General features: G+C 60.3%; 49 protein-coding genes and 1 pseudogene (2 of these 50 cut by a window edge). 27 read left to right on the top strand and 23 right to left on the bottom strand.

What is annotated here, in order from left to right; genetic code table 11:
• Positions 1-1,318: the 5' portion of an aldehyde dehydrogenase family protein gene (locus U6037_RS25565; protein WP_034153748.1), read on the bottom strand. Its footprint begins 203 nt before the window's first position; only the first 1,318 of its 1,521 coding nucleotides appear in the window; the start codon lies at positions 1,316-1,318; the stop codon falls past the left edge of the window.
• Positions 1,319-1,698: 380 nt separating this feature from the next.
• Here U6037_RS25565 and U6037_RS25560 point away from each other — a divergent pair, with 380 nt between their 5' ends.
• The 4 genes from U6037_RS25560 to U6037_RS25545 all read left to right on the top strand — a co-directional run bounded on the left by U6037_RS25560 (position 1,699) and on the right by U6037_RS25545 (position 6,134).
• Positions 1,699-3,612 (top strand): sigma-54-dependent Fis family transcriptional regulator, encoded by a 1,914-nt coding sequence (locus U6037_RS25560; protein WP_322844935.1) that lies wholly within the window; start codon positions 1,699-1,701, stop codon positions 3,610-3,612.
• 266 nt (positions 3,613-3,878) lie between these two features.
• Complete coding sequence (mpl, locus tag U6037_RS25555; protein WP_064118827.1) at positions 3,879-5,228, top strand: UDP-N-acetylmuramate:L-alanyl-gamma-D-glutamyl-meso-diaminopimelate ligase; 1,350 nt, start codon at positions 3,879-3,881, stop codon at positions 5,226-5,228.
• The gene (gene ubiX, locus U6037_RS25550; RefSeq protein ID WP_095122104.1) at positions 5,225-5,857 is read left to right on the top strand and encodes a flavin prenyltransferase UbiX; all 633 of its coding nucleotides are present in this window, start codon (positions 5,225-5,227) and stop codon (positions 5,855-5,857) included. The genes mpl and ubiX overlap by 4 nt, the downstream gene beginning before the upstream one ends.
• On the top strand, positions 5,850-6,134 hold the full coding sequence (locus tag U6037_RS25545; protein ID WP_322844934.1) for a YceK/YidQ family lipoprotein: 285 nt from the start codon (positions 5,850-5,852) through the stop codon (positions 6,132-6,134). The genes ubiX and U6037_RS25545 overlap by 8 nt, the downstream gene beginning before the upstream one ends.
• A gap of 106 nt (positions 6,135-6,240) precedes the next feature.
• Here U6037_RS25545 and U6037_RS25540 read toward each other — a convergent pair whose 3' ends face one another.
• From U6037_RS25540 to U6037_RS25530, 3 genes are all read right to left on the bottom strand, one after another.
• A complete protein-coding gene (locus tag U6037_RS25540; protein WP_053124198.1) occupies positions 6,241-6,882 on the bottom strand; it encodes an oxidoreductase in 642 nt (213 codons plus the stop codon).
• A 27-nt stretch (positions 6,883-6,909) separates the two neighbouring features.
• Entirely contained in the window at positions 6,910-8,637 is a 1,728-nt protein-coding gene (locus tag U6037_RS25535) for a C13 family peptidase (RefSeq protein WP_322844933.1), read from the bottom strand.
• Positions 8,638-8,739: 102 nt separating this feature from the next.
• On the bottom strand, positions 8,740-9,195 hold the full coding sequence (locus tag U6037_RS25530) for a MaoC family dehydratase (RefSeq protein ID WP_034153755.1): 456 nt from the start codon (positions 9,193-9,195) through the stop codon (positions 8,740-8,742).
• Between the two features lie 194 nt (positions 9,196-9,389).
• On the opposite strand from U6037_RS25530, the gene U6037_RS25525 reads away from it, so the two are divergent.
• From U6037_RS25525 to U6037_RS25515, 3 genes are read left to right on the top strand one after another with little or no spacing between them, the layout of a single operon-like run.
• Positions 9,390-9,752 (top strand): CidA/LrgA family protein, encoded by a 363-nt coding sequence (locus U6037_RS25525; RefSeq protein ID WP_194934912.1) that lies wholly within the window; start codon positions 9,390-9,392, stop codon positions 9,750-9,752.
• Entirely contained in the window at positions 9,752-10,468 is a 717-nt protein-coding gene (locus U6037_RS25520; protein WP_053124192.1) for an LrgB family protein, read from the top strand. The genes U6037_RS25525 and U6037_RS25520 overlap by 1 nt, the downstream gene beginning before the upstream one ends.
• Positions 10,469-10,478: 10 nt before the next feature.
• Positions 10,479-11,069 (top strand): LON peptidase substrate-binding domain-containing protein, encoded by a 591-nt coding sequence (locus tag U6037_RS25515; protein WP_322844932.1) that lies wholly within the window; start codon positions 10,479-10,481, stop codon positions 11,067-11,069.
• 21 nt (positions 11,070-11,090) lie between these two features.
• Here U6037_RS25515 and U6037_RS25510 read toward each other — a convergent pair whose 3' ends face one another.
• The 5 genes from U6037_RS25510 to U6037_RS25490 all read right to left on the bottom strand — a co-directional run bounded on the left by U6037_RS25510 (position 11,091) and on the right by U6037_RS25490 (position 21,191).
• Positions 11,091-13,043, bottom strand: a complete 1,953-nt coding sequence (locus U6037_RS25510; protein ID WP_322844931.1) for a hypothetical protein — start codon at positions 13,041-13,043, stop codon at positions 11,091-11,093.
• 107 nt (positions 13,044-13,150) lie between these two features.
• Entirely contained in the window at positions 13,151-16,624 is a 3,474-nt protein-coding gene (locus tag U6037_RS25505; RefSeq protein WP_322844930.1) for a calcium-binding protein, read from the bottom strand.
• Positions 16,625-16,673: 49 nt separating this feature from the next.
• A complete protein-coding gene (locus U6037_RS25500) occupies positions 16,674-18,572 on the bottom strand; it encodes a hypothetical protein (protein WP_322844929.1) in 1,899 nt (632 codons plus the stop codon).
• A 480-nt stretch (positions 18,573-19,052) separates the two neighbouring features.
• On the bottom strand, positions 19,053-20,369 hold the full coding sequence (locus U6037_RS25495; protein WP_322844928.1) for a bifunctional DedA family/phosphatase PAP2 family protein: 1,317 nt from the start codon (positions 20,367-20,369) through the stop codon (positions 19,053-19,055).
• 126 nt (positions 20,370-20,495) lie between these two features.
• The gene (locus tag U6037_RS25490) at positions 20,496-21,191 is read right to left on the bottom strand and encodes a DNA-3-methyladenine glycosylase (protein WP_322844927.1); all 696 of its coding nucleotides are present in this window, start codon (positions 21,189-21,191) and stop codon (positions 20,496-20,498) included.
• 177 nt (positions 21,192-21,368) lie between these two features.
• Here U6037_RS25490 and U6037_RS25485 point away from each other — a divergent pair, with 177 nt between their 5' ends.
• The 13 genes and pseudogenes from U6037_RS25485 to U6037_RS25425 all read left to right on the top strand — a co-directional run bounded on the left by U6037_RS25485 (position 21,369) and on the right by U6037_RS25425 (position 33,953).
• Complete coding sequence (locus tag U6037_RS25485; RefSeq protein ID WP_322844926.1) at positions 21,369-22,640, top strand: glutamate-5-semialdehyde dehydrogenase; 1,272 nt, start codon at positions 21,369-21,371, stop codon at positions 22,638-22,640.
• Complete coding sequence (gene nadD, locus U6037_RS25480) at positions 22,609-23,331, top strand: nicotinate-nucleotide adenylyltransferase (protein WP_007909589.1); 723 nt, start codon at positions 22,609-22,611, stop codon at positions 23,329-23,331. Before U6037_RS25485 ends, nadD begins: the two co-directional genes overlap by 32 nt.
• Before the next feature lie 72 nt (positions 23,332-23,403).
• Positions 23,404-23,898 carry a ribosome silencing factor gene (gene rsfS / locus U6037_RS25475; RefSeq protein WP_042561254.1) on the top strand — a complete coding sequence of 165 codons (495 nt, stop codon included), beginning with the start codon at positions 23,404-23,406 and terminating at the stop codon, positions 23,896-23,898.
• A 9-nt stretch (positions 23,899-23,907) separates the two neighbouring features.
• Complete coding sequence (rlmH, locus tag U6037_RS25470; RefSeq protein ID WP_003185785.1) at positions 23,908-24,375, top strand: 23S rRNA (pseudouridine(1915)-N(3))-methyltransferase RlmH; 468 nt, start codon at positions 23,908-23,910, stop codon at positions 24,373-24,375.
• 10 nt (positions 24,376-24,385) lie between these two features.
• Positions 24,386-26,281 carry a penicillin-binding protein 2 gene (gene mrdA / locus U6037_RS25465; protein ID WP_322844925.1) on the top strand — a complete coding sequence of 632 codons (1,896 nt, stop codon included), beginning with the start codon at positions 24,386-24,388 and terminating at the stop codon, positions 26,279-26,281.
• A 31-nt stretch (positions 26,282-26,312) separates the two neighbouring features.
• Positions 26,313-27,416: a rod shape-determining protein RodA gene (gene rodA / locus U6037_RS25460; RefSeq protein WP_049802149.1), complete on the top strand. Its 1,104-nt coding sequence runs from the start codon at positions 26,313-26,315 to the stop codon at positions 27,414-27,416.
• A 17-nt stretch (positions 27,417-27,433) separates the two neighbouring features.
• Positions 27,434-28,444 (top strand): lytic murein transglycosylase B, encoded by a 1,011-nt coding sequence (mltB, locus tag U6037_RS25455; RefSeq protein ID WP_093434581.1) that lies wholly within the window; start codon positions 27,434-27,436, stop codon positions 28,442-28,444.
• Positions 28,444-29,455: pseudogene (locus U6037_RS25450) on the top strand (septal ring lytic transglycosylase RlpA family protein). Before mltB ends, U6037_RS25450 begins: the two are co-directional and overlap by 1 nt.
• Positions 29,456-29,640: 185 nt before the next feature.
• Positions 29,641-30,798, top strand: a complete 1,158-nt coding sequence (locus U6037_RS25445) for a D-alanyl-D-alanine carboxypeptidase family protein (RefSeq protein WP_016986121.1) — start codon at positions 29,641-29,643, stop codon at positions 30,796-30,798.
• An 85-nt stretch (positions 30,799-30,883) separates the two neighbouring features.
• A complete protein-coding gene (locus tag U6037_RS25440) occupies positions 30,884-31,159 on the top strand; it encodes a DUF493 domain-containing protein (RefSeq protein WP_242206935.1) in 276 nt (91 codons plus the stop codon).
• Positions 31,159-31,806, top strand: coding sequence for a lipoyl(octanoyl) transferase LipB (lipB, locus tag U6037_RS25435; protein WP_008087909.1), 648 nt, complete (start codon positions 31,159-31,161; stop codon positions 31,804-31,806). Before U6037_RS25440 ends, lipB begins: the two co-directional genes overlap by 1 nt.
• Before the next feature lie 25 nt (positions 31,807-31,831).
• Entirely contained in the window at positions 31,832-32,830 is a 999-nt protein-coding gene (gene lipA / locus U6037_RS25430; protein ID WP_162130178.1) for a lipoyl synthase, read from the top strand.
• A gap of 175 nt (positions 32,831-33,005) precedes the next feature.
• Entirely contained in the window at positions 33,006-33,953 is a 948-nt protein-coding gene (locus U6037_RS25425) for an LD-carboxypeptidase (RefSeq protein ID WP_322844924.1), read from the top strand.
• Positions 33,954-34,040: 87 nt separating this feature from the next.
• Here U6037_RS25425 and U6037_RS25420 read toward each other — a convergent pair whose 3' ends face one another.
• The 5 genes from U6037_RS25420 to leuS all read right to left on the bottom strand — a co-directional run bounded on the left by U6037_RS25420 (position 34,041) and on the right by leuS (position 40,102).
• Positions 34,041-35,363: a lytic murein transglycosylase gene (locus U6037_RS25420; protein WP_322844923.1), complete on the bottom strand. Its 1,323-nt coding sequence runs from the start codon at positions 35,361-35,363 to the stop codon at positions 34,041-34,043.
• A gap of 61 nt (positions 35,364-35,424) precedes the next feature.
• Positions 35,425-35,589, bottom strand: a complete 165-nt coding sequence (gene arfA / locus U6037_RS25415) for an alternative ribosome rescue factor ArfA (protein ID WP_053124158.1) — start codon at positions 35,587-35,589, stop codon at positions 35,425-35,427.
• A 136-nt stretch (positions 35,590-35,725) separates the two neighbouring features.
• The gene (holA, locus tag U6037_RS25410; RefSeq protein ID WP_322844922.1) at positions 35,726-36,763 is read right to left on the bottom strand and encodes a DNA polymerase III subunit delta; all 1,038 of its coding nucleotides are present in this window, start codon (positions 36,761-36,763) and stop codon (positions 35,726-35,728) included.
• A gap of 39 nt (positions 36,764-36,802) precedes the next feature.
• Positions 36,803-37,408 carry an LPS assembly lipoprotein LptE gene (gene lptE, locus U6037_RS25405; protein ID WP_242206939.1) on the bottom strand — a complete coding sequence of 202 codons (606 nt, stop codon included), beginning with the start codon at positions 37,406-37,408 and terminating at the stop codon, positions 36,803-36,805.
• 87 nt (positions 37,409-37,495) lie between these two features.
• Complete coding sequence (gene leuS, locus U6037_RS25400; RefSeq protein ID WP_322844921.1) at positions 37,496-40,102, bottom strand: leucine--tRNA ligase; 2,607 nt, start codon at positions 40,100-40,102, stop codon at positions 37,496-37,498.
• Positions 40,103-40,357: 255 nt separating this feature from the next.
• On the opposite strand from leuS, the gene U6037_RS25395 reads away from it, so the two are divergent.
• Positions 40,358-40,681 carry a hypothetical protein gene (locus tag U6037_RS25395; protein WP_322844920.1) on the top strand — a complete coding sequence of 108 codons (324 nt, stop codon included), beginning with the start codon at positions 40,358-40,360 and terminating at the stop codon, positions 40,679-40,681.
• 104 nt (positions 40,682-40,785) lie between these two features.
• Positions 40,786-41,547, top strand: coding sequence for a YdcF family protein (locus tag U6037_RS25390; RefSeq protein ID WP_322844919.1), 762 nt, complete (start codon positions 40,786-40,788; stop codon positions 41,545-41,547).
• Positions 41,548-41,635: 88 nt separating this feature from the next.
• Here U6037_RS25390 and lnt read toward each other — a convergent pair whose 3' ends face one another.
• The 5 genes from lnt to miaB all read right to left on the bottom strand — a co-directional run bounded on the left by lnt (position 41,636) and on the right by miaB (position 47,013).
• Positions 41,636-43,159, bottom strand: a complete 1,524-nt coding sequence (gene lnt / locus U6037_RS25385) for an apolipoprotein N-acyltransferase (RefSeq protein WP_322844918.1) — start codon at positions 43,157-43,159, stop codon at positions 41,636-41,638.
• 17 nt (positions 43,160-43,176) lie between these two features.
• Positions 43,177-44,016, bottom strand: a complete 840-nt coding sequence (locus U6037_RS25380; RefSeq protein WP_007909641.1) for an HlyC/CorC family transporter — start codon at positions 44,014-44,016, stop codon at positions 43,177-43,179.
• Positions 44,017-44,021: 5 nt separating this feature from the next.
• Positions 44,022-44,516 carry an rRNA maturation RNase YbeY gene (ybeY, locus tag U6037_RS25375; protein ID WP_322844917.1) on the bottom strand — a complete coding sequence of 165 codons (495 nt, stop codon included), beginning with the start codon at positions 44,514-44,516 and terminating at the stop codon, positions 44,022-44,024.
• Positions 44,509-45,507, bottom strand: a complete 999-nt coding sequence (locus tag U6037_RS25370) for a PhoH family protein (RefSeq protein WP_322844916.1) — start codon at positions 45,505-45,507, stop codon at positions 44,509-44,511. The genes ybeY and U6037_RS25370 overlap by 8 nt, the downstream gene beginning before the upstream one ends.
• A 177-nt stretch (positions 45,508-45,684) precedes the next feature.
• Entirely contained in the window at positions 45,685-47,013 is a 1,329-nt protein-coding gene (gene miaB, locus U6037_RS25365) for a tRNA (N6-isopentenyl adenosine(37)-C2)-methylthiotransferase MiaB (RefSeq protein ID WP_034153780.1), read from the bottom strand.
• 133 nt (positions 47,014-47,146) lie between these two features.
• On the opposite strand from miaB, the gene U6037_RS25360 reads away from it, so the two are divergent.
• Complete coding sequence (locus U6037_RS25360) at positions 47,147-47,476, top strand: DUF1820 family protein (protein WP_077045543.1); 330 nt, start codon at positions 47,147-47,149, stop codon at positions 47,474-47,476.
• A gap of 138 nt (positions 47,477-47,614) precedes the next feature.
• Here U6037_RS25360 and U6037_RS25355 read toward each other — a convergent pair whose 3' ends face one another.
• From U6037_RS25355 to U6037_RS25340, 4 genes are all read right to left on the bottom strand, one after another.
• Positions 47,615-48,169: a tetratricopeptide repeat protein gene (locus tag U6037_RS25355; protein WP_003228518.1), complete on the bottom strand. Its 555-nt coding sequence runs from the start codon at positions 48,167-48,169 to the stop codon at positions 47,615-47,617.
• Between the two features lie 225 nt (positions 48,170-48,394).
• Positions 48,395-49,678 (bottom strand): glutamate-1-semialdehyde 2,1-aminomutase, encoded by a 1,284-nt coding sequence (hemL, locus tag U6037_RS25350; protein WP_108226241.1) that lies wholly within the window; start codon positions 49,676-49,678, stop codon positions 48,395-48,397.
• 17 nt (positions 49,679-49,695) lie between these two features.
• A complete protein-coding gene (gene thiE / locus U6037_RS25345) occupies positions 49,696-50,319 on the bottom strand; it encodes a thiamine phosphate synthase (protein WP_322844915.1) in 624 nt (207 codons plus the stop codon).
• An 18-nt stretch (positions 50,320-50,337) separates the two neighbouring features.
• Complete coding sequence (locus U6037_RS25340) at positions 50,338-51,135, bottom strand: hydroxymethylpyrimidine/phosphomethylpyrimidine kinase (protein WP_007909650.1); 798 nt, start codon at positions 51,133-51,135, stop codon at positions 50,338-50,340.
• Positions 51,136-51,438: 303 nt separating this feature from the next.
• Between U6037_RS25340 and U6037_RS25335 the strand changes: the two genes are divergently transcribed.
• The 4 genes from U6037_RS25335 to U6037_RS25320 form a co-directional block, all read left to right on the top strand.
• Positions 51,439-53,793: a 7TM diverse intracellular signaling domain-containing protein gene (locus tag U6037_RS25335; protein WP_322844914.1), complete on the top strand. Its 2,355-nt coding sequence runs from the start codon at positions 51,439-51,441 to the stop codon at positions 53,791-53,793.
• Between the two features lie 97 nt (positions 53,794-53,890).
• Positions 53,891-55,540 carry an acyl-CoA dehydrogenase family protein gene (locus tag U6037_RS25330; RefSeq protein WP_322844913.1) on the top strand — a complete coding sequence of 550 codons (1,650 nt, stop codon included), beginning with the start codon at positions 53,891-53,893 and terminating at the stop codon, positions 55,538-55,540.
• 179 nt (positions 55,541-55,719) lie between these two features.
• Positions 55,720-57,219: an AMP nucleosidase gene (gene amn / locus U6037_RS25325; protein WP_322844912.1), complete on the top strand. Its 1,500-nt coding sequence runs from the start codon at positions 55,720-55,722 to the stop codon at positions 57,217-57,219.
• Between the two features lie 72 nt (positions 57,220-57,291).
• Positions 57,292-57,671, top strand: the 5' portion of a protein-coding gene (locus U6037_RS25320; RefSeq protein WP_322844911.1) for a pseudouridine synthase. 256 nt of this gene lie beyond the right edge of the window; the window shows 380 of its 636 coding nt (coding positions 1-380); the start codon lies at positions 57,292-57,294; the stop codon falls past the right edge of the window.

Genomic DNA, 57,671 nt, shown 5'->3' with positions numbered 1-57,671 from the left:
TGATGTCGCGGGTCCACAGACCGGCGCCGAGGCCGAACTCGGTGTCGTTGGCGATGGCCAGGGCTTCGGCTTCGTCCTTGAACGTGGTGATGCTCACCACCGGGCCGAAGATTTCTTCCTGGAACACGCGCATCTTGTTGGTGCCCTTGAGCAGGGTCGGCTGGATGTAATAGCCGGTCGACAGGTTGCCCTCGAGTTTCTCCACCTTGCCGCCGGTCAGCAGCTCGGCACCTTCGCCCTTGGCAATTTCCAGATAGGAAAGAATCTTGTCGAATTGCTGCTCGGATGCCTGCGCGCCGACCATGGTGTCGGTGTCCAGCGGATCGCCACGTTTGATTTGCAGGACTTTTTTCATGACGACGGCCATGAACTCGTCGTAGATCGACTCCTGTACCAGCGCGCGGGAAGGGCAGGTGCAGACTTCGCCCTGGTTGAAGAACGCCAGTACCAGACCCTCAGCGGCTTTCTCAATAAAGGTCGGCTCGGCCTGCATGATGTCTTCGAAGAAAATGTTCGGCGACTTGCCGCCCAGTTCCACGGTCGATGGAATGATGTTTTCGGCGGCGCATTTCATGATGTGCGAGCCGACCGGGGTCGAGCCGGTGAAAGCGATCTTGGCGATGCGTTTGCTGGTCGCCAGCGCTTCGCCAGCTTCTTTGCCGTAGCCCTGAACGATGTTCAGCACGCCTGGCGGCAGCAAATCACCGATCAGTTCCAGCAACACGGTAATGCCCAGCGGGGTTTGCTCGGCAGGCTTGAGCACCACGCAGTTACCGGCCGCCAGCGCTGGCGCAAGTTTCCACGCGGCCATCAGGATCGGGAAGTTCCACGGGATGATCTGACCGACCACGCCCAGCGGTTCATGAATGTGATACGCCACGGTGTTGCCGTCGATCTCGGCAGCGCTGCCTTCCTGGGCACGCAGGCAGCCAGCGAAATAGCGGAAATGGTCGGCAGCCAGAGGGATGTCGGCGTTGAGGGTTTCGCGGATGGCTTTGCCGTTGTCCCAGGTTTCGGTGATCGCCAGCAATTCGAGGTTGGCTTCGATGCGGTCGGCGATTTTCAGCAGAATCAGCGAGCGCGCCTGCACGGAGGTTGCGCCCCACGCGTCGGCAGCAGCGTGGGCGGCGTCCAGTGCCTTGTCGATGTCTTCGGCAGTGGAGCGGGGGAATTCAGCAATTGGCTGGCCATTCACTGGCGAGGTGTTGGTGAAGTACTGACCTTTGACAGGCGCGACGAACTCGCCGCCGATGTAGTTACCGTACTTGGCTTTGAACGAGACTTTGGCGCCTTCAGTACCGGGGTGAGCGTAACGCATGATGATGTTCTCCTTGGCTTTGTACTTATTAGAGAAACGCGCAAGTGCGCTTGCTATAAGCGTAGAGCAAAGGTCGGGCCACTGCCGTGCGGGGCCTGTAAATCAAGGGGTTGGGCGGTTTGTGTCGGACGAGTGGATGGCGCCTGTGATGGTTTCGGTACAGAGATGGTGACAATTTGTACCGCTTTCGGCACAGCGTGTGACCGGGCAGTCTTGCCAGCATTGCAATACACATTTACCTGGAGGATCCTCAGCCAACAGCAACCCCTGTAGGAGCTGCCGCAGGCTGCGATCTTTTGTTCTTGATTTTCAGAAACCCAAGATCAACAGATCGCAGCCTGCGGCAGCTCCTACACGGGGAATATGGAGAACAATAAGAAATGCACGACAACCATTTGAGTCGCCATGCCCAACAGGTTCTCACCGTTACCCAGGGCAAACCGCACGTGCACGGGCCCGGTGCCGACCCGTCGATTGCCCGCTCGTGGCTGCGCTGTCTTGAGGACTATCACCTCGACCCAGCGCTGGCCATCGCGCCGACCGTGCTCGAACACGGACGCGTACTGGAAAGCCGCGAACGCCTGCAGCAGGTGCTGCAGATCGCCGGCAATGAAATGAGCAGCCTGCATCAACAGCTTTCCGGCGCCGGCCATGCAGTGCTGCTGACCGACGCGCGCGGGGTAATCCTCAACTGCGTCACCGCACCAGCCGAGCGCAAGATCTTCGAGCGCGCCGGCCTGTGGCTTGGCGCTGACTGGAGCGAAGCCTGCGAAGGCACTAACGGCATCGGCACCTGCCTGGTCGAACGTCAGGCGCTGACCATTCATCAGGACGAACATTTTCGCGGCCGCCACACTGGCCTGACCTGTTCGGCGAGCCCGGTGTTCGACCCGCACGGCGAACTGCTGGCGGTGCTCGACGTGTCTTCGGCGCGCCACGATGTCTCGCGGCAAAGTCAGTTCCACACCATGGCGCTGGTCAATCTGTCGGCAAAGATGATCGAGAGCTGTTACTTCCTGCGCTGTTTCGATAACCAATGGTTGCTGCGTTTTCATCTGCAAGCCGAATCGGTCGGGCTGTTCAGCGAGGGCTTGCTGGCGTTTGACGGCGAAGGTCGGATCAGTGCGGTCAATCAGAGTGCGCTGAATTTGCTTGGGCATATTCGTGGCGGCTTGCTGGGTAAACCGGTGGAGGCGTTTTTCGATTGTTCGCTGGATGAATTGCTCGGTCGCGCGAGCACCAATGCCAGCGCCAGTTGGCCGCTGCGCACCCGTGACGGGCGGCATCTGTTTGCCGTGCTGCGTGGTGAGTCGCGCAAGCCGACACCGATCATGCCCGCGCCAGTTGTGATTCAGGCTCCCCGCCTGTCGGGCATCTGCCTCGGTGATGAAGCGTTGCAGGCAGACTTCCGTAAATCCTTGCGCGTCTTCGAACGCGATGTGCCCCTGCTGATCAACGGCGAAACCGGCTCTGGCAAAGAAGCCTTTGCCAAGGCTGTGCATCACGCCAGCCAGCGCTCGAACAAAGCTTTCGTAGCGCTGAACTGCGCGGCCATCCCGGAAAGTCTGATCGAGAGCGAGTTGTTCGGTTATCGCGGCGGCAGTTTCACCGGCGCAAGAAAGGACGGCATGCGTGGCAAGTTGCAGCAGGCTGACGGCGGCACGTTGTTCCTCGATGAAATCGGCGACATGCCGCTGGCCTTGCAGACCCGGTTATTGCGGGTGCTGGAAGATCGGCAAGTGGTGCCGATCGGTGGCGAGCCCGAGGCAGTCAACGTGCGAATCATCAGCGCCACCCACCGCAACCTGCTGGAGCGGGTCGCGGATGGCAGCTTCCGCGAAGACTTGTATTACCGGCTCAACGGGCTGGAAGTGGCGCTGCCGGCGTTGCGTGAACGTAGCGATAAATCGCAGTTGCTGGATTTTCTGCTGGCTGAAGAGGCGGGTGGCGAAACGATCCTGATCGACGAGGCGGCGCGTCAGGCGTTGCTGGCGTTCAACTGGCCGGGGAATGTGCGGCAGTTGCGCAATGTGCTGCGCACGTTGGCGGCGTTGTGTGATGAGGGGCGGATCGGGATTGAGGATTTGCCGGTGATGATTCGGCAGGGGAGTCCGGCAATATTTGCGAATAAGGAGTCCGATCATCCGCTGGAAGATGCCGAACGGTCGGCTCTGCTCAATGTGCTGGAGCAAACTCGCTGGCACATGACCCATACGGCGCAGCAACTGGGCGTCAGCCGCAACACGCTTTACAGAAAGCTGCGTAAGCATGGCATTGAGCGTCGAGTCAGTTAGAAGGCCCTCACCCTAGCCCTCTCCCAGGGGGAGAGGGGACTGACCGAGGTGTTTTGGCGATTTACGCCGACCTGAAATATCGAACCGAACTCAGGATTTGAAAGCGACCGAGATCGGCTCCCTCTCCCTCGGGAGAGGGCTGGGGTGAGGGGCTACAATCTGCAGCCGAACCGAGATGCTGCGGCCAACCAGCCCCGCCCCTCACCTAAAGAGTGCGATTTCCCCCTCCCTACGCTAACCTGCGGCCATGTTTTACGAGGTCGACTATGCACATTCATATTCTGGGTATCTGCGGGACTTTCATGGGCTCGATGGCGGTTCTGGCCAAAGAGCTGGGCCATCATGTGACCGGCTCCGACGCCAACGTCTATCCGCCGATGAGCACGCAGCTTGAAGCCCAAGGCATTCAACTGACGCAGGGCTATGACCCGGCGCAACTCGATCCGGCACCGGATCTGGTGGTGATCGGCAACGCCATGTCGCGCGGCAATCCGGCGGTGGAATATGTGCTGAACAAAGGTCTGCCGTACGTTTCCGGCCCGCAGTGGCTGGCTGACCATGTGCTGCAAGGGCGCTGGGTGCTGGCGGTGGCCGGTACGCACGGCAAAACCACCACCAGCAGCATGCTCGCCTGGGTACTGGAACACGCCGGCATGAGCCCGGGCTTCCTGATCGGTGGCGTGCCGCAGAATTTTTCCGTGTCGGCGCGACTGGGCGGTACGCCTTTCTTTGTGATCGAGGCCGACGAGTACGACAGCGCCTTCTTCGACAAACGCTCGAAATTCGTGCATTACCGTCCGCGCACCGCGATCCTCAATAACCTTGAGTTCGATCACGCCGATATCTTCCCGGATCTGCCGGCGATCGAGCGGCAATTCCATCACTTGGTGCGGACCATTCCGAGTGAGGGTCTGGTCATCCACCCGACCACCGAGCCGGCCTTGCAGCGTGTGATCGAAATGGGTTGCTGGACGCCGGTGCAAACCACCGGTGCCGGCGGCCAATGGCAGGTCAAACTGCTGAGCGAAGACGGTTCGGCGTTCGAAGTGATGTTCGAAGGCGTGTCCCAAGGCACCGTCGAGTGGGAGCTGACCGGCCAACACAACGTTGCCAACGCCCTGGCGGCATTGGCAGCGGCGCGGCATGTTGGCGTGGTGCCATCGATGGGCATCGCCGGGCTGAGCGCGTTCAAGAACGTCAAACGGCGCATGGAAAAAGTCGCCGAAGTACGCGGCATCACTATCTACGACGACTTCGCTCACCACCCGACCGCCATCGCTACCACCCTCGACGGCCTGCGCAAACGCATCGGCGACGCGCCACTGATCGCGATCATCGAACCGCGCTCCAACTCGATGAAGCTCGGCGCGCACCGGGATGGTTTGCCGGACAGTGTGGTCGATGCCGATCAAGTGATCTGGTACGCCCCGGCCAACCTCGGCTGGGACCTGGCCGGCACTGCCGCGCTGTGCACGGTGCCGTCGATCGTCAGCGATTCGCTGGAAGGCATCATTGAGCGCGTGAAGAGCCAGGCCCAGCCCGGCACGCACGTGGTGATCATGAGCAACGGCGGCTTCGGCGGCCTGCACGGCAAGCTCGCCGAGGCGCTGATATGAACAATGGCCCCGAACGCATCACGCTGGCGATGACCGGCGCGTCCGGCGCGCAATACGGTCTGCGCCTGCTCGATTGTCTGGTGCGGGAAGATCGCGAAGTGCATTTCCTGATCTCCAAGGCTGCGCAACTGGTAATGGCCACCGAGACCGATGTGACGTTGCCGCCGAAGCCGCAGATGATGCAGGCATTCCTGACCGAGTACACCGGGGCCGCCGCCGGGCAGATCCGCGTGTACGGCAAGGAAGACTGGATGTCGCCGGTAGCCTCGGGCTCTGGCGCACCGGCGGCGATGGTCGTGGTGCCGTGCTCTACCGGAACGCTGTCGGCCATTGCCACCGGCGCCTGCAACAACCTGATCGAACGCGCCGCCGATGTCACGTTGAAGGAACGTCGCCAATTGATTCTGGTGCCGCGCGAAGCGCCGTATTCGAGCATTCATCTGGAGCACATGCTCAAGCTGTCGAACATGGGCGTGACCATTCTGCCGGCCTCGCCGGGTTTCTATCATCAGCCGCAGACCATCGATGATTTGATCGATTTCGTCGTGGCGCGGATTCTCAATCTGCTGGGCATTCCCCAGGACATGCTGCCGCGTTGGGGTGAGCATCATCTGAGCAGTGATGAGTAAGCTGCTGGTGCTCGGGCTGGTGTTGTTGCTCGCAGGGTGCGCCACGGCACGCACTTTGGATGCAGCGAAACCGGGCGCACCGGTGGTGTACTCCGGGACGCGGCTGGATTTGTATGCGATGAATGGTGGGTGTTGTGCGATGGATCGATTCGGGGCTGAGGCACCGAGTTACCCGGGGGTGGATCTGCCGGCGAGTGCCTTGCTCGATACGCTGTTGTTGCCGTTGTCTTTGCTGACGGTGATTGGCGTGAGTTTTCAGGCGACTGGTGGATTATAGGGGAGCGCAGCGCACTCCATCGCGAGCAGGCTCGATCCCGCAGAGGGACGCGGTGCAAATGTGGGAGCGAGCCTGCTCGCGAAAGCTTTCTTCCAGGCGTAATTGATTATTTGCCCAGCTTGCGCAAATCATCCGACTCGATCACCCGCACGCCATCCTGCTCCTCCAGCGCCAGCCGCCACATCGCCCGCGCCAGTTGGCAGGCCTCGATGCCACGGTACTTGCCCGGAATCAGCTTCGACAGCGGCCCGGCCAACTGCTCGGCCAGACGTGGCTCCGTGCGTTCACCCAACAACAACGAAGGCCGGCAAATGGTCAGTTGCGGCCAATCTTGCGCACGCAGTGCCTGCTCCATTTCGCCTTTGACCCGGTTGTAGAAAACCGACGATTTCGGATCCGCGCCAATCGCACTGATCACGATCAGGTGCCGCGCGCCCATCTCCCGCGCGCGTTTGGCAAACGCCACGACCATGTCCAGATCCACCGCACGAAACGCCGCTTCCGAACCGGCCTGCTTGATCGTGGTGCCGAGGCAGCAGTAGGCGATATCGACGCGGCCACTGAGCTGCGGCAGAAACGCCTGCGGGTCACCGACCGGGTTTTCCAGGTGCGGATGTTCGGCCAATGGTCGACGCGAAGGGGCGAGCACGCGAGAAATCGTTGGCTCGTTGAGCAAACGGTCGAGTAGATGTTCACCGGTCAAGCCGGTGGCTCCGGCAAGCAATACGTGCTGAGGCGTCAAGTACATAGTGTCTCTCCCTTGATACTGTTCAGCTTAGTTGCTCTTTACCGCTCCGTCGTTCAACGCAGCACTTTGCAAAGCTTTTCTTGCTTGCTGTTTGCGCAGCAGTTGCCAGTGCGACAGCACGGTTTTCGGCGCCCAGATCTGCGGCTCCGAGGCTTCGAAATTGTCCGCCAGTTCACGCTCGGCGACGGTGGCCTTGGCCAGTTTGAAGGCCTGCTCCAGATCGTCGGTCTGGTTCAGCGCCTGGGCGAACAAGGCGTCGCCGAAGTAGGTGAAGTTGGCTTCTTCCGAGCAGCCGAATGACACCCGGTCAGCGCGTGAGGCGGTCATGATCAGCGTGCGTTCGTCTTTCAGCGCCGGGATGAAACCGCCGGAATAGCACGACGAAATCACGATGATCTTGTCACGGTTTTTCAGCGGCGCCAGCACGGCGGCGAGTTCGTCGGCGGGCAGGTCGGCCAGTTCCATGCGCGGCTGGTCGAGCACCAGTTCGTGCTCGGCGGTGCCGTGGCTGGTCAGGTAGATGAACAGCAGATCTTCCGGGCCGCTGCGTTCGGCGAGGGTTTGTGCGGCGCGGCGCAGGTTTTCGCGGGTGGCCATCGGCCGGTCGCCGAGGTGGTCGCGGTGGTTGACCAGACGGATCTGGCCATAAGCACCGAAGCGTGTGCTGAGCATATTGGCAACGTAGTCGGATTCGCGCAGGAACACGCTTTGCTTGCCGTCGCCACCGAGGGTCAGGGTGTACAGCTCGACCGCCGGGGTTGACGCGGGGATGGCGGCCAAGGCGTCTTCGAGCAGGCGGCCCTGAGCGAGCAAACCGAGTTCGAGGGTGTCGGGCAGCAATTTGCCATCGGCGTCGCGCACGCGCTGGCCGTTGATCCAGGTGCCGCTCATGACGCTACCATCGGTCAGCACCAGGGTGCCGCGTCCGGAGTAGCTGTCGTTGTCGAAGCCGCCGATGTAGAAGCTGCCGTCAGACAAATTCAACCGACCCTGACCGCTGAAGCGCCAGTCACTGAAGGCGCCGATGTAATGGCTGCCGTCGGCGCCGATCAGTTCGCCCTTTCCGGTCAGCGCGCCTTCCTTGAACTGGCCGAGCCAGACGTCGCCGTCAGCATTTTCGTAGCGGCCCTTGCCGTGCAATTGATTGTTCTTGAAACCGCCAACGTAGATGTCGCCGTCAGCGCTGTTGAACGTGCCGTTGCCTTCCAGCTGACCGTTGACGAAATGGCCGCTGAACGTGTTGCCACTGGAATCGCCGCGCTGGCCTTCACCGTTGGGTTTGCCGTGGGCGAACTGGCCTTGATAGGAGCTGCCGTCGTCCATTTCCAGACGACCGAGCCCGGAATACTGATCGGCCTTGAACTCGCCACGATAGGTCATGGCGTTTTCTTTCAGGGTGCCTTCGCCTTCGCGGCGACCCTGCTTGAAGCCGCCGGTGTAACTGCTGGCGTTGGTGGTCAGGCTGCCCTGTCCATCGAACAGTCCTAGCTGGAACTGGCCGCGATAGACCTCGCCATTACTGCCGTGCCATTCGCCCTGACCATGCCACTGACCTTTGTCGAACTGCCCGGCATACCAACTGCCGTTGGGGTAGTCGACACGGCCCTGACCTTGCAGCAAACCATTGACCAGTTCGCCGCGATAGCGCCCGCCGTCAGGCAGGCGCGCATCTGGTGGCAGCAGCGATTCGCCGTCGCCGCACGCGGTGAGCATCAGGGTCAAGGCAAGGGGTGCAAGACGAGCAAGTGAGCGCATAGCGGGATCCGGGCAATTAGGCGACCGAGTATGCCGCAGCTATGCGTGGCATATATAGAGACGTGACGCGAAACAGCGTGCGCTGCTTCGCATCCGGAACGTTTACACGAAGCAGAGCGACAGTGGCTCGGCGATATAGGCCGGTTTGTCCGAGCCTTCTATCTCAAGCGTTGCGGTGGCTTTGAGCAGCCACTGGCCAGGCTTTTTCTCGGTCACTTCGCCCAGATCGACCTTGAGCCGGACTTTCGAGTTGACCTTGACCGGCTGGATGAAACGCACGCTGTCCAGGCCGTAGTTGACCACCATCTTCACGCCTTGCGGCAGCACGAGGATGTCTTCCATCAATTTCGGGATCAGCGACAGCGACAGGAAACCGTGGGCAATGGTGCTGCCAAATGGCGTTTGCGCGGCTTTGACCGGGTCGACGTGAATGAACTGATAATCACCGGTGGCTTCGGCGAACAGGTTGATGCGTTCCTGATCGATGGTGAGCCATTCGGAACGTCCGAGTTCCTTGCCGACATAATCTTTGAGCTCTGCAACTGGAACATAGGGCATTGAGACTCTCCTTGGGTTCATCGGTTTTATAGTTTTTAAGGTGGGGGGATTTGACCTCCCTGCGAACCACTGTAGATCATCATGGCGATTTGCTCCGGTCAACCGACCATGCTTTTGGCGAATGCCGATCCATAGCGCAGGCATGCTTATAATGCGGGCCACTTGCACAGTGGAAAGTAAGACGGAGATGTCGGATGTTGCTACGTGGCCTGACCCTGCTGGTGCTGTTTCAACTGCTTGGCACAGCGCTCAATCATTTGCTGCTGCCGGTGCTGCCGGGGCCGATCATCGGTCTGTTGCTGTTGCTCGTCTTCCTGATCGTTCGCGGTGAAGTCGGCGAGCCGCTGAACCTCGCGGCGGGCAGTCTGCTGCGCTACCTGCCGTTGCTGCTGGTGCCGCCAGCGGTGGGCGTAATGGTTTATGCGAGCGACATCGCCGCCGATTTCTGGGCGATCGTCGGCGCGCTGGTGCTGTCGCTGATTCTGTCGATGGCCTTCGCCGGGGTGCTGATGCAGCGACTGGTCAAGCGTCACGCGCCTGCGTCGGAGGAGTCCTGATGCTTTTCGACTGGCAGGGCGCCTGGGCTTCGGTGATTCATCATCCGCTGTTCGGTATCGGCATCACCCTGGGTGCCTATCAACTGGTGCTGGCGGCGTTCGAGAAAACCCGCTGGATCTTTCTGCAACCGGTGCTGGTCTCCATGTTGTTGGTGATCGGCGTGCTGGTCGGCTGCGGCCTGACCTATGCCGAGTACCGCAAGAGCACCGAGATCCTCAGTATTCTGCTCGGGCCGGCAACGGTGGCGCTGGCGGTGCCGCTCTACTTGAATCTGCGACGCATCCGCCAATTGTTCTGGCCGATTTTTACTACGCTGGTGATAGGCGGGGTGGTCGCCACAGGCATGGGGGTGTTGCTGGGCTGGTGGTTCGGAGCCGAACACATGATCCTGATGACCATGGCGCCGAAATCGGTGACCTCGCCGATTGCCATGCTGGTGGCCGAGCAGATCGGTGGTGTCGCGGCGCTGGCGGCAGTGTTCGTGCTGATCACCGGCGTGATCGGGGCTATCTTCGGCCCGGCGCTGTTGACGCGCCTCGGTGTGCACAGCCCCGAGGCGCGTGGCATGGCGCTGGGCATGACCGCACACGCGGTCGGCACCTCGGTGGCGTTGCAGGAAAGTGATGAGTGCGGTGCCTTTGCGGCGCTGGCGATGAGTCTGATGGGCGTGGCCACGGCAGTGTTCCTGCCGTTGGCGGTGTCGATGGTGGTGTAAGGAAATGTCTATGAGTCTGCCGCTTTTTCCGCTGAACACAGTGCTGTTTCCCGGCTGCAACCTCGACTTGCAGATCTTCGAGGCGCGCTACCTCGACATGATCGGCCGCTGCATGAAACAGGGCGGCGGATTCGGTGTGGTGTGCATTCTCGATGGCCATGAAGTCGGCGTCGCGCCAGAAGGATTCGCTCTGGTCGGCTGCGAAGCACGCATCACTGATTTTCAGCAGCAGGACAACGGCTTGTTGGGGATTCGGGTACAAGGCGGACGGCGGTTCACGGTATTGCGTACCGAGGTGCAGCGCGATCAGTTGATCCTCGCTGAAGTCGAGTGGCTGGATGACGAGCCCGAGCAACCGCTGCAGGACGAAGACGCCGACTTGGTGGCGCTGCTCAAGGCATTGGCCGAACACCCGATGGTTGAGGCGCTGAACATGGGCAGCGAAGCGCTGGGTCAGCAATCGCTGGCCAATCAGCTGGCCTATCTGCTGCCATTCGCCGAAGAGGACAAGATCGACTTGCTGCAACTTGACGATCCCCAGCAGCGACTGGATGCGATCCAGGCGCTGCTCGACGAGTTACAGGGTGAACTGTTTGCCTAGCTGCACTCTGGGCTCCTGTTGTCAGGTTCGGTCATGCTCGGGCAACGGCCAGACGATGTCGTCGGCGTACGTCTTGTCGCCTTTTGGCAGATCAAGTATGACGCCGCCTGAACTCGCGATTTGGTCGATCAGGCTGTCATAGGCGTTACTGGCAAAGTAACCGGTCTCTCGCCTGTCGGTTCCCGCCCAGGTGGCCTGTTCGATTGCAGCAACACGGTCACCAGCCTGTGCCAGTACATCCTTGACCCGGGCGGCGCGCGTCAGGTCGGAGCGCACCAGCCAGAGCCGCTCGGCGCTGATGCCACGGGTGGGCGTGGAGATATGTGCCTCCATGTCGTCGAAGAGGAACTTACCGTTAGCGGGGTTGAATGCCTTGTTCTCTGCTCCCGGGACCACTTCCAGCCCGCGGGTATCAATGGCGTAGACAAATGACGTGGTTTGCTGGCGGCGCGTCGACTCATAACCTTTCGAGTCATCGAAAACGAAAGAGCTGTCTGAGTCGGCCTCGTCGCCGGTTCGTTTGCCCTCCGACACTGAACTGCCCCCCGAATCGGATGACTCGCCGGTTTGTCCTTTGGAACTCTGCGGATTCACGCCGGGGAAACGATTGGCCTGCGAGTTGTAATGCAGTTCGTGATAGAAACCGCCCTTTGTCGCCGCATAGGCGGTGGCGTCATGCAGTCCGAACGTTGCACTCAGCGCGCGTTTGTTGGTGGTGCCAGTGGGATTACCTTTGCGGTACATCATTCGACCATCCCTGGCCAACTCGAACGGCAACCGGGTTTCGCCGCGGAACATCGCCGGAATGTCGGTGCGGTACAACATGTCGTGCCTGGTACGCAGGTAACCGAGATGGGCGGCGTAGTCGGCTAAAAAGGCATCGCTGTAGCGGGTGGCAGGCCAGTGACGGTCGAGGGCCAGGCCGTGGGTTCTCAAGTCTTGAATGTAGTTGTCCAGCTCTTCGGCGATCAGTTTGAAGCGCTGGTCATTCGTCGGGTCGAGGGTCAGGCTTTTATGCTGTTCTGCCCATTGCGGTATCTGGCCGTCACTGAACTCTGTGCGTAACCGGCAGAGTTGGTCCTGAGTGAGGTTGTAGCTGCGCTGTAATTCCAGGCGCTGGGCCAAAGGCAGTTGTGGATGCAGCCACTTCAACGACTCGGCCACAAACAGATGGTCTTCGGTGTTCTGTGCCCGAGGTGCCCAGGTCGGCGCCTTGCCGGACACTTGCGCTTGTGTGCGGAACTCGGAAATCCGTGTGTCATCCACGATGTACATTCGCTGAATGTCCTCATCTGACCAGTGCACTAGCTGCATATCGGCCAGCCTTTTGTGCTTTGCTTGCGCGGGATCGATGGCAATCCAGTGATGCTCTGGGTGCTTGAAGGCATAGCCCAGGATGGCGCCATCACTGCTCGTTCCGAGGGCGCGATATGCGTAATAACCATCAGCATCGGCTGTCGCGGAAAACGCGTAATCGTCGCCGTTCAGAAAAGTGAGGTGCCGATCAAGGCTCCACAGATTGTCCTGCGTGGTTCGATAGATCGGAGGGCCAGGTGCCAGGCGCCTGAAGGACATCACCCGATAAACCCTGAGGTTGGCATCGTATTGAACGCAAACGTGGTGCCGGCCTTCGGTGCCTGGAAGGTGCACGTCCACCCAGTCCTTGGCGAGATAACGCCGGATGCCGGATTCATTCGGCGCTGGCAGAGCGCCAAAGTACGGATGGGCGAAATCTTCCAGCGCTGTCAGTGAAAATGCTGATGTATCTGAGGGGGATCTCGGTGCGACACCCACTTCGAAAGGTGAGGTACTTTGTCGGGAGGTCGCGAGTTCTTCCACGTGAGGTCGTTTGGGTGAAGAGGGCGCATCCACCGGTAAATGGCCCGGAATGCTTTCCGGTGTGGGAAGTATCGGGTTTTTCACAGGCGTGTCGACGGTCGGTGATTTGGGGCGTGGCCCCGGTTTCTGGCGCATGCATAAACTCCGTTTTTGCGAGTCAGCCAGTCCGTCGGCTGAAGTGAGCAGGTGCCCCTGTGGAGGTCAGATCCACACGGGCACGTCGATGAAAGCGGGTAGCGCGTTCAGGTCTTGTTGCCTGAAAAGACCAGCTCTGCGGGTTTGATCCGCGCGCGTGGATCGCTATCCAGACCCCAGTACTTGCGCACCGAGTTGTAAACCACCGTACCGATGGCTCCGGCTTTGAAGCCGATGTGGGTGACATGAACCCTGGCCGCCAGTTCGTTTCGTTGTTGATGCTGATTGATCTCGGCCAACAGCGCTTCGACGCTGGCATAGCCGCGCGCATCGATGACGTAAAGCTGCAGCACTTCAAACAGCAGGGAGACTTCATAAATATTGCCGGCCGAAGTCGCCACGTTGATGGACTCCACCGGGACGTCGTCTTCGATATCGGGCAATTCAATCGTGACACTGGCGATGCGCAAGCGATTGCCGTCCAGTCGTATATCGTCCCGCGTGACCGATTCTTGCAATGTGTGGGTATACAGCGTCCAGGTCGAAGCATCGGCGGTTTTCGCCGCGGCGCCTGGTGTAGACAGGCGAATGATGGTGTTGCTGGCAAGATGGAGGTCGTAAGTCGAACTCTGGCCTTCGAGCACATAAATGCCTGTGTGCGAACCGGTGTCGATCGTAATGCGGCTGGGTTGTGCCGTTATAAGCGGCTTCACGCTGGCCAATGGTCTGACAAAACGATAATTGCCATTGCGTTGTTTGAGGCAACTGCGCGTGCTGCGTACGCGGATGCCGGGGTTCTTCACATCGTCTTCATAATCCAGTGTGGGAATCTGGAGCCGGTATGAGGTCTGGTCCTGCATGATCAGCACAACGTTTTGTTGCAGGCGTGGCGTGGTTACTTTCAGGCTGTTTCTGCCGCTGTAACCGGTGGCGGCTGCGATGGGCTGGATGATGCCCTTGAACGCTACGACCTTCGAAGGCAGGCTGAGCGACAGGGTGAAGTCTGCGTAATACAAGTGGGTATGGCCGGAGACGCCTTTGCGCACCTGCACTTCATAGCTGACTTGCACATCGATGATTTCAGCGCTGTCGAACGCCAGATAAACGCTGCGGGACGTTTCGGCGGTGTTGCGTGAGGCAACGAATTCCACCTGTCGGTCAGTGCGCGACACAAAGTGCTGTTTCAAACCCTGTTCGGTGATCTCGACCATGCCGCCGTTAACGATTTGCGGCGCGGCTGCCGGTTGGCCAATGACGATCACTGCGGGCTTGATGTCCAGACGCGTTGCCTCACCCAACTGCTGGGGTAGCTGGGCCAGCAGCTCGTAACCATCTTGGGTCTTGAAGCGCAATCGATCATTTTTCAACTGGCGATTGCCATCGACCCACTGGTAGACATTTTCCAGCGTGAGGACATGTTCGGGGTCGTTGCCATCCTCGCCGCGCAATGAGCTGACCACCAGTGAAGTGCCGATGATCTGCCAGCGCTGAATGACGTCCGCGGGCCAGCCGAACTCGATCAGGCTCGACTGTTCACCGTCCTCGATTATGGTCGTGCGAGCGTTGCTGCTGGCGATGTAAAAACGATCTGCGCCGCTGCCGCCTTCGACCCGACAGTCCAAACCGTAGAGGGCAATCGTGTCATCGCCGCCGCCGGCGTTTATGCGGTCGTAGCCATTGGCGGAAATCTGGTTGGCCTCGTCGTTTCCGCTGACACGGCTGGTGCCTTTGCGCAGTGTCGAGACGTTTTCGATCGAAGTGAGTTGCGCGACCTCAACGGCATCGATGGCAGGGTCAAGGCCTCGCAACGCCACTCGGCCGCTGTGCAGATTGATGTCGTGGCCGATATGGCGGGTGTCGCTGAGCGGGCGGCTGCCTTCGAAGGCCAGTGTGTCTGCACCTGTGCCGCCATCCAGCACATTGAGGTGCACCGGTTTGCTGCTCCGGTTCAATTCCTGCTCGGTAATGTCGTGATAGAAGGCATCGTTCCTGTCGCCCCCGGTCAGTGCTTTGTGATCCGCGCGAAAGGTGAACAGGTTGGGCTTGTCCCGGGCACCGATGACCCGGTCATTGCCGTCACCCAGGCGCCAGAAAATGCCTTTGTCGTCACCGGCACTGCCCGATACTTTGCCTTTGAGGTTGGCGGGCAGGCCGCTGCCGGCATCGATAACATCGTCACCACCGACAACGACGGCCTGGTTATCGAGTTTGTACGGCTGTTGGCCGACGCTTTCGTCCCATTGGTAACGCCAGATTTCAACAGGCTTCAATTCGATCTGAAAGGCGCCGTTGATCACATGTTCGATGGAGTGCCTGTAGGCGCCCTCCAGCATGTCCTTGGCTGACAATTCGAGCTGCTGCTGGTGATCGCGATAGCCCTTGGCAAGCTTGAAACGATCCAGTACGTCCTGGTCCAGTTCCTGATTGGTGAAGGCGAACCAGCCGGAGCGCAGGCGCTCTTCAAAGGCCAGTTCGATGTAGTCATCGATGTCGTCCACGACGCGGGCGGCCTGGTAGATCATCGAGGCGGCGATGAGCAGTCCGGCGGCGACGAGCCCGACCGGCCCGGCGACACTGCCAAACCCGGCCAGCGCGGCAATGCCCAGCACCAGGCTGATGCCCGCACCCGCTACGCTCAGACCGCCACTGACGTAGTGATCCTGAGCCTCTTTGCCCTGCGCCGCCGCGGCGGCATTGAACGATTTGATGGCATCGGCAATGTCGAAGGGCAAGGTGATTGCGCTGGCGAACATCCCGGCACCCCGGCTCATGTATTTGCCCACCGACGTCAGCGGGAAATACTTCAGTGCAGTGCCGCCATTCCTGAGCATGGCTTCACCAGTTCTGGTCAGCCCCCGCTCGATGATCAACGAACCGAATTCGGCCGCGATCGAGCCACCCTGAAAAGCCGCTTCCAGGGTGTCGCCGTGCTTGATCGCATCGATCATGGCCTTGTAGCCACTGTAGATGCCGAATGCCTGCATGCCGACACCGGCGCCGCTCATCAGATAGCTTTTGTTTTTGCTGACCCAGCCTGGCGCATTCTCCAGCGCGTCAGCGCGATGGATGTCCAGTTTTTGCGCAGCCTTGCCCAATTGATTCAGGCGATCCACTGCACTGCCGGAGGCGATGGCTGTATCGGCGACGAATAGTGCACCGGCGTCAATCGAGCGCTTGCAGGCGATTTCATAAAACAGCATCGCCGGCACATTGCTGTCGGGGCTGTCCACCGACAGCAAGCGCGCCTGCACCCGGTCTGCGTCGAAGTTGAGCCCGTCGAGAAAGCTTTGATCCACGCGCTGCATGCCGGCATTCGCCGGGCTGATGGGCTGGCCATGCACGGTCGCGCCCAAGGCCTGGAGTTCTGCCCGGCTGGTGAGCATTTCACCGATGCGCAGGGGGCCGAAATGTTTGTCGAGGGATTTCAGCGTGCGCTGATAGGCGGCATCAGCATCGTCTGCCAACGTTGCGCTGTTGAGCGTGCCCGCCTGCGGTGCGTGGGGGTTGGCCGAGGCGCTGACGGGAGTGACCTGAATGGGACTGATATCGGGATGCACAGGTGGAGCGATAAGTTTTGACATGTCATTAATCCTTTAATGAAAACGCATGGCCGGTGTCCCTACCGGTGTGTCACTGAGGTTGAGTCGTTGGCGTTGCCGACTCGGGCCAGCTGATGTCGTAGGCGAACTCCTCGCCTTGGCCCGACAGCCTGAGCACGGGTTTGCCGGCGGCCTCGGCTTTGTCGATCAACCGGTCGTACTCGAATTGGTTCTGATGTCCGGCATGGGTGGCACCTTCGATGCGTTCTGCGCTTGCACCTGCCTGGTCTTTGATGTCGTCGATCTTTACCGCTTTGGTCAGGGCAGAATTCAGCAGCCAGATGCGCTCGGCGTGCAGTCCGCTGCGGCTGACCGAAATCAACCCTTCGAAGTCGTCAGAGGGAAACCAGGTGGGAGGCGTGTCACGAGCCGTTGAATTGAAGCTCATGTTTTCTTCATGAGGCACCACTTCCAGGTGGCGGGTGTCGAGCACATACAGAAACATTTCCTGCTGGCGTGTGCGCGTTGATTCATAGCGACGATCGTGATCCCACGGAACAGGGCTTGCGGCCTCGGACCATTCGGAAGATGCGCTGCTTTCTGTGTCACTGGTGTCACTGGTGTCACTGCCCGAGGCGCTATCGTCAGCATCCCGCCCCGGGTATTTGTTGGTCTGGCTGTTGAAGCGCAAATACTCTGGATCAGGCTCGCTTGCGTACATCTTTCCTTCTTTGAGGCTGAAGGTCGCACTCATCGGTTTATGCGTGGTAGCCCCCGGTTTGTGCTTGTATCGTGGCAGCATGAAGCCGTCGTTGGCGAGTTCGAACGGTGTGCGCTCGTCGCCCCTGAACAGCGCCGGAATGTCCGTGCGGTACAGGCAATTGTTCTTGTTGCGCAGATAGCCGAGTTTGCTCAGCAGCGCTTCGCGCACGGGTGCGGTCATGGCGGTTTCAGGGCTGTACCAGTCATGCCGGGCATCACGCTTGAGGTTGAGTTCCTTGACAGCATCCTGGCTCAGTTGCTCAAAGCGCTGCGGATTGTCGACGTCGTCGATCAGGCGTTTGTGTGCTTGCGCCCATTGCGGCATTTTCAGTTCGGTCTTCAGGTCCTGTTGCAAGCGGGCCAGTTGGCTGGGCAGCAGGTTATAGGACTGCAGGAATGCCTCGCGTTGCGTGAGGCTCATGGCCGGGTGTAGCCAGCGCAGTGTATCGCGCAGCAAGTCACGGTGCGGGTTGGTGACTTTGGGAACCGCCCAGTGCGGACGCTTGCCACTGGCTTGGGCATCGGTGCGAAAACGCACGAGGTCCTGGCCATGGATGTCATAAATCTGCCAGATCTCGTGATCGCTCCAGTGCTTCAAATGTGTGGGCAGGGCGCCGAAACCGCCGGCCGGTGGATCGACCGGGATCCGGTTGCCGAACTGATCCTTGAAGGCAAATTGCGTGACCGTCTTGTTGGCCCCGAATGCGGGTGCCAGCTCGTAATAGCCCTGCGCATCCGGTGAACGCAGGGAGGCTTTGTACAGATTCCAATCGAGGGGCGCTGGTCGGGGGCGTTTCGCGACGGGGTCTGTTTCGGGGGCTGGCGCAGGTCGTTTCGTCGAGGCCATGGCAGGCGCCGGATGTTTCGTCAGGCGCCAGGTCAATCGGCCTTCATTCCGGTAAAGCGCTGGCCCGGAAGCCGCTCGCTCAGTGACCAGCTTGCAGCGATAAATTCCGTCGCCATCCTGGCCGACATGGGTAGTGCGCAATCCTCCGTCATATTCGACGTCGACAAACTGGCGTCCGACGATCCAGCGAAAACCGTCATCCTCCGCCGGTTTCATGCCGCGCAGGAAGTCGTCGCGCAGCCAGTAAGTGTCTGGCGAATTATCGCTGGAGAGGCGGGCAGGATTTGTAGTTGGCATGGCCTGGATAACGACGGCAGGCGGGGTGTTGTCGATGATCGGGCGGCCGCCAGTGGTGTGGGCGGGGGCCTGGCCAATCGGCAAACCCGGTAGCCGGAAAACTGAAGGCGCACCTGTAGTGAAGGGTGTATCGGTTCGCTGGGGCGGGAATGTGCTCGAGTCAGGTTGCTGCGTTGAGGTCTGGGGCGGTTTGCGCGGTATCTTTGGACTCATGGAGTACTCGAAATCAGTTGATGTATTGAACCCCTCGATTTGTAAGTTGAGTTGTTTGTGTGGCAGGCAAGTGCAAGCAGTCTCACTTTAATGGCGAGAATTTGCCGAAGGGTTTCAAGGGTTGTGGATTTAATCTAACTGGTTTTTCAAGTTATGGAAGGCGTTGTTGTAGCGCTTTACCGGTGATGTGTAACTTCTATTGTTTTTATTTTTAAGTGTAGGAAGTTGCAGTTTGGTGAATAAGATGTTTTACCTTGGACGAGTAAGTTTTAATAAGGGAACAGCGCTGCTCCTGTCGGATATTTCCTAAAAGAGCAGCGCGAAAGGAATAAGGCTTGTATATCGCCTCATTCAATAGGCGTAACGCAACAACGTATGGGGCAGATGCCGCAGGACGAAAAAACCAAACAGCGCCAACATGGCCGGCAGGATCAACCACCAGATCTTGAACGGCATGGGATTGAGCGGGCTTTTGCGCTGACTCAGCCACAGTGCTGCTGCGCAGACGCAGGCGGCGAGCATGGCACCGGCCAATACGTCGGTCGGCCAGTGCGCGCCCAGATAGACCCGCGACAGCGCGATGGCGAGGGCCGGAATACAGGCGATCAGCAACCAGGTCAGGCGCATGCGCGGTGGCTGTCCGCGACCCGCCAGCACGGCCAGGGTCAGGAACAGCGCAAATGAACCTGATGCGTGGCCGCTGGGCATGCTGTAAGTGGTCAGCGGATCGCTCAGCACTTCCGGGCGCACCCGGGCGAAGAAGTATTTGGTCCCGGTGTTCGCCAGTGCGGTGACCAGCAACGTGCCGCCGACGAAAATCGCCTGGCGCCATTGCCGGCACAGCAGCAACAGACCCGTCAGCAGGACGCTGAACAGCAGCATGTTGCGGAATTCGCCAATCAGGGTCAGCGTGACCGCGATTTCATCGAGCACCGGTTGGCGATGTTCCTGCACCAGCGTCATCACGCCTTGATCGAGTGCTGTCAGGTACGGATAGCCGATGAACAGACCGATCAGTATCAACAAGCTCATGCTGCTGATCCAGATCGTCGCGCGGCGGTGACGACGCAGGCTGCTGTTCACGCTGAGGCCGACCATCACGGCGATGCTGCCAGCGACAATCCCGGCTTGCAGCCAGAACCCTTCAGGCAATGGCAGGCGGAAGGCCGCGCCGGTGGCCCAGCCCGGCAGCAGATAGGCCAGGCTCCAGCCGGCGGCGGCCAACAGGCTGACAGCGGCGAAACGCGGGAAGGGCATGTCGCACATGCCGGCGACCATGGGCAGCATCGGCCGCAACGGTCCGATAAAGCGACCGACCAGCAGGCTGGCGATGCCGTAGCGCTGGAAATACGACTCAGCGCCGGCCATCCATTCCGGATGATGGCGCAAGCCCGGCAGGCGCCGGATGTTCTGGTGGAAGTGGCGACCGAGGAAATACGAAACGGCGTCGCCGAGAATCCCGCCGAGAAAACCCAACAGCAACGTTTCGCTCAGCGACAGTGCGCCGCTGCCGGCCAGAACGGCCACGGCAAACAGCAGCACGGTACCCGGCACGATCAAACCGGCAATCGCCAGGCATTCCACAAAGGCAACAATGAACACCGCAGCAGCCAGCCACTGTGGATTGGCTGCCAGCCAACCGGTCACGCTATCGAGCCATGGGCCCATACAGAAAAACTCCAATCATTGATGATCCCTATGCAGGAGCTGCCGAAGGCTGCGATCTTTTGATCCTGATCTTGAAAACGAGATCAAAAGATCGCAGCCTTCGGCAGCTCCTGCACCGGTTTGTGTTTACAGCAGAAAATAATCCCGGCCTTCGACCTGACCGCGTCGCAGCGGGTTCCGCGTGCACCATTGCGCATAGGTCGCGTCGACAAAGCGGTACATCAGATGTTCGTCACGGCCATGGGGAATGCCCAGACGTGTGGTTTGAATGATGTGCGAAGGCGCCGGTCCGGTGTCTTCCACCAACAGGACTTCATGATCGAAACGCTTGGCGTCCCACATCGGCACCTTCAGCCCCAGCGCCTTGCACAGCAGGGTCTGCCCGGCGCAAAGCTTTTGCGAAGGGCGCGCACGTCCCTGAGCATCAGGGTTGTTCAGCAGCATCTGCGCCAGGCTCGCCGGTCCGCTGATTTCATCGACCCACGGATAGGCGGATTTGATCAGTACCGCATTGCCCGGACCTTGTGCGCTGAAGTTCAGCGAATCACCGCCACGGGCGTAGTACATATAGATGTGCCCGCCATCCAGAAACAAAGCCTTACGCTTTTCTGTATAGCCGAGGGACGCGTGACTGCCTTTTTCGGCGCAGTAATAGGCTTCGGTTTCGATGATTCGCGCGCTGAGCCACAGGTCGCCGACGCGATGGCGAATGACTTTGCCGAGCAGATCCTGCGCCAGTACTTGCGCATCTCGGTCGAAAAAGGCGTCCGGCAGCCCCAGCGGCAGGCGTTCGGCGCGGTTGCGAACGGTCAGGTTGGACATGGCAGGCGATGTTTATCCAGGCTCAAGAGGTCGTGATGATAACAATGCACGGCTTAATTGGGCCTGAACGCCGGCGAATCAGCGTTCATTTTGACCATCCGCCCGTCACCGCTGTTAGTCCCGGGACGCGACAGCTATAATCTGCCGCTTTCCTCTTTGCCAAGACCCCAGCAGACCATGACTGAGTCCGTTCTTGACTACATGACCCGATTGGGTCGCGCCGCCCGCGAAGCCTCCCGGGTCATCGGCCGTGCCAGCACCGCGCAGAAAAACCGCGCCCTGCAGGCCGCTGCCAATGCCCTGGACGCCGCGCGCGCCGAACTTGCCGCCGCCAATGAACTGGATCTGGCAGCCGGTCGCGACAATGGTCTGGAACCCGCTCTGCTGGAACGTCTGGAACTGACTCCGGCCCGAATCGACGGCATGATCGTTGGTTTGCGTCAGGTGGCTGCGTTGCCGGACCCGGTCGGTGCGATCCGTGACATGAGCTTCCGTCCGTCGGGGATTCAGGTCGGCAAGATGCGCGTGCCGCTGGGCGTGATCGGGATCATCTACGAATCCCGCCCGAACGTGACCATCGATGCCGCCAGTCTGTGCCTGAAATCCGGCAACGCGACTATCCTGCGCGGCGGTTCCGAAGCGATTCACTCCAACCGCGCAATCGCCGCGTGCATTCAGCGCGGTCTGGCCGAAGCCGAACTGCCCGCCGCCGTGGTGCAAGTGGTCGAAACCACCGACCGTGCGGCTGTTGGCGCGATGATCACCATGCCTGAATACGTCGACGTGATCGTGCCGCGCGGTGGCCGTGGCCTGATCGAACGCATCAGTCGCGATGCCCGGGTGTCGGTGATCAAGCATCTGGACGGCATCTGCCACGTCTACGTCAGTGCCCACGCCGATCTGCCGAAAGCCCAGCGCATTGCCTTCAATGCCAAAACTTATCGTTATGGCATCTGCGGTGCGATGGAGACGTTGCTGGTCGATCAAACGGTTGCCAAGGATTTCCTTCCGTCGATGGCCGCCCAGTTCCGCGAAAAAGGCGTCGAACTGCGTGGCTGCGAGCGCACTCGGGCGATCATCGACGCCGTTGCCGCCAGCGAAGACGACTGGAACACCGAATATCTGGCACCGATCCTGTCGATCCGCGTGGTCGACGATCTGGATCAGGCCATCGAACACATCAACCATTACGGCTCCCATCACACCGACTCGATCGTCAGCGAAAACCTCGCCGACACCCGGCGCTTTGTGGCGGAGGTCGACTCGGCGTCGGTGATGGTCAACACCCCGACGTGCTTCGCCGATGGATTTGAATACGGATTGGGTGCCGAGATCGGCATTTCTACTGATAAGCTGCACGCCCGCGGCCCGGTGGGTCTCGAAGGACTGACCTGCGAGAAGTACATCGTGGTCGGTGATGGCCAGTTGCGCGGCCAGGCGACGGTCTGACTTGACCGACCTCGACCTGACAGCGCCGGCACCCGGCAGCGAGTCCCGCCCTCGGCGAATCGGCGTCCTGGGCGGCACGTTCGACCCGGTGCACATCGGCCATTTGCGCGGTGGCCTGGAAGTCGCCGAAGCGCTGGCGCTCGACGAGTTGCGCCTGATGCCGAATGCGCGGCCGCCACATCGCGGTACACCGCAGGTGTCGGCGCAGGATCGGCTGGCGATGGTCGAGTGTGCGGTGGCCGGAATGCCGCCACTGGTGGTGGACGCCCGCGAATTGCAGCGGGACAAGCCATCCTGGACCATTGATACCCTGGAGTCGATGCGGGCTGAAATGCCCGCCGAGACCCAGGTTTTTCTGCTTTTGGGCTGGGACGCATTTTGCGGCCTGCCCACTTGGCATCGCTGGGAAGAGTTGCTCCAGCATTGCCACATCCTGGTGCTACAGCGCCCGGACGCCGACAGCGAACCGCCGGATGCCTTGCGCAACCTGCTGGCAGCGCGTTCGGTGAGCGACCCGCTGGCCCTGAAAGGGCCGAGCGGACAGATTGCATTCGTCTGGCAGACACCGCTCGCGGTTTCCGCCACCCAGATCCGTCAACTGCTGGCCAGCGGTAAGTCGGTACGTTTCCTGGTGCCCGACGCGGTCCTGGCCTACATCGATGCGCACGGTCTGTATCGTGCGTCGAACTGAGCAAGGCGTGCTTCACTGATACGAATCCACGTATCGCCAAGCCGCCGAATATATGAGCAAAACGAGTTTTATATGACTGACAAAGACCTACCGAAAGTAAAACGCAAAGGCACATTCAAAAGCGCGCCGCTGCCGGAAGTGGCCAATACCAACGAGCCGCTGAAGGGCGACGAACTGGTCAAGCTTGCTGTTGCCGCTCTGGAAGACGTCAAGGCGCAAGACATCCAGATCATCGATGTTCGCGACAAGCAGAGCATCACTGACTACATGATCATCGCCACCGGTACGTCCAACCGCCAGATCAACGCGATGCTCGACAAGGTTCGCGAAGAAGTCAAAAAGCAGGGCGCCAAGCCGCTGGGCGAAGAAGGCAAGGGCGACAGCGACTGGGTGCTCCTCGACCTGGACCTGGTGATCGTGCACATGATGACTGCCTCGGCACGTCAGTTCTACGACCTGGAACGCCTGTGGGCCGGTGCCGAGCAGAGCCGTGCGGCCGATGCCAAACACCACAGCCCGGAAAACACCCACGAGCACTTCACCAAGCTCAACAAAGACCAGCTGTAAGGGATTGCTGTGCGACTGCGCCTGATCGCCGTCGGTTCACGCATGCCCAAATGGGTGGAAGAAGGCTGGCATGAATATGCCAAGCGTCTTCCGTCCGAGCTGGCGCTGGAACTGGTGGAAATACCGCTCAATACCCGTGGCAAGAATGCCGACGTGGCCCGATTCATCCGCCAGGAAGGCGAAGCCATGCTGGCCAAGGTCGGGCCGAACGAGCGGATCGTCACGCTGGAAGTCCACGGCAAACCCTGGAGCACCGAGCAGCTTGCGGTCGAACTTGACCGTTGGCGGCTGGATTCGCGCACGGTCAATTTCATGGTCGGTGGCCCGGAAGGGCTGGCGCCGGAAGTCTGTGCCCGTGCCGATCAGCGCTGGTCGTTGTCGCCGCTGACGTTGCCGCACCCGTTGGTGCGGATCCTGATCGGCGAACAGTTGTATCGTGCCTGGACCGTGCTGTCCGGTCACCCTTACCACAAGTAATCCAGCCCTCATGTCTCAGCCGATCCGCATCAAGGACCACGAAAAGGACGCACGCCTGGTGCGTAGCCGCGTCGTGTTCGGGGCCATTGCGATCATGTTGCTGATCGGCGTGCTGATCGCGCGGCTGTATTACTTGCAGGTGATCCAGTACGAGTACCACTCGACACTGTCGGAAAACAACCGCGTCCACGTGCAGCCGATTCCGCCGACGCGCGGACTGATTTTCGACCGTAATGGCGTGGTGGTGGCGGATAACCGTCCGAGCTTCAGCCTGAGCATGACCCGCGAGCGCTCCGGCGACTGGCAGCAAGTGCTCGACGTCATCGTCGAAGTGCTGGAGCTGACGCCCGAGGACCGGGTGATCTTCGAGAAGCGCATGCGTCAGGGGCGCCGGCCATTCGAGCCGGTGCCGATCCTGTTCGAGCTGAGCGAAGAGCAGATTGCCCGGATCGCGGTGAATCAGTTCCGTCTGCCCGGTGTGGAAGTGGTTGCGCAGCTGGTTCGTCACTACCCGCAGGGCGCGCATTTTGCGCACTCGGTGGGGTATATGGGGCGGATCAACGAGAAAGAGCTGAAGAGCCTCGATCCGGTCAACTACAGCGGCACCCATCACATTGGCAAAACCGGCATCGAGCGTTTCTATGAGCCGGAATTGCACGGTCAGGTTGGTTACGAAGAAGTCGAGACCAACGCCCGTGGCCGCGTGCTGCGTGTGCTCAAGCGCACCGATCCGATTCCCGGCAAGGACATTGTCCTGAGCCTGGACATCAAATTGCAGGAAGCGGCCGAGGCAGCATTGGGCGGGCGTCGCGGTGCGGTGGTGGCGCTCGATCCGAAGACCGGCGAAGTGCTGGCGATGGTCAGCCAGCCGAGTTTCGACCCGAACCTGTTCGTCACTGGCATCAGCTTCAAGGCTTATGCCGAGCTGCGTGATTCCATTGACCGGCCATTGTTCAACCGCGTGTTGCGCGGTCTGTACCCGCCGGGCTCGACGATCAAGCCAGCGGTGGCGATTGCCGGTCTCGATTCCGGTGTGGTGACAGCGTCGAGCCGGGTGTTCGACCCCGGCTACTACATGCTGCCCAACTACGATCACAAATACCGTAACTGGAACCGTACCGGTGACGGCTTCGTCGATCTCGATACGGCGATCATGCGTTCCAACGACACCTACTTCTATGACCTGGCGCACAAGCTCGGCATTGATCGGTTGTCGGCTTATATGAACAAGTTCGGCATCGGCCAGAAGGTCTCACTGGACATGTTCGAAGAATCCCCCGGCCTGATGCCGTCCCGCGAATGGAAACGGGCGACGCGTAAACAGGCGTGGTTCCCGGGCGAAACCCTGATTCTCGGAATCGGTCAGGGCTACATGCAATCAACCCCGCTGCAGTTGGCCCAGGCCACCGCGCTGGTGGCCAACAAAGGCATCTGGAATCGTCCGCACCTGGCCAAATCCCTCGAAGGGGTGAAGCCGGTGGACGAAAATCCGATGCCGGACATTGTCCTGCGTGATCCGTCCGACTGGACCAAGGTCAACCACGGCATGCAGCAGGTGATGCACGGCGCGCGAGGTACTGCGCGCAAAGCAGCGATCGGCGCGCAATACCGGATTGCCGGCAAGTCGGGTACCGCTCAGGTGGTGGCGATCAAGCAGGGTGAGAAATACGACCGCTCCAAGGTTCAGGAGCGCCACCGCGACCACGCCTTGTTCGTCGGTTTCGCCCCGGCCGATGACCCGAAAATCGTTGTATCGGTGATGGTCGAGAACGGTGAGTCCGGCTCCGGCGTTGCGGCACCGGTGGTGCGGCAGGTCATGGACGCCTGGCTGCTCGATCAGGACGGACGTTTGAAGGCCGAATACGCCAGCCCAATCAGTGCGGAGGCTACGGCCCGTGATGAATAACTTTGATCGCATGCTCTCCAGTGAGGATGTGATGCGTCGCCGCGCGACGTTGCTGCAAAGACTGCATATCGATGGCCCGCTGTTGATCCTGCTGCTGATCCTCGCCGCCGGCAGTTTGTTCGTGCTGTATTCGGCGAGCGGCAAGAGCTGGGATCTGCTGGCCAAGCAAGCCACCTCGTTCGGCATCGGTCTGGTGTCGATGATTATCATCGCCCAGTTCGAACCGCGCTTCATGGCGCGTTGGGTGCCACTTGGCTATGTAATCGGCGTGGTGCTGCTGTTGGTGGTGGACATCATGGGTCATAACGCCATGGGTGCAACGCGCTGGATCAATATCCCCGGGGTGATCCGCTTCCAGCCCTCGGAATTCATGAAAATCCTGATGCCGGCGACCATTGCCTGGTATTTGTCCAAGCGTACGCTGCCGCCGCAACTCAAGCATGTCGGCATCAGCCTGATGCTGATTGGCGTACCGTTCGCGCTGATCGTGCGTCAGCCCGATCTCGGCACTTCGTTGCTGATTCTGGCGGGCGGCGCGTTCGTGTTGTTCATGGGCGGGCTGCGCTGGCGCTGGATTCTCAGTGTATTGGCGGCGGCGATCCCGGTGTCGGTGGCGATGTGGTTCTTCATCATGCACGACTACCAGAAACAGCGAATCCTCACCTTCCTCGACCCGGAAAGCGATCCGCTGGGCACCGGCTGGAACATCATTCAGTCGAAAGCCGCGATCGGTTCCGGCGGCGTGTTCGGCAAGGGCTGGTTGCTCGGCACCCAGTCGCACCTGGACTTCCTGCCGGAAAGCCACACTGACTTCATCATTGCCGTACTCGGTGAAGAGTTCGGCCTGGTGGGCATTTGTGCGCTGCTGCTGATCTATCTGTTGCTGATTGGCCGGGGACTGGTGATCACCGCCCAGGCACAGACGCTGTTCGGCAAATTGCTCGCCGGCGCGTTGACCATGACGTTTTTTGTTTACGTTTTCGTCAACATCGGTATGGTCAGTGGCCTGCTGCCGGTTGTAGGGGTGCCGTTGCCGTTCATTAGCTACGGAGGAACTTCGCTGGTGACGCTGCTGTCAGCGTTTGGGGTTTTGATGTCGATCCATACCCATCGCAAGTGGATCGCACAGGTTTGAATAAGGTGAAGAGTTCAATGCAAGTAATGCGTGGCTGGGCGACTCGATGCGCGCCGCTGGTTGGCCTGATGGGCCTGCTGGGCAGCGTTCAGGAAGCGCTGGCCGGCGAATACGAAGGCTCGCCGCAGGTGGCCGAGTTCGTCGGTGAAATGACCCGCGACTACGGTTTCGCCGGTGAGCAATTGATGGCGGTGTTCCGCGAGGCTCAGCGCAAACAGGCGATTCTCGACGCCATTTCCAGACCTGCCGAGCGGGTCAAACAGTGGAAAGAATACCGCCCGATGTTCATCACCGACGCGCGTATCGCCCGTGGTGTGGATTTCTGGCGTCAGCACGAGGCGACCCTGGCCCGTGCCGAGCAGGAATACGGTGTACCGGCACAAGTCATCGTGTCGATCATCGGCGTTGAAACCTTTTTCGGACGTAATACCGGCAATTACCGGGTAATCGATGCCTTGTCGACGCTCGGTTTCGACTATCCTCCCCGTGCCGAATTTTTCCGCAAGGAACTGCGTGAGTTCCTGCTGCTGGCCCGTGAAGAACAGGTCGATCCATTGACCCTCAAAGGCTCGTACGCCGGGGCCATGGGCTTGCCGCAGTTCATGCCGAGCAGCTTTCGCGCCTATGCGGTGGATTTCGACGGTGACGGCCACATCAATATCTGGAACAACCCGGATGATGCGATCGGCAGCGTAGCGAGCTATTTCAAGCGTCACGGCTGGGTCGCCGGTGAGCCGGTGGTCAGCCGTGCCGATGTGCGTGGCGAGCAGGTCGACGAAGGCCTGACCACCGGTATCGAGCCGACGAAAACGGTCGGAGAGTTGCGAGCGCTGGGCTGGTCAAGTCATGATGCGCTGCGCGATGATATGCCGGTTACTGCATTTCGCCTCGAAGGCGACAACGGCCCTGAATACTGGATGGGCCTGAAGAATTTCTACGCGATCACGCGTTATAACCGCAGCGTGATGTACGCCATGGCCGTACATCAACTGTCTGAACAGCTGGTACAAGCACGGGGCGTCAAGTAATGCAGGCATTGCCTAACAGTAAACCCCTGAAGCTGGTGGCATTCGCTGCGTTGGCAGTGCTGGTCGCCAGTTGTTCGACCAGCCGTTCGCCAACGCCGAAAACCTCGAATACTGCTGTGCGCGCGCAACCGGGCCTGGACATCAACCGTGCGCACAAAGACGGCGCGCCGTGGTGGGACGTCGACGTGTCGCGCATCCCCGATGCGACGCCGACCCTGCACACCGGCCCGTACAAGGCCAACCCGTACACCGTACTGGGCAAAACCTACTTCCCGCTGCAGGAATCCAAGACTTACGTCGCTTCGGGTACAGCGTCCTGGTACGGCACCAAGTTTCATGGCCAGAACACCGCCAACGGCGAGGTCTACGACTTGTACGGCATGAGCGCCGCCCACAAGACACTACCGCTGCCAAGTTACGTTCGGGTGACCAACCTGGACAACAACCGCACAGTAATCCTGCGGGTCAACGACCGTGGGCCGTTCTATTCCGATCGCATCATCGACTTGTCCTACGCCGCCGCGAAAAAACTCGGTTACGCCGAAACCGGCACCGCACGGGTCAAGGTCGAAGGCATCGACCCGCAGCAATACTGGGCCGCCAAGGGCCGTCCGGCACCCTTGATGCTCAACGAGCCGCAGGTCGCGCAGAACAGCGCTCCGGTGATCACGGCCTCGGCCGGCACCGTCGAGCAATGGACGCCGCCACCGCAACAACATGCCTCTGACACCGTCCCCGTGCCGATGAGTGCAAAAAAAAAACGCTTCTGCAACAGCAACTGGCCAGTATCTGCAGGTGGGCGCGTTCGCCAACCCGGACGCTGCAGAGCTGCTGAGGTCGAAGCTCAGCGGGATGGTGAGCGCTCCGGTGTTCATCAGCTCGATCGTGCGCAATCAGCAGACCCTGCATCGGGTACGCCTGGGGCCGATCGGTTCGCCGGGTGAAATTGCCCAGGTGCAGAACAGCGTGCGCCTGGCCAACCTTGGTTCGCCAAGTGTGGTCACCGAGTAACACGTAGAACTTGATTGACGATTCGCCAGCGATTGGGGGGTGAATCAGGTTGTTGGCTCGTCGAAGAACAAAAGCCCGGCAAGGGTGACTGGAGTGAGCAACTGAACACGCGATGGCTCGTTAGAAAGTCATCTGATTAAATTTTGTCCGCAAGGACAGTTTCCATTAGCGATTTCGAGAGACGGATGAACATCACCACCTTTGCCAAACGCCTGTGTCTGCTAGTCCCGCTGCTCCTCTCGCCAGCCGCCTTCGCGGCCGAGATGATGCCGTCGCCACCGCAACTGGCCGCCAAAGCCTACGTACTCATGGATGCCGCCAGCGGTAACGTGCTGGTAGAGAACAACGGTGACCAGCGTCTGCCACCGGCCAGTCTGACCAAGCTGATGACCGCGTACATCGCGACCCTGGAAATCCGTCGCGGCCAGATCGGTGAAAACGATCCGGTGACCGTCAGCGAAAACGCCTGGCGCACCGGCGGTTCGCGGATGTTCATCAAGGTTGGCTCGCAGGTGACTGTCAGCGACCTGCTGCACGGCATCATCATCCAGTCCGGCAACGACGCCAGCGTGGCGCTGTCCGAGCACATCGCCGGTAGCGAAGATGCGTTCGCCGATCTGATGAACAAGACTGTCACCGATCTGGGCATGACCAATACCCACTTCATGAACCCGACCGGTCTGCCAAATCCTGAGCACTACTCGTCGGCTCACGATATGGCGATTCTGGCTCGCGCAATCATCCACGAAGACCCGGCTCACTACGCGATCTACTCGCAGAAAGAGTTCTTCTGGAACGGCATCAAGCAGCCTAACCGCAACCTGCTGCTGTGGCGCGACAAGACCGTTGACGGTCTGAAAACCGGTCACACCGACGAAGCCGGCTACTGCATGGTGTCCTCGGCTGTACGTGATGGCCAGCGCCTGATCGCCGTGGTGTTCGGCACCAACAGCGAAGTGGCTCGCGCCGCTGAAACCCAGAAGCTGCTGACCTACGGTTTCCGCTTCTTCGAAACCCAGACCTTCTATCAGAAGGGCACCGAACTGGCTCAGGCCCCGGTGTGGAAAGGCACCACCAATCAAGTCAAGGCCGGCCTGGCTGAAGACCTGACCATGACCCTGCCAAAAGGCCAGCTGAAGAAGCTTGCTGCGAGCATGACCATGAACCCGCAACTGACCGCGCCAATCGCCAAGGGCGACGTGATCGGTAAAGTCGAAGTCAAACTGGAAGACAAGGTCGTGCACAGCGCGGACCTGATCGCTCTGGATGGCGTCGAGGAGGGTGGTATCTTCCGCCGCATGTGGGATAGCATCCGTCTATTCTTCTACGGCTTGTTCAACTGATTTGTGTTGACCTGCATGGCCCCGCCCCGATCCGGTGCGGGGCCATGCGCGTTATCACGGCTTGCGCTCAAGAGGCCGTTACGCCATGACCGATACCGAAGTAAAGGCGCCAAAGATCGAATTCCCGCAGACTGATTATCCGATTAAGGTGATCAGCGATACGGGTGTTGGCAACAAGGACAAGATCATCGAGATCGTCCTGAAGCACGCGACCATCAATGATGAGCGCATCGACGAGCGTCAAAGCAGCAACGGCAAATACACCACCATTCAGTTGCACATCGTCGCGACCGATCAGGATCAGCTGTACAACATCAACAGCGATCTGCGGGCAACCGGTTTCGTGCACATGGTGTTGTGATGCCGGGCACGCTGGGCTTTCGTGAGCTCGGCCAGATGGCTTACGAGCCGGTCTGGCATGCCATGCAACGTTTTACCAACGAACGCGGCAGCGATGCCGCCGACGAAATCTGGCTCGTCGAACACCCACCGGTGTTCACTCAGGGCCAGGCCGGCAAGGCCGAACACTTGCTGCTGCCGGGCGATATCCCGGTGGTGCAGGTCGATCGCGGCGGCCAGGTGACTTATCATGGTCCGGGCCAGTTAGTGGCTTACCTGTTACTGGATGTACGCAAGCTGGGTTTCGGCGTGCGTGATCTGGTCAGTCGCATGGAGCTCTGCCTGATCGAGCTGCTGGCCAGCTACGGTGTAACCGCAGCGGCCAAACCAGATGCTCCCGGCGTGTACGTCGACGGAGCGAAAATCGCTTCTCTGGGTTTGCGGATTCGCCACGGTTGTTCCTTTCATGGCCTGGCCCTGAACGTGGATATGAACCTGGAACCGTTTCGACGGATTAATCCCTGCGGCTATGCCGGGCTGGCGATGACCCAGCTGAGCGATCACGCAGGATCGATTGAATTTGCCGAGGTAAGTGCCCGGCTGCGTGCGCAGCTCGTCAAACACCTCGACTATGCTGAGCAGACGACCCTGACGGGCGGAATCGACTGATATGACTACTGATGCAGTGCAAACCATGATCCCGACGCTCGACGTGACCGAGCGCCCGGCCCCGCGTCCCAAGGTGGAAGCGGGCGTCAAGCTGCGCGGCGCCGAGAAGGTTGCACGCATTCCGGTAAAGATCATTCCGACCACCGAACTGCCGAAGAAACCTGACTGGATTCGTGTACGCATCCCGGTTTCGCCGGAAGTCGACCGGATCAAGAGCCTGCTGCGCAAACACAAGCTGCACAGTGTTTGCGAAGAAGCGTCCTGCCCGAACCTCGGTGAATGCTTCTCAGGTGGCACCGCGACCTTCATGATCATGGGTGACATCTGCACCCGTCGCTGCCCGTTCTGCGACGTCGGCCACGGTCGTCCGAAGCCACTGGACGTCAACGAGCCGGAAAGCCTGGCCATCGCCATTGCCGACCTCAAGCTCAAGTACGTGGTGATCACTTCGGTTGACCGCGACGACCTGCGTGACGGCGGTGCCCAGCACTTTGCCGACTGCATCCGCGAAATCCGCAAGCTGTCGCCGAACGTGCAGCTCGAGACCCTGGTCCCGGACTACCGTGGCCGTATGGATGTCGCGCTGGAAATCACCGCAGCCGAGCCACCGGATGTGTTCAACCACAACCTGGAAACCGTGCCGCGCCTGTACAAGGCTGCGCGTCCGGGTTCGGATTACCAGTGGTCGCTGACCCTGCTGCAACGCTTCAAGCAGATGATGCCGCACATTCCGACCAAATCCGGCCTGATGCTGGGTCTGGGCGAGACGGACGATGAAGTTATCGAAGTCATGAAGCGCATGCGCGAACACGACATCGACATGCTGACCCTCGGCCAGTATCTGCAACCGTCGCGCAGCCACTTGCCGGTGCAGCGTTTCGTGCACCCGGACACCTTCGCCTGGTTCGCCGAAGAAGGTTACAAGATGGGCTTCAAGAACGTCGCTTCCGGCCCGTTGGTACGTTCTTCGTACCATGCCGACGAGCAGGCGAAGCTGGTCAAGGCTGAGCTGCTGGGTTCCTGATCCGGCGCTGAATCAAAAGATGCCCGCCGAGGCTTTGCAGCCCGGCGGGCATTTTTTTGCCTGTCCTACGCCAGACGCCGACTTTTCCTGCAACTTGCGGGGCGACGCAGCCTCTTCTGTTTGTCCCCGTTCCTGACTACTGTGTGTGCATGACTTTACACAGGGAGATCCATGGATGACCGTTCGACCGACCCATACCCTTTTTCCGCATAAGCCTGTGCCGGCGCTGCCGTCAGAAGGGCTGATCGGCGTGATCGCACCGGCCGGTCCCGGTGCGCTGGATACTGACAAGGCAGTGCAATGGATGCGCGCCCGTGGTTATGGGCTGAAAGTATTTCCTGGCGTCTACGCGAAGGACGGCTATCTGGCTGGCAGCGATGACGTGCGCCTCAACGATCTGCACGCCGCGTTCGCCGACCCCGAGGTCGACGCGATCATCTGCCTGCGCGGTGGCTACGGTACGCCACGGCTGCTGGACCGCATCGACTACGATCTGCTGAGTCGCAACGCCAAGCCATTTGTCGGCTACAGCGACATCACCGCGCTGCATCTGGCCATCAGCCGCTACGCAGGGTTTGTGACCTTTCACGGGCCTTTGCTCAACGCCGATCTGCTCGGTGACAAGCAGCCGCCGACCGTCACTTCGTTCTTCGCCATGCTGCGCGGCCAGTTGAAGGCGGGGAGTGTGCTCAGCCATCCGGTGGCTTATCCGTTGACCACGGTGGAGCCCGGTATCGCCCATGGACGCTTGCTCGGCGGCAATCTGGCGATGATTGCCGCTACGTTAGGGACGCCTTACGAGATTGATGTCGAAGGGGTGATTCTGCTGATCGAAGATATCAACGAGCCGCTGTATCGCATCGACCGCTTGCTGACCCAGATGCGCCTGGCCGGCAAGCTGGCGAAGCTGCGCGGTGTGCTGGTCGGCGACGTGGCGGGGGTGGACGTCGCGGCACTGAATCGCTTGCTCAAGCAGACTTTTGCGCCGCTACGGATTCCGGTGCTATCGGGCTGGCGCAGCGGGCATTGCGATCCGAACCTGACACTGCCGATGGGCGCGCTGGTGCGGCTGGACGCCGGCAAGAAGGAATTGATGCTCGAGCAGGATGTGGTGACCCGGTAAAGCAAAAGATCGCAGCCTGCGGCAGCTCCTACATTGGAATGCGTTCCTTGTAGGAGCTGCCGCAGGCTGCGATCTTTTGATTTTGCCTTACTGAGCCCGAAGACTTTCCAGCAACTTGTGCGTCGGATAGCCATCCGCTGGCCAGCCAAGCGACTGCTGCGCACTGCGAATCGCCTTACGGGTATTGGCGCCGATAATCCCGTCCGCCGTGCCGGCATCGTAATTGCGCGCACTCAGCAGCGTCTGCAATTCCATACGCTCGGTGCGGCTCAGTGGCAGATCATCTTTCGGCCAGGTGCCATTGATCAGGCCGCCGCCGTTGAAACGCTCGGACAACAGGCTCACCGCCAACGCATAGGACGAAGAGTTGTTGTACTTGAGGATCGCCCGAAAGTTGTCGAGGATCAGGAACGCCGGGCCACGATAGCCCGCCGGCAGCAGCAGGGCGGCAGACAGCTGTTCAGAGCCTGCTGGCACCTGACCGCCATTCGGCAGAGTCACGCCCAACTGACGCCATTCGGCGACGCTCTTGCGAGTCGCGCCGTCAGCCAGCGTGTAATTGAAACTGCTCGGCAGTTGTACTTCGAAGCCCCACGGCTGGCCACGTTGCCAGCCAGAGCTTTGCAGGTAATGCGCGGTGGATGCCAGCGCATCCGCTGGGCTGCCCCAGATGTCGCGGCGGCCATCGCCGTCAAAGTCCACAGCGTGGGTGTTGTAGGTAGTCGGAATGAACTGGGTCTGGCCCATCGCGCCGGCCCAGGAACCGAGCATCTTCTCCGGTGTGATATCGCCCTGTTGCAGGATCTGCAGGGCGGCGATCAGCTGAGCGTGGGCAAAGCCCGGGCGGCGCCCCTCGTAGGCGAGGGTGGCCAGCGAGTTGATCACCGACTTGCTGCCCTGAAACTGACCGAAATTGCTTTCCATACCCCACACCGAAACCAGTGCCTGACGGTCAACGCCATAACGCTGTTCGATGCTTTGCAGGATGTCGGCGTACTGGCTGATCAGTGCCTGACCTTTGCGTACCCGCAGCGGCGAGAGGGCGCCATCGAGGTATTCCCATACCGGCCGGGAGAACTCCGGTTGACTGCGGTCAGCGCGAATCACGCTGGCGTCGAAGCTGACATTGGCGAACGCGCGATCGAACAGATCGGCGCGAATCCCGGCGGCCAGGGCATCCTTGCGGAAACCGGCCTGCCATTCAGCGAAGGTTTGAGTCGGTTGCAGATCGAGAGGGTCGGCGGACGGCACTACCGGCGGGATGATCGCTGGGGCCGTGGCGACAGGCGCGGCTTGAAGAGGTTGTGCGTCGGCGGCGGTGGGTTTTTCCGCGCAGGCGACAAGCAGAATGAAGCTGGAGGCAGCGATCAATTGGCGAACAGGCCAACGACGGGAAAGACTAAAGGGCATGCACGGTTCCAGGGGATACGAATCAGGTGCAGACCTTAACATGACCGAGGGGTACTGCGCTTCAGGCAGCCAGAAAGTAAGAAGCCTCCCAGCTGTCAGACTGGAAGGCTTCGCGGCGGTAGCTGCCTTTACCCTTGGTTGGTCGTTCCTGACGACTGCGGAACAGGGGCTGGGCAACGATGGATTTGGCCTTGTTGGGGCCATGCTTTGCTGGCTTTTTGCTCATTAGGGTTCTCTCGAGTGAGTGAGGTTTTGCGCCGCAGATAATCTGCTCATGCTATAGAAAAGTCAAAAGATCGCAGCCTTCGGCAGCTCCTACAGGGATCGGTGTAGGAGCTGCCGAAGGCTGCGATCTTTTGATCTTACTCGGTGGGGAGTGTCAGACGCTGGCCAGACATCAACAGCGCCAAGCGGCTCAGGCTCATCCACGGCGAACCGGCCGCCTGACCTTTGATCTGCGCATCGATACGCTGAGCTTCGAGCAACAACTGCGCCCAGCGTTGCGCCGAGTAGCGTTGCAGGGCTTTGCTCATTAACGGTTTGCGCTTGTCCCAGACCGGCGGTCTGGCCTGACTGAAACACTTGTCCAGCGGCGTGCCCTGGCTGTACTGCAACGAGATGTTGGCCAGCAGACGCAACTCCCGCGCCAGCGCCCAGAGAATCACCGGTGGCTCGACACCCTCGCCACGCAAGCCTTCCAGCATGCGCAAGGCATGGGCCGGCTCGCCGTTGAGCACGGCGTCGGTCAAGCCAAAAACGTCAAAGCGCGCACTGTCGGCCACAGCGGCCTGCACGGTTTCGACAGTGATCTGGCCACCTTCGGCCATCAGTTTGAGCTTCTCGATTTCCTGCGCGGCGGCGAGCAGGTTGCCCTCGACACGTGCAGCAATCAATTCGACGGCGTCCTGACTCGCCGATAGCCCGGCCTGAGAGAGACGCTGACGAATCCAGCTCGGCAATTGATTGGCGTCCACCGGCCAGATCTGAATGAACTGGGTTTGCTGGCCTTCAACCAGCGCCTTGCCCCACTTGGTTTTCTGCGCACTGCCATCGAGCTTGGGCAGGCTGACCAGAAGCACCGTGTCTTCAGCGGGGCGCGAGCAATATTCGATAAGTGCCGCGGCACCTTTGTCACCGGGCTTGCCCGAAGGCAGACGCAGTTCCAGCAGGCGTTTTTCCGAGAACAACGACATGCTGGCACCGGCCTGCAACAACGTGCCCCAATCAAAATTTGCGTCGGCGGCAAAGACCTGGCGTTCGTCAAAACCTTGCTGGCGCGCAGCACTGCGGATGGCGTCGGCGGCTTCCTGGCACAGCAGCGGGTCATCGCCACTGATGATGTAGACCGGGCCGAGAGCGCCTTGCAGGTGTTTGCCGAGTTGGGCGGGAGCGAGCTTCATAAGAAATGCCGAACGGGGCGCCTGAGCGCCCCGAACGTCTTACTGCTGCGGTATTTCGAGCGGCGACTGACGCGGGGTTTCCGCTTCAGCCTTTTGCGCCGCTTGCAGCGCATCGGCTTCTGCCTTGGCGCGGTCATTGGCAGCTTGCTGCAGTTGTTGCAGCTGGCCCGGCGTCAGTTGCTGCAGACGCAGCATCATGCGTTGAACCAGTTCGCGAGTGGTTTCGCGACGGGCATCGTTGGCTTCCTGATCGGAGCCCACGAGGTTGTTGCCGTCGTGGATAAACACTTTCTGAACTTCAAGTTTGTCGCTGAGCAGTTGCAGGTTCTTGTCGCCACGGATCTCATAGTTCAGAACAGTGTTGACCTGATACTCGCCCGTACGACCGGCACCAGCGTAGCTGAGGATGCGCTGGCTCTCCTGCTGGTCAGCCAGGTACAGCTTGTACGGAGCACCGCTGTAAACCTTGACGCCGCTCGACTCCAGCACCTGACGCAGTTGCGTGACCGTCTCGCCGTAGGCGTTACGGGCGCTCAGGTCGAGTTCCTTGATCGACAGTTCGTTGGTGCCGGTACCGCGCAGCTGGAAACCGCAGGCGCTCAACAGAACGGCGAGGCCCATCACCAGCAGATTGCGTTTGATCATTGTGTTGCTCCCCTTGAAACCACGTGGGCCGACTGTACGGCCCGAAAGGTTTTACTTGGCGTCAGGCGAACCTGACGCCCGATCCAATTAGCTGGCGACGATATTGACCAGTTTCCCGGGCACTACGATCACTTTACGAATAGTCAGACCATCGACGAAACGCAGTACGTTTTCGTTGGCACGGGCTGCCGCTTCAACTTCTTCACGCGTTGCGCTGGCTGGCATGTCGATCTGACCGCGCAGCTTGCCGTTGACCTGGATCACCAGGGTCAGGCTGTCCTGCACCAGCGCGCTTTCGTCCACTGCCGGCCAGCCAGCGTCGATGACTGCGTCGGCGTGACCCAGCTTGTTCCACAGTTCGTGGCTGATGTGCGGCGTGATTGGCGCCAGCAACAGCGTCACAGCTTCCAGACCTTCGTGAATCAGTGCGCGATCCTGTTCGGTGCCTTGTGCGGCTTTTTCCAGCACGTTCATCAGCGTCATCACCTGAGCGATGGCGGTGTTGAATTTGTGGTTCTGGCCGACGTCGTGGCTGGCTTGCTTGATGGCCACGTGGATCGAACGGCGAACGGCTTTCTGCTCGTCGTTCAGACCGGCGATATCCAGTTTGCCCGGCAAGCCCTGACTGACGTGGGCTTGCGCCAGACGCCAGACGCGCTTGAGGAAACGGTGCGAACCTTCAACGCCGGAGTCGGACCATTCGGCGCTCATGTCTGGCGGCGAGGCGAACATCATGAACAGGCGGCAGGTATCGGCGCCGAACTGATCGATCATCGACTGTGGGTCGACACCGTTGTTCTTCGATTTGGCCATCTTCTCGGTGCCGCCGATTTCCACCGGCAGACCGTCGGACTTCAGTTTGGCGCTGATGACCTTGGCTTTGCTGTCGCGCTCGAGTTCTACGTCCGCCGGGTTGAACCAGGTGTAGGCACCATTGGCTTCGCGACGATAGTAAGTCTCGGCGATCACCATGCCTTGGGTCAGCAGGTTCTTGAACGGCTCGTTGGAGCTGACCAGACCTTCGTCACGCATCAGTTTGTGGAAGAAACGCGCGTAGAGCAGGTGAAGAATGGCGTGTTCGATACCGCCGATGTACTGATCGACCGGCAACCAGTGGTCAGCAGCGGATTTTTCCACCAAGCCGCCTTCAAAGTGCGGCGAGGCGTAACGGGCGTAGTACCACGACGACTCGACGAAAGTGTCCATGGTGTCGGTTTCACGCTTGGCAGGCTGGCCGCATTTCGGGCAGCTGCACTCGTAAAACTCGGGCATGCGTGCCAGCGGCGAACCGGCGCCGTCCGGCACCACGTCTTCCGGCAGGACCACAGGCAGTTGATCTTCCGGCACCGGCACGTCACCGCAAGCATCACAGTGGATGATCGGGATCGGGCAGCCCCAGTAGCGCTGACGGCTGATACCCCAGTCACGCAGACGGAACTGGGTACGCGAGGCGCCCAGTTCTTTCTTGATCAGGGCGACTTCCATGGCGTCGAACGCGCCAGCGAAGTCGAGGCCGTCGAATTCGCCGGAGTTGATCAGCGTGCCGTGCTCGCCGTAGGCGTCTTGCCACGGGGCCGGGTTGCTGTCGCCAGAGCTGGTACGCACTACCGATTTCACCGGCAGGTTGTACTTGTGAGCGAATTCGAAATCGCGCTCGTCGTGCGCCGGTACAGCCATGACTGCGCCGTCGCCGTAGTGCATCAGCACGTAGTTGGCGACCCAGACCGGGAGTTTTTCACCGGTCAGCGGGTGCTCGACGAACAGGCCGGTTGGCAGGCCTTTCTTCTCTTGCGTGGCAACGTCGGCTTCGGCAACGCTACCGCCCTTGCACTCAGCGATGAACGCTTGCAGCTCGGTGTTGTTTTTTGCCGCCAGTGTGGCCAGTGGGTGCTCGGCAGCCACGGCGACATAGGTCGCGCCCATCAGGGTGTCCGGACGGGTAGTGAAGACTTTGAGTGTGCCGGCTTCGCCGATCGAGTCGACGTTGTACGGGAACTGTACTTCCATGCCGCGGGATTTGCCGATCCAGTTGCGCTGCATGGTCTTGACCTGTTCAGGCCAGCCCGTCAGCTCGTCGAGGCTCTCCAGCAGCTCATCCGCGTAAGCGGTGATCTTGAAGTAGTACATCGGGATTTCGCGCTTTTCGATCAGCGCGCCGGAACGCCAGCCGCGACCGTCGATCACCTGCTCGTTAGCGAGAACGGTCTGGTCGATCGGGTCCCAGTTCACGGTGCCGTTTTTACGGTAGATCACGCCTTTTTCGAACAGGCGAGTGAACAGCCATTGTTCCCAGCGGTAGTAATCCGGCTTGCAGGTGGTGACTTCGCGCGACCAGTCGACCGCCAGACCCAGGCTGCGCAGCTGGGTTTTCATGTAGGCGATGTTTTCGTAGGTCCACTTGGCCGGCGCGACGTTGTTTTTCATCGCGGCGTTTTCCGCCGGCATGCCGAAGGCATCCCAACCCATCGGTTGCAGAACGTTCTTGCCGAGCATGCGCTGGTAGCGGGAGATCACGTCGCCGATGGTGTAGTTGCGCACGTGCCCCATGTGTAGCTTGCCGCTGGGGTAAGGGAACATCGACAGGCAGTAGTAGGTTTCCTTGCCTGGCTGTTCACTGACTTCAAAGGACTTTTGCTCGTCCCAGAACGACTGGGCGGCGGCTTCGATTTCACGGGGCTGATATTGTTCGTGCATGGCTACTTTTGTACTGGATAGGGGTGGCCTAATCCTCTTCAACGCAGGTTCCGGGGTTGGCCCGGACGAGCTGGAAGTGGAATTACAGGAAGCGCCGTAGCATACATGACCGCGCTTGGCCTAGGGAAACCCTGATTACAGCTGTTTTTCCCGGCCAATCCGTGGCGAGGGCCGTTGGTCGCGGCGTGCAGCCGGTTTGTGCAGCGAAGCTAAGCTCTAACTGGGGAGTGAGTCTTATCTTCAATGAGGTGAGGGATGGTGGAGCAACGGCAAAAAAACGTGACTAAACCCGAGTTGTACGAGAGGTTGATCGATCGTCTGGGTATGGCCCTGGACGCTGTAAAAACCGCTGACCGGCTGCGCGACGAGCGCCCCCTGGAACTGGAATTGCGTGGCTTGAGCCCCGCTGAGTTCAAACTGGTCAAGGCCTATCTGGATCGTAGTGAACGTGAAACGCACGGATGCCTGTCACAAGCAGTGAAGCAGCTCGATGCAGCACATTCGGCCAAGGTCATCTGGCTCAAGGACAAGGCGCCCGGCAGAGACACCGTCAAGGTTCGCTCTTTGCAGGCCAAGTAAGCGCATGGCAGGTCAAGAACCGGATCTTTTTCTACAGGATCCCACCTATTGGTTGTAACGCTTTATTAACACTCTTAGGCTTCGGGCATCTCTGGAGATGCTCGATGCCCTTTCGTTATTTCATCAAACAACTTTTATTGCCGCCCGGCATTCTCTTGCTGCTGTTGCTGGCTGCGTGGTGGTTGCGCCGCTCGCGGCCGCGCCTGGCTGGCGTGTGCTTTGCGCTTGGCTTTGGCGGATTGTGGCTGATGAGCCTGCCGGTCGTGGTGCAGTGGGGCGCCAAAGCGCTGGAGCGCGAAGCGCCATTGACCCGTGAGGAGTGGGCAACGCTGGCACAACGTGCCGATGCCATTGTGGTGTTGGGCTCCGGGCGCGAGCGTGGTGATCTGGCGTGGGGTGAGGATCAGCCGACTGGCGTGGGGCTTGAGCGTCAGCGTTATGCGGCGCGGCTGGCCAAGGCGTCGGGCCTGCCGATTCTGACCACGGGTGGCTTGCATTACGGTACGCCGCCGACCGAGGCGAAGTTGATGGCGGATTCATTGCGTGACGATTTCGGTGTGACGGTGCGCTGGCAGGAAGGTGAAAGCCGTACCACGTGGGAAAACGCCAAATTCACCGCCGACATACTGTTGCCGCAAGGGATCAAACGCGTGGTTGTCGTCACTCAGGCCTGGCACATGCCGCGCTCGGTGTGGAGTTTTCAGCAGGCGGGATTTGAAGTAGTACCGGCGCCGGTCGGATTTCTGGGGACCGATAATGCAAGGCCCTTTGGTGGCTGGCTGCCGGAATTCAAATCAATCTGGCAGAGCGGGCAGTTGCTGAATGAGGCGGTGGGGCAGGTGGGGTATTCACTGTTTTACCGCTGAAGATCAAAAGATCGCAGCCTGCGGCAGCTCCTACAAGGATTGAATACAAATCCCGTGTAGGAGCTGCCGCAGGCTGCGATCTTTTGCTTTAAAGGGTTTTCGACATCCGGCTCGCCATCAGCGCCCAGCCAAACAGCACCAGGCAGACAATCATCAGCGGCCACGAGCGATATTGCAGATACGGCGTCAGGTTGTGCATCGGCACCACTTCGCCGTACAGCACGCCCTGTTCGAACTGCGGAATCTGCTCGGTGATCTGCCCGAACGGGTTGATCAGTCCGGTCACGCCGTTGTTGGTTGCGCGGATCATCCAGCGTCCGGCCTCCAGTGCGCGCATCTGCGCCATCTGCAAATGTTGCAGCGGACCGATCGAGGTGCCGAACCAGGTGTCGTTGCTGATCGTCAGCAGCAAATCACTGCGCGCTGACAAACCCGCGGCGAAGTCCGGGTACACCACTTCATAGCAGATGAACGGCGCAATCTGGTAACCCTTGGCCTGCAACAGCGCCTGATCCGCCGGACCACGGGCGAAGTCGGACATCGGCAAATCGAAGAAGGCGATCAAGCCTCGCAGGATGTCCTGCAGCGGCACGTACTCGCCGAACGGCACCAGTTTCTGCTTCAGATAAGTGCCGTCGCCTTCACCGACCACGGTGATGCCGTTGAAGAAACGTTTTTCGTGACGAACCGTTTCGCGGATCGGCACACCAGTGATCAGCGCCGATTTACGCTCGGCAGCGAAGGTGCCCATCATGCTCAGGTAGCCCTCGGCGGACTCCTTCAGTACCGGTACGGCGGTTTCCGGCCAGATCAGCAGATCCACCGGTTTCGAACGGAAGCTCAAATCGCGATACAAGGCCAACTGCGCGTTGAGCTCAGCCGGATCCCATTTCATGCTCTGTGCGACGTTGCCCTGAATCGCGGCAACGCTCAGCGGCGCGCCGGACGGACTGGTCCAAGCGTAGCCCTTGAGCGCAATGCCCGCTGCCCACGGCCCGATCAGCAGCACCAGACCGGCAACCACAAAAGCTTTGCGACCGGTTTGCAGCAAGCGCGGTGCGTTGTAGATCAGCGCAGCCGTCAGTGCCAGCACGAACGACACCAGCCACATGCCGCCGACTGGCGCGAGGCCCGACAGCGGGCCGTCGAGCTGGCTGTAACCGGAGTACAGCCAAGGGAAACCGGTGAGGAACCAGCCGCGAAACATTTCCTGAGCGACCCACAACGCAGCAAACGCCAAGGCATCCGCCACCGGTGCTTCGTTACGGCGCAACCAGCGCGCCCATAGCCACGCCGGCAGCGCGAAGAACCAGGCAATCGCCGCCGTAAACAGCAGCATCAGGAACCCGGCCAGCAACACCGAAGCACCGCCGAAGTGGTGGATGCTGTAATAGATCCAGCTGGTGCCGGCACCGAACAGGCCGAAACCGAAGCACCAGCCACGGCCCAGTGCCTGACGCGGGCTCAGCTCGCGCAAACCGGCATAGAACAGACCGACCGCCAGCAAAGCCAGCGGCCAGATGTTGAAAGGTGCCAGAGCGAAGGTGGTGATTGCACCGGCCGCCACGGCCAGCAGGTTACCGGGCCAGCCGGGGCGGGTTGTCCAGCGCATTTCAGTCCTTAGATTTATTACCGGGCGATTGGGGTCAGTCGCAGCAAGTGAATCCGACGGCTGTCGGCGTTCAGAATGCGGAAGCGATAGGCGCCGATTTCAGTGATTTCGTTGCGTTTTGGCAAGTGCCCGAATGCGCTCATCACCAGACCGCCGACGGTGTCGAACTCATCGTCGGAGAATTCGCTGTCGAAGAACTCGTTGAAGTTCTCGATTGGCGTCAGGGCCTTGATCAGGAAGTCGCCACTGGGCAGCGGCTTGATGTAGCTGTCTTCTTCGACGTCGTGCTCGTCTTCGATATCGCCAACGATCTGTTCCAGCACGTCCTCGATGGTCACCAGACCGGCCACACCGCCGTATTCGTCAATGACGATGGCCATGTGGTTGTGGTTGGCGCGGAATTCACGCAGCAACACGTTCAGACGCTTGGACTCCGGCACGAAGGTGGCCGGGCGCAGCAGATCCTTGATGTTGAAGCTGTCGCCGTTCTCCTTGAGGATCAGTGGTAGCAGATCCTTGGCCAGCAGCACGCCCATCACGTCGTCATGGCTCTCGCCGATGACCGGATAGCGCGAGTGGGCCGAGTCGACCACGGCCGGGAGGAATTCACGGGGTGTCTGGGTCGCCTTGATGCTGATCATCTGCGAGCGCGGCACCATGATGTCGCGTACTTGCAGGTCAGCCACCTGAATGGCGCCTTCGACGATGGCCAGCGCTTCGCTGTCCAGCAGTTTGTTCTGATGTGCATCACGCAGCAGCTCGAGGAGCTCCTGACGGTTCTTCGGCTCGTGGGCAAAAGCCTGGGTCAGTTTACCCAGCCATGACTTCTGCCCGTTGCTCGATCGATCTTCGCTCATAGCGATTACTCTGAATCCTTTGTTGTAACGATAGGGGATGTTTCGGTTTCGTCGTCCGCGTACGGATCGGGATAGCCCAATTCGGCAAGCAACTCGCGTTCCAATGCTTCCATTTCTTCGGCTTCTTCATCATCTATATGGTCGTAACCGAGTAGATGCAAGCAGCCGTGAATGACCAGATGTGCCCAATGGGCCTTTGGTTCCTTGCCTTGTTCGGCGGCTTCACGCTCAACCACCGCCACGCAGATCACCAGATCGCCGAGCAGCGGGATATCGAGAAACTCGTCGGGCACTTCAGCCGGGAATGACAGGACGTTGGTCGCGTAATCCTTGTGGCGCCAGGTGTGGTTGAGCTCGCGACCTTCTGCCTCGTCGACCAGACGAATGGTCATTTCCGAGTCGGCGGTGCGCTGGCGCAGGGCCAGTTCGCACCACAGGCGGAAGTCGGCCTCACTCGGCGCGTTCGCGTCAGTCGCGATTTGCAGGTCTAGCTCAAGCATTTCGCGAGGTGTCCTTGGGCGCTTCGTCACGGTTTTCGAAGCGCTCGTAGGCTTCGACGATCCGCTGGACCAAAGGATGGCGCACGACGTCTTTGGGCTGGAAGTGCGTGAAGCTGATGCCCGGCACGTCTTTGAGCACTTCGATCACATGGTGCAGACCCGATTTGGTGCCTTTCGGCAGGTCGACCTGGGTGATGTCACCGGTGATGACTGCGGTAGAGCCGAAGCCGATGCGGGTCAGGAACATCTTCATCTGTTCGACGGTGGTGTTCTGGCTTTCGTCGAGAATGATGAAGCTGTTGTTCAGCGTGCGGCCGCGCATATAAGCCAGCGGCGCAACTTCGATCACCTGGCGTTCGATCAGTTTGGCCACGTATTCGAAACCGAGCATTTCGTAGAGCGCGTCGTAGAGCGGGCGCAGGTATGGGTCGATCTTCTGCGACAGGTCACCGGGCAGGAAGCCGAGTTTTTCACCCGCCTCAACTGCCGGGCGCACCAGCAGAATGCGGCGGATCTGCTCGCGCTCCAGTGCATCGACAGCGCACGCCACGGCCAGATAGGTCTTGCCGGTACCGGCCGGACCGATGCCGAAGTTGATGTCGTTGCCGAGAATTTCCTTCACGTAGCGCAACTGATTCAAGCCGCGAGGGCGAATCATGCCTTTCTTGGTGCGCAGGGCGACGGAGGCTTCGGCGGGGGCGTGATTGTCCAGCTCGACGACGGACGATTCCTGCAGGAACAGGTGAACCGTATCTGGCGACAGCTCTGAACCTTTGGTTTCCCGGTACAGGCGACGAATCAGATTTTCCGCAGAGGTGGTGTGCTTGGGATCGCCGATCAGCTCGAACTGGTTTCCGCGGTTGCGGATCTCGATGGTCAGGCGCTGTTCGATCAAGCGCAAATGCTCGTCGAATTGCCCGCACAGATTGGCGAAGCGGCGAGCCTCAAAGGGCTCGAGGATAAAACGATGTGGTTCTATGGGTGCGTTCAAGGTCGTATTTAGCCGCCCTGGGGCAATTAAGATGAAATCAAGGATAACGCCAGAGGCGTGGGTGCGAAAGCTCTTAAATATTCTCGGCGTCGAGACCGTCAAGATCGCAGCCTTCGGCAGCTCCTACAGGGGAATGTAATCCATGTAGGAGCTGCCGAAGGCTGCGATCTTTTGCATTTACTGGATCAGCGAGCCGCGCAGCGAGTGCGGCTGCGCCGCGTCGATGTGCACGTCGGCAAACTGCCCGATCAGGGTTGGATTGTCGCAGCGGAAGTTGACGATACGATTATTCTCGGTGCGACCTTGCAGTTCGCCCGGGTCTTTCTTCGAATAATCGGTCACCAGAATGCGCTGGATCGAACCGACCATTTGTCGGCTGATCTCGAAACCTTGCTGATTCAGACGGTGCTGCAGCGCGTTCAAGCGTTCTTTCTTAAGCTCCTCCGGCGTGTCATCCGCCAGATCGGCAGCCGGGGTGCCCGGGCGCTGGCTGTAAACGAACGAGTAGGAAAAGTCGAAACCGACGTCGGCAATCAGCTTCATGGTCTGTTCGAAATCTTTCTCGGTCTCGCCGGGGAAACCGACGATAAAGTCCGAACTGATGCAAATCCCCGGCACGGCGGCACGCAGTTTGCGCAGCTTGGATTTGTACTCAAGCGCCGTGTGGTTGCGCTTCATCGCCGCGAGAATCCGGTCGGAGCCCGATTGCACCGGCAAATGCAGGTGTTTGACCAGTTCCGGCACGTCGGCATGGGCCTGGATCAGGCTGTCGGAAAACTCCAGCGGGTGCGAAGTGGTGTAGCGAATGCGGTCAATGCCATCAATCGCCGCGACTACACGAATCAGCTCGGCAAGATCGGCCAGACGACCGTCGTGGGTGGTGCCGCGATAGCCGTTGACGTTCTGCCCCAGCAACGTCACTTCACGCACGCCGTTTTCGGCGAGGTGGATGACTTCGGCGATGACATCGTCGAACGGCCGGCTGACTTCTTCGCCACGGGTGTAAGGCACCACGCAGAACGTGCAGTACTTGCTGCAACCTTCCATCACCGACACGTAAGCGCTCGGGCCATCAATGCGCGGCTCGGGCAAGTGGTCGAATTTCTCGATTTCCGGGAACGACACGTCGACCTGCGGCAGCTTGGTGATGCGTGCAGCGTCGATCATTTCCGGCAGACGGTGCAGGGTCTGCGGGCCGAACACGACGTCGACATACGGCGCGCGATCGCGAATCGCTGCGCCTTCCTGGCTGGCCACGCAACCGCCGACGGCGATCACCATGTCCGGGTTGGCCAGTTTCAGTTCGCGCCAGCGGCCGAGCTGCGAATACACGCGATCCTGGGCGCGCTCGCGGATCGAGCAGGTGTTGAGCAGAATCACGTCGGCGTCTTCCGCACGCGCGGTGACTTCCAGGGCCTGATGTTCGCCCAGCAGATCGACCATGCGCGAGCTGTCGTACTCGTTCATCTGGCAACCGTGGGTTTCGATGTAAAGCTTCTTGGCCATGGATTAGTGTCGTCACGTGATTCAAAGAACCCGGCATTATAGGGAACAAGCCCTCAGGTTCCTACCGCTGCGCGTCCAGTGGCTATGCTATAGTTTGCGCCCTCATTTTTATCCCCGATGTTATCCCCCCGCCATGACCAAACGCGAAGCTCCAATCTATAAGGTGATTTTCCTCAACCAGGGCCAGGTGTTCGAAATGTACGCCAAGCAGATCTATCAAAGTGATCTGTGGGGCTTTCTGGAAGTGGAAGAGTTCGTCTTTGGCGAGCGCACGCAAGTGGTCGTCGACCCGAGCGAAGAAAAGCTCAAGGCGCAGTTCGAAGGCGTGGTGCGCAGTTTCGTGCCGATGCATTCGATCGTGCGCATCGACGAAGTGGAACGTCTGGGCACCCCGAAAATCAGCGAAGCCCGTGGCGCGGTCGGCAATGTCATGCCGTTTCCGGTGCCGATGCCTGAGAAGTAAGCCTTAAAACCGAGTCGCCTCATTCGCGAGCAAGTCGAATCGTCGCACCGTCGCTCCCACAGGGGATCTTCTGAACACTGGAAATCTACTGTGGGAGCGAGCTTGCTCGCGAAGGGGCCGGAAAGGGCGGCGCAAAAATCAGGGCAGGGGCGAGAACGGTGTACGCCCATCGGCGCTCTGCAATTCCATCAGGTATTTACGGAAAATTTGCCCGAGCACCTGCGTGGCGGTCTCGAGGTCTTCGCGGGACATCTTTTCGGAAACTTCGTCGGCCGTGTCCAGCGCATCTTCAGCGCCGTTGACCGCAGCCATCTTCAAAACGATGTACGCCTGAATATTGTTGGCCTGCACGCCTTCACCGTGGAAGAACATGGTGCCCAGTTTGAATTGCGCCTGAGCGTGGCCTTGCAACGAGGCTTTTTCGAAATAGCTCAGGGCTTGATTGAGGTCGCGCGGCGCATTCTTGCCGTCGTAGTAGAACTCACCCAACTCGTATTGCGCTTGCGCATCCCCTTCGTCCGCCGCTTTCTGGCAGGCGGCCAGTGCCTGCGTGACGTCTTGCGGCTGAGTATTGAGGGTGCAACGACCCATCGCCGGGATCAACAACGAGTTGCCGCCTGCTTGTGCATGCGCGAGCAGGGGCTGAAGGAGCAACAGGCAGCCCAAGGCAAGGGTGCGGCCGGTGCGGTTCATGGGAATCGACTTACCTCTGAAGGGCACGCGGACCCATCGAGGGATCCAATAAGCGCGCATTATGAAATAAGCAGGGCCAACCTTACAAAGTCTTTACTCGTTTTTCTGCTGCACGGGGAATATATCGCCCACTTTATGGGAGATTTTTAGCAGGAGCGTTGGAAAAACGGCTTGGATGTAGGTAAACGCTGACGCTGGCGATAGCCAACGTCAGCGGTACAGGGATTACTTCAGTGCAGCGAAGGCGCGCTCGGCAGCGTCCAGTGTCAGTTTCAGCTCGGCTTCGCCATGAGCGATCGAGGTGAAACCGGCTTCGAAGGCGCTTGGTGCCAGGTACACGCCACCTTCCAGCATCAGGTGGAAGAAGCGCCCGAACAGCGCAGCGTCGCTGGCCATCACGTCTTCAAAGGTGACGATGTCGTCGGCGCCGCTGAAGTACAGGCCGAACATGCCGCCGGCCTGGGTGGTCACGAACGGAATGCCAGCGGCGTCGGCGCGTTGTTGCAGGCCGTCGAGCAGGCGCGTGGTGTAGTCGGTCAGCTCGGCGTGGAAACCCGGACGGCTGATCAAGCGCAGCGTGGTCAAACCAGCGGCCATGGCCAGCGGGTTACCCGACAGCGTGCCGGCCTGGTACACCGGGCCCAGCGGTGCGATGCGCTGCATGATTTCGCGCTTGCCGCCGAAGCAGCCGACCGGCATGCCGCCGCCGATGATCTTGCCGAAGGTGGTCAGGTCAGGATTGACCCCGTAGTACGCCTGAGCACCGCCGAGGGCGACGCGGAAACCGGTCATCACCTCGTCGAAAATCAGCACCACGCCATGCTTGTCGCACAGCGAACGCAGGCCTTCGAGGAAGCCCGGCGCCGGTGGTACGCAGTTCATGTTGCCGGCCACCGGCTCAACGATGATGCACGCCACTTCCTCGCCAACTTCAGCGAGCATCTTTTCCACAGCGTCGATGTCGTTGAACGGCAGGGTCAGGGTGTGTTTGGCGAACGCTGCCGGCACACCGGCCGAACTCGGTACGCCTTGGGTCAGTGCGCCGGAACCGGCCTTGACCAGCAGGCTGTCGGAGTGGCCGTGGTAGCAGCCTTCGAACTTGATGATGCTGTCGCGACCGGTGTAGCCACGGGCCAGACGGATCGCGCTCATGGTCGCTTCGGTGCCGGAGCTGACCATGCGCACCATGTCCATCGACGGCACCAGCGAGCAGACCAGATCGGCCATCTCGGTTTCCATCGCGGTCGGCGCGCCGTACGACAAGCCGTGTTGCAGTTGATTGCGCACTGCGTCCAGCACGTCCGGGTGGCTGTGGCCGAGGATCATCGGGCCCCACGAACCGACGTAATCGACATAACGCTTGTCGTCTTCGTCGGTAACGTAAGCACCTTCAGCGTGCTTGAAGAACAGCGGCGTGCCGCCAACGCTCTTGAACGCGCGCACTGGCGAGTTCACGCCACCGGGAATGTGTTTCTGAGCATTGGCAAACAGGGTTTCGGAACGAGACATGATCGGGCTCTCAATCTTCAGGATTTGAACAATTCATTGAACGCGCGGGCGCGGCGGGTCACTTCGGCGGTGCTCTCGGCACCAAACAGACCGTGGACCACAGCGAGCAGGTCGACCCCGTGGGCCACCAGCGGCGCGGCGTTTTCGAGGGTGATGCCGCCAATCGCGCAGACCGGCAGGTGCAGCGTGCGTTTGGCTTCGTCGAGCAGATCGAGGCTGCAGGTCGGTGCGCCGGGCTTGGTGTTGGAATTGAAGAAGCGACCGAAGGCGACATAGCTCGCGCCTTCTTTGGCCGCTTGTTCGGCCAGCGCGATTTGCGCGTGGCAGGTTGACCCGATAATCGCTTTCGACCCGAGCAGGGCACGGGTCGGCGACAGCGGGCCGTCGGTCTGACCGAGGTGCACGCCGACGTTGAGGCGCGCGGCCAGTTCGGCGTCATCGTTGATGATCAGTTGCGTCTTGTAGCGCTCGCACAGATCGCGCAACGCTTCGGCCTCGCGCAAACGGCGGGCCTCGTCGCTGCTCTTGTCGCGGTATTGCAGCAGGGTGACGCCGCCTTCCAGCGCCGCCTCCACATAAGACAGAAACTTGCCCGCCAGCAATTGGCTGTCGGTAATGGCATACAGGCCACGTAGTTTCATCGGGCAGACCTCACGACGTTACGAGCAGAAATCCAGCGGCAGGCGACGCGGGACGAACTGGCCTTTGCCCAGTTGTTCGGCATCGCGCAGGGTGCGCCAGGTGTAATCCAGTGCGCTGCGCACGGCGCTGGCGAGGTGTTCGCCCTGCGCCAGACGACCGGCCAAAGCGCTGGCCAGTGTGCAACCGGAGCCGTGATAGCTGCCCGGCAGGCGCTGACAGATAAAGGTTTCGCGCAGGCCGTCGCGGCTGTACACGCGGTTGTGGATTTCAGTTTCGTCGCCATGGCCGCCGGTGATCAGCAGGTTTTTGACGAACGGCAGGAGTTTTTCAGCGCATTCGTCCGCGGTGCCTTCAGGCAGTTCGGCGAGGATGCGGGCTTCAGGAAGGTTGGGGGTGGCAATGATCGACAGCGGCAGCAGACGCTCGCGCATCGCATAGCCGACCTCGTCCTTGCCCAGGCGTCCGCCGCCACCGGCGCGCAGCACCGGGTCGCAGACCACCGGCAAGTGCGGGTGCGCGGAAAGCAGTTCGACAACGGTGTCGACCATTTCCAGCGAACCGAGCATGCCCAGTTTGACTGCAGCGACTTCGGAGTCGTTGAGCACGGCATTGGCCTGGGCCAGTACCCACTCACGGTCGAGGACGCGGAAGTCAGTGACATTGACGGTGTCTTGCACGGTCAGGGCGGTGACGGCCGGAGCCGCATGGCAACCCTGCGCGAGCAGGGCTTCGATATCTGCCTGCAAGCCGGCGCCACCACTTGGGTCGTGGCCGGAGAGACAGAGGACAACGGGGCGGGAGCTGTAGATATTCATGGTGCGCGAGCTTACCACCAAAGCTGATTTTCGGGTTCAGTGCCGTTATGCCTGGCCGATAACCTGGCAAGAGAATCCGACCGGACTGTCACAACCTGACCAACTCAACAGCTCTAGCTCGCTGCTTTGCTCTGGAACGCCCGTTCTAGAGCCTTTGTAGGAAAAATTTCAATGGTGCTCAATGGCCATCAGCGGCTATGCTAGTCTGGATCCAAACCAATAACAGGTAATACCGGTTTTACGTCTACTCAAAGGGAATGGGGGGCTTCCTGACACAACCGGACGAGCCACGCTGGGGCTTCAATGCGCTATTTGCTGATGTTGCTGTTCTGCTTGCCCCTCCTGGCGAGCGCCGTCGAATTCGACGAATTTACCCAGAGCCTGCCTCTGGGCCGGTCGCTGCAAGTGCTCGAAGACCCGAGCGGTCAGGCGAGCATTGCCGATGTTCGTGCGCAGGCTGCCGCCGGCAATTTCAAACCTCACGATAAAGCCACGCTCAATGCCGGTTACTCGCGCTCGGCGTTCTGGCTGAAGATCGATCTGCATTACCGCCCGAGCAATCCGGCCGCCCAGCGCACCTGGCTGCTGGAACTGGCGTATCCACCGCTCGATCATCTCGACCTCTATATGCCTGACGCCAGTGGCGACTACCGCCTCGTCCGCCAGACCGGTGATGCCTGGCCGTTCGCCAGCCGCGAGATCCGCCAGAACAACTATTTGTTCGACCTGCCATTCAAACCGGATCAACAGCAAACCGTGTACTTGCGACTGGCCAGTGAGGGCTCGATCCAGGCACCGGTGACGTTGTGGTCGAGCACGGCATACCTCGAAGACCAACCGGTGCGCCTGTATGTGCTCGGGATCATTTATGGCGTGTTGCTGGGGATGCTGGTCTACAACCTGTTCATCTACCTCAGCGTGCGCGACACCAGCTACCTCTATTACATCTTCTACATTGCCTCGTTCGGCCTCTATCAACTGTCGGTGAACGGTGCCGCGGTCGAATACTTCTGGCCGGACAACCCATGGTGGGCCAACGCCGCGACGCCATTCTTCATTGGCTGCGCCGGCCTGTTCGGCAGCCAGTTCGCCCGAAGTTTCCTGCAGACCAACAACCACAGCCGTGGGCTTGATCGTGTGCTGAGCGGATTGATCGCGTTCAGTGCGGTAGTCATTGGGCTTTCGCTGATGACCAGTTACGCCCTGGCCCTGCGCCTGGCGACGACGCTGGCGCTGACCTTCACCGTGGTGATTTTCGCCGCCGGGATTCTGGCCTGGTGGCGCGGCCTGCGCGTGGCGCGCTATTTCATCATTGCGTGGTCGGCGTTTCTGCTCGGTGGCATCGTCAACACGCTGATGGTGCTGGGCCTGCTGCCGAACGTGTTTCTGACCATGTACGCCAGCCAGATCGGTTCGGCCATCGAAGTGGCGCTGCTGTCGCTCGCGCTGGCCGACCGCATCAACGCCATGCGCGAGCAACAGGCGCAGACCCTATACGACGCCGGGCAGAAACTCGAAGTGCTCAACCAGCAACTGGCCCACAGCAACAAGCTCAAGGATGAGTTTTTGGCGACCCTGACCCACGAACTGCGCACGCCGATGAACGGTGTGATCGGTTCGCTGGAGCTGATGCAAACCGTCGAGCTGGATCCGGAACTTGAGCAATACCAGCAGACCGCTGCCGGCTCCGCGCGGGACATGATGCGCATGGTCAACGGCATCCTCACCCTTACCGAATTGCAGGCCGGCAAGCTCAAGGCTGCGTCGGGCAGTTTTAGCCTGCGCGCAGTGGTCGAGGCGTTGCGGGTGCAGTTCGACGGCAATGCGTCGAGCAAGTCGCTGGACTTCAAGGTCGAGGTACTGCCAACCCTGCCGGATCGCCTGCACGGCGACAGCGCCAAACTCGCGCAATGCCTGGAGTGCCTGCTGGATAACGCGATCAAGTTCACCCGTGTCGGCGGGCTGGCGCTGCGAGTCACCGGCAAGCCGTCGACGGGCAATCGTCTGGCGCTGTCGTTTGCGGTGATCGACACCGGTATCGGTTTCACCGATCTGGGCGAAGCAACGATGTATCAGCGTTTTTTCCAGCTCGACGGCTCGATGACCCGCGAATATGGCGGTCTGGGCGTCGGCCTGGCGATTTGCCGACAGTTGGTCGAGTTGCTCGGTGGCAAGCTCACTCATCGCTCGGAGCCCGGGCGTGGCAGCCGCTTCCAACTGGACGTCGAGTTCGAACTGCCAGAGGTCGAATCTGCGCCGATCTGCGCGCCTTCGCGCGATTGCGTGCGGGCGCCGCAGGATTGCACGGTGTTGCTGGTGGACGACAACAGCGTTAACCAACTGGTGATGCGCGGCATGTTGCTCAAGCTCGGTTTTCGCGTGCGTAGCGCCGACAACGGCGCGGCGGCACTGGATTGCCTGCAGCGTGAAACCTTCGACGCCGTGTTGATCGATTGCCAGCTACCCGCTCACGATGGCGCATCGTTGTGCTGCCAGATTCATGCGTTACCGGGCTGCACGAATCTGCCGGTGTTCATGTTGGCGTTGACCGCTGACCGGGAGCTTTGCGCCACAGGGGCGCCGATCGATTACTTGAACAAACCGGTGAAATTCGAAGATTTGCAGTCCGCGCTTGAGCGCCGGGTCCTGTGCTGCTGATAGGGTAAAAGCGCCGCAAATTCGGCTGGTATGACACTTTGACCCGTCGCGGTGCGGTGCTTAACTGAGTTCCTTGGTTGCCCAAAGGAGCCCCCTCATGAACCTGCATCAGTTCGCCGAAACTCACGAAGTCACCAACCAGCCGCCATCGCTGGACGGCACCAACCTGTACCGCATCGACCTGCCTTTGCAGGAGTGGTCGCGGCGCTTTGGAGCCGGGTGGGCCGTGTCGCGGATCGATGCTTACGGCGCGCTCGCTGGCGGGCCGCTGATGGAAGCGGGGTTTCTCGCCAACCAGAACAAACCGGTATTTGCCAGCCACGACCGCTACGGTCATCGCATCGACCTGGTGGAATTTCATCCGGCCTATCATGAGTTGATGCGCACGGCGATCGAACACGGTCTGACGTCGATGCCGTGGACCCATCCGCAGGACGGCGCCCACGTCGCCCGCGCGTCCATGAGTTATCTGCACAGTCAGGCCGAGGCGGGCAGCGGATGTCCGTTGACCATGACCTTCGCCAGCGTGCCAGCCCTGCGTTTGCAGCCGAATCTGGCCGAGCAATGGCTGCCGAAAGTTCTCGCTACCAAATACGACCCGCGCAACGTCGGCATGGCGCACAAGGCTGGCGTGACCATCGGCATGGCCATGACCGAAAAACAGGGCGGCACCGACGTGCGCGCCAACACCACCAAGGCTTACCCGGTCGGCGCCAGTGGCCCGGGGCAGGCTTATGAATTGGTCGGGCACAAGTGGTTCTGCTCGGCGCCAATGTGTGATGCATTCCTCACACTGGCGCAGACCGACAAGGGTTTGAGCTGTTTCCTGCTGCCGCGTCATCGCCCGGACGACACGCGTAATCAGTTCTACATCCAGCGCCTGAAAAACAAACTCGGCAACCAGTCCAATGCCTCCAGCGAAGTGGAATTCCGTGGCGCGCTGGCGTGGATGGTCGGCGAAGAAGGGCGCGGCGTACCGACCATTATCGAAATGGTCGCCATGACCCGTTTCGATTGCATGGTCGGTTCCAGCGCGTTGATGCGCCAGGCGCTGACCCAGGCCAGTCATCACTGCGCGCACCGCAAGGTCGGCGGCAAACTGCTCAGCGAACAGCCATTGATGCAGAACGTCCTGGCCGATCTGGCCCTGGAAAGCGAAGCCGCACTGGCGCTGAGCTTGCGCATGGGCAAGGCGCTGGATCATCTGGACGATCGCCACGAAGCGCAATTCGCGCGGCTGGTGACAGCGGTGGGCAAGTATTGGATCTGCAAACGTGCGCCGGGGATGATCAACGAAGCGGCGGAGTGCATGGGCGGCGCCGGGTACGTCGAAGAGAGCATCCTGCCGCGTCTGTACCGCGAGGCGCCGGTGAACTCGACGTGGGAAGGCTCGGGGAATGTGCAGTGCCTCGACGTGCTTCGCGCGTTATCGAAAGAGCCGGGTGTGCTGGATGTGTTGTTCAGCGAGCTTGGTGATGGGCATGGCGACAAGCGTCTGGCTGCGCATATTCAGCAGTTGCAGGCGCAGTTCAAGGACACCAGCGACATTCAGTATCGGGCGCGGCAGTTGACTGAAGATATCGCGCTCGGTTTGCAGGCCAAGCTGTTGCTGGAGGCGGGTAACTCGGTAGTCAGCGATGCGTTCATTGCCAGCCGACTGAGCGGTGGCGGCCGGGTTTACGGCGCCTTGCCGCGTGGGCTGGACGTCGAAGCCATCGTCGTCCGCGCAACGCCACAGATTCTCTGACCCACACAAATCCCTTGTAGGAGTGAGCCTGCTCGCGATAGCGGTGTATCAGTCAATGCAAATGTCGACAGGTAGACCGCTATCGCGAGCAGGCTCACTCCTACAGGGATCGGGTATGCCTGACATATTGTGCGGTTGCCAACATTCCACTGTTCCCGTGACGCGACGATGCAGGCAAGATGAAGCTCTGCAAGTCAGAACACAGGAAGCTGATCGTGACCGAAGCGTTTATTGTCGTTCAAACCGCCGAACAAGCCGTGGACCGTCTGGCCGAGCTGCATGAGCGGGCCACCACTGCGCTGAACTCGGCGCTCAAGCGTTACCTCAAGGATCGCGTCGAACCCGACGCTGCGCAGCGTGCCCTGTTTCGTTATCCCGAACTGCGTCTGACCTACCATTGCCAGGGCGAAGTCCCGCAAACCACCCGCGCTTACGCCAAAGTGCAGTTGCCGGGGACCTACAGCGTCACCGTCACCCACCCGGCGGCGTTTCGCAAATACCTGCTCGAACAACTGACGCCATTGATGCACGACTTCACCGTGACCGTGGAAGTCGGCGTCAGCCAACAAAACATTCCGTATCCGTATGTGGTCGAGCAGGGCGATGAACTGGCCGGCTCCGGCGTCACCGCTGCCGTGCTGGCGCGGGTGTTCCCGAGTACCGACCTGTCCGCCGCCACCGATGGCATCGCCGACGGTCTCTACGACTGGGAAAACACCGATCCGCTGCCGCTGGCGCTGTTCGACGCCGCGCGCGTGGATTTCTCGCTGCGCCGTCTGGTGCACTACACCGGCAGCGACTGGCGCCATGTGCAGCCGTGGATTCTGCTGACCAACTATCACCGCTACGTCGACCAGTTCATCGTCCACGGGCTGGAGCAATTGCGCAGCGATCCGCGGTTCGTGCGCATGGTTCTGCCGGGCAATGTGATCATCGAAAAGAGCATGGATCACGGCGAAGCCTCGGCGATTGCTGCCGGTGTGGTCTGGCACCGTTACCAGATGCCGGCCTATCACCTGATCGCCAACGATGGCCACGGCGTGACGCTGGTCAATATCGGTGTCGGCCCGTCCAACGCCAAGAACATCACTGACCACCTCGCGGTGCTGCGTCCGCATTGTTGGCTGATGATCGGCCACTGCGGCGGTTTGCGTCAGTCGCAGACCATCGGCGACTACGTGCTGGCGCACGCTTACATGCGTCGCGACGGCATTCTCGACCGTGTGGTACCGCCGAATATCCCGATCCCGGCACTGGCCGAAGTGCAAATGGCGCTGCAACAGGCGGCGGCCAATGTCACCGGCGAGAAGGGCGACGACCTGAAAAAACGCTTGCGCACTGGCACTGTGCTGACTTACGACGACCGTAACTGGGAATTGCGCTGGGCGCAGGAGCGGCCGTTGATCAACCTGTCTCGCGCTGTCGCCGTGGACATGGAAAGCGGCACGATTGCCGCGCAGGGTTACCGTTTGCGAGTGCCGTACGGCACGTTGCTCTGCGTATCCGACAAGCCGCTGCACAGCGAAATCAAGCTGCCGGGTTCGGCCAACGCCTTCTATGAGCGCGCGGTCAGTCAGCACTTGAAGATCGGCATCGAAGCGGTCGACCTGCTGCGCACCGAACTCAACTCGCTGCACTCGCGCAAACTGCGCAGCTTCGACGAACCGCCGTTCCGTTAACGGTTAGTCGTGGTCATTTGGCGGTCAGGGCACTAGCATTAGCAGCCCTGACCGTTAGATGTTCTTTTCGCCATGTCCCGTCCTCCGCGTCCCCCTTCTCGCCGTCCTGGTGCGAAGCCTCAGTCTTCTTCGCCGCGCCGTGTTGCCAAGGCACCTCCGGCCGAGCCGAAACTGATCCTGTTCAATAAACCGTTCGATGTGCTGACGCAATTCAGTGATGGCGAAGGGCGGGCGACGCTCAAGGATTTTATCGATGTGCCCGGGATTTACCCGGCCGGACGCCTTGATCGCGACAGCGAAGGGTTGCTGCTGCTGACCAACGACGGGCAGTTGCAGGCGCGCATCGCCGATCCGAAACACAAACTGGCGAAGACTTATTGGGTGCAGGTCGAAGGCGTGCCGACGGCCGAGCAGTTGCAGCGCTTGCGTGATGGCGTCGAATTGAATGACGG

The sequence above is a fragment of the Pseudomonas sp. B33.4 genome (assembly GCF_034555375.1).
Taxonomy (GTDB): Bacteria; Pseudomonadota; Gammaproteobacteria; order Pseudomonadales; family Pseudomonadaceae; genus Aquipseudomonas.
The sequence above is the reverse complement of the archived record's forward strand: the minus strand, read 5'-3'. Positions and strand labels throughout refer to the sequence as shown.

Excerpts from the sequence above, each read along its gene's own strand:
- U6037_RS25355 (WP_003228518.1), bottom strand. The coding sequence starts at position 48,169 with ATGAACCGCACCGGCCGCACCCTTGCCTTGGGCTGCCTGTTGCTCCTT.
- nadD (WP_007909589.1), top strand. The coding sequence starts at position 22,609 with ATGGCCAGTTGCGCGGCCAGGCGACGGTCTGACTTGACCGACCTCGAC.
- mpl (WP_064118827.1), top strand. The coding sequence starts at position 3,879 with ATGCACATTCATATTCTGGGTATCTGCGGGACTTTCATGGGCTCGATG.
- U6037_RS25490 (WP_322844927.1), bottom strand. The coding sequence starts at position 21,191 with ATGTCCAACCTGACCGTTCGCAACCGCGCCGAACGCCTGCCGCTGGGG.
- U6037_RS25530 (WP_034153755.1), bottom strand. The coding sequence starts at position 9,195 with ATGCCCTATGTTCCAGTTGCAGAGCTCAAAGATTATGTCGGCAAGGAA.
- U6037_RS25380 (WP_007909641.1), bottom strand. The coding sequence starts at position 44,016 with ATGAGCGAAGATCGATCGAGCAACGGGCAGAAGTCATGGCTGGGTAAA.
- U6037_RS25505 (WP_322844930.1), bottom strand. The coding sequence starts at position 16,624 with ATGTCAAAACTTATCGCTCCACCTGTGCATCCCGATATCAGTCCCATT.
- U6037_RS25525 (WP_194934912.1), top strand. The coding sequence starts at position 9,390 with ATGTTGCTACGTGGCCTGACCCTGCTGGTGCTGTTTCAACTGCTTGGC.
- hemL (WP_108226241.1), bottom strand. The coding sequence starts at position 49,678 with ATGTCTCGTTCCGAAACCCTGTTTGCCAATGCTCAGAAACACATTCCC.
- U6037_RS25510 (WP_322844931.1), bottom strand. The coding sequence starts at position 13,043 with ATGCGCCAGAAACCGGGGCCACGCCCCAAATCACCGACCGTCGACACG.
- thiE (WP_322844915.1), bottom strand. The coding sequence starts at position 50,319 with ATGAAACTACGTGGCCTGTATGCCATTACCGACAGCCAATTGCTGGCG.
- leuS (WP_322844921.1), bottom strand. The coding sequence starts at position 40,102 with ATGCACGAACAATATCAGCCCCGTGAAATCGAAGCCGCCGCCCAGTCG.
- U6037_RS25395 (WP_322844920.1), top strand. The coding sequence starts at position 40,358 with ATGGTGGAGCAACGGCAAAAAAACGTGACTAAACCCGAGTTGTACGAG.
- U6037_RS25545 (WP_322844934.1), top strand. The coding sequence starts at position 5,850 with ATGAGTAAGCTGCTGGTGCTCGGGCTGGTGTTGTTGCTCGCAGGGTGC.
- lipA (WP_162130178.1), top strand. The coding sequence starts at position 31,832 with ATGATCCCGACGCTCGACGTGACCGAGCGCCCGGCCCCGCGTCCCAAG.
- lptE (WP_242206939.1), bottom strand. The coding sequence starts at position 37,408 with ATGATCAAACGCAATCTGCTGGTGATGGGCCTCGCCGTTCTGTTGAGC.
- U6037_RS25440 (WP_242206935.1), top strand. The coding sequence starts at position 30,884 with ATGACCGATACCGAAGTAAAGGCGCCAAAGATCGAATTCCCGCAGACT.
- U6037_RS25540 (WP_053124198.1), bottom strand. The coding sequence starts at position 6,882 with ATGTACTTGACGCCTCAGCACGTATTGCTTGCCGGAGCCACCGGCTTG.
- U6037_RS25425 (WP_322844924.1), top strand. The coding sequence starts at position 33,006 with ATGACCGTTCGACCGACCCATACCCTTTTTCCGCATAAGCCTGTGCCG.
- lnt (WP_322844918.1), bottom strand. The coding sequence starts at position 43,159 with ATGCGCTGGACAACCCGCCCCGGCTGGCCCGGTAACCTGCTGGCCGTG.
- U6037_RS25495 (WP_322844928.1), bottom strand. The coding sequence starts at position 20,369 with ATGGGCCCATGGCTCGATAGCGTGACCGGTTGGCTGGCAGCCAATCCA.
- mltB (WP_093434581.1), top strand. The coding sequence starts at position 27,434 with ATGCAAGTAATGCGTGGCTGGGCGACTCGATGCGCGCCGCTGGTTGGC.
- U6037_RS25515 (WP_322844932.1), top strand. The coding sequence starts at position 10,479 with ATGAGTCTGCCGCTTTTTCCGCTGAACACAGTGCTGTTTCCCGGCTGC.
- U6037_RS25340 (WP_007909650.1), bottom strand. The coding sequence starts at position 51,135 with ATGAATATCTACAGCTCCCGCCCCGTTGTCCTCTGTCTCTCCGGCCAC.
- miaB (WP_034153780.1), bottom strand. The coding sequence starts at position 47,013 with ATGGCCAAGAAGCTTTACATCGAAACCCACGGTTGCCAGATGAACGAG.
- U6037_RS25535 (WP_322844933.1), bottom strand. The coding sequence starts at position 8,637 with ATGCGCTCACTTGCTCGTCTTGCACCCCTTGCCTTGACCCTGATGCTC.
- U6037_RS25560 (WP_322844935.1), top strand. The coding sequence starts at position 1,699 with ATGCACGACAACCATTTGAGTCGCCATGCCCAACAGGTTCTCACCGTT.
- U6037_RS25445 (WP_016986121.1), top strand. The coding sequence starts at position 29,641 with ATGAACATCACCACCTTTGCCAAACGCCTGTGTCTGCTAGTCCCGCTG.
- ybeY (WP_322844917.1), bottom strand. The coding sequence starts at position 44,516 with ATGCTTGAGCTAGACCTGCAAATCGCGACTGACGCGAACGCGCCGAGT.
- U6037_RS25360 (WP_077045543.1), top strand. The coding sequence starts at position 47,147 with ATGACCAAACGCGAAGCTCCAATCTATAAGGTGATTTTCCTCAACCAG.
- U6037_RS25520 (WP_053124192.1), top strand. The coding sequence starts at position 9,752 with ATGCTTTTCGACTGGCAGGGCGCCTGGGCTTCGGTGATTCATCATCCG.
- holA (WP_322844922.1), bottom strand. The coding sequence starts at position 36,763 with ATGAAGCTCGCTCCCGCCCAACTCGGCAAACACCTGCAAGGCGCTCTC.
- U6037_RS25330 (WP_322844913.1), top strand. The coding sequence starts at position 53,891 with ATGAACCTGCATCAGTTCGCCGAAACTCACGAAGTCACCAACCAGCCG.
- rsfS (WP_042561254.1), top strand. The coding sequence starts at position 23,404 with ATGACTGACAAAGACCTACCGAAAGTAAAACGCAAAGGCACATTCAAA.
- U6037_RS25335 (WP_322844914.1), top strand. The coding sequence starts at position 51,439 with ATGCGCTATTTGCTGATGTTGCTGTTCTGCTTGCCCCTCCTGGCGAGC.
- ubiX (WP_095122104.1), top strand. The coding sequence starts at position 5,225 with ATGAACAATGGCCCCGAACGCATCACGCTGGCGATGACCGGCGCGTCC.
- mrdA (WP_322844925.1), top strand. The coding sequence starts at position 24,386 with ATGTCTCAGCCGATCCGCATCAAGGACCACGAAAAGGACGCACGCCTG.
- U6037_RS25390 (WP_322844919.1), top strand. The coding sequence starts at position 40,786 with ATGCCCTTTCGTTATTTCATCAAACAACTTTTATTGCCGCCCGGCATT.
- rodA (WP_049802149.1), top strand. The coding sequence starts at position 26,313 with ATGCGTCGCCGCGCGACGTTGCTGCAAAGACTGCATATCGATGGCCCG.
- arfA (WP_053124158.1), bottom strand. The coding sequence starts at position 35,589 with ATGAGCAAAAAGCCAGCAAAGCATGGCCCCAACAAGGCCAAATCCATC.
- U6037_RS25485 (WP_322844926.1), top strand. The coding sequence starts at position 21,369 with ATGACTGAGTCCGTTCTTGACTACATGACCCGATTGGGTCGCGCCGCC.
- lipB (WP_008087909.1), top strand. The coding sequence starts at position 31,159 with ATGCCGGGCACGCTGGGCTTTCGTGAGCTCGGCCAGATGGCTTACGAG.
- U6037_RS25420 (WP_322844923.1), bottom strand. The coding sequence starts at position 35,363 with ATGCCCTTTAGTCTTTCCCGTCGTTGGCCTGTTCGCCAATTGATCGCT.
- amn (WP_322844912.1), top strand. The coding sequence starts at position 55,720 with ATGAAGCTCTGCAAGTCAGAACACAGGAAGCTGATCGTGACCGAAGCG.